We start from the raw sequence: 56,781 nt of genomic DNA on the forward strand, positions 1-56,781 counted from the left end.
CGATGACGATGGTCTGCATGTCTCTCCTTCGGTTGAGCCGGCGCGCGATCGCGTCGGCGATGAGGTAGCCCCAGAGCACGACGGATGCCGGGATCCAGAACCACGCGGGCAGGGTGTCGATCATCGGAGCACCGCCCGCTCGAGCGCGGCCTTGACGGTCGCGGTCGCTTCGAGGTCGAACGCGAGGGCCTGGTCGATCCAGGACTCGTGCCCGTCGACCAGGACCACGAGGGTCTGCGTCGCGGTGATCACTTCGCGGGCGTCGGCGACGTCGGCGGCGGTGATCATCAGCGGGATGGTGTCCTCGGTGAGCGTGATGAGATCCAGCAGCAGCTCGACGCACGACACCTGCGCGAGCGTGGGCCGGCTCATCGGGTGACCGTCCAGGCGAGTACCGCGACGGTGACGGTGACCATGCCGGCCACGCACCCGCCGGCGGCTGCGAGATTGACTCGCCATGTCGGGTCACTCATTAGCCGTGCCAGGCCGCGCGGCTGGGCCGCGTGCCGCGCGATCGGCGCATCGTCCTCGTTCGGCTGCGGCTCGCCCCAGACCAGCAGCGCCCAATCGTGGGCGAGGTCGATGCGCTCCTGCTCGGTGAGCGGTGCTTCGCGGGTGTGCAGCTCGTGGCACTCGCAGCAGCAGACACCCGACTCGGCGCACGCGAGGTGCTGCCCGTCTCGGCAATCCAGTGTGAGGCTCATGCGATCTCTCCCGTTCGGTTGTCGGCGTAGACGGGCGTCTCGTGGCAGTGCGCGCACTTGCCATGACGACCGAGCTGGTGGGTCGCGTGCTGCCAGTTGCCGGGGCATCGTTCGTTTGCCCACACGGCGTTCGTCGCTCGCGCGCGATTACTCGGGCTTCTCTCTGAGAGGTGAGTAACTGGTTCTAAGGGTGGTTTGGGTCGCATGGGTGCGACCGGGGCCGGTCGCGTGGGTGCGACCGGGCCGCGTGGGTGCGACCCGTAGTTATCCACAGGGGGTCGCGTGGGTGCGACCGGGTCAGGATCAGCCAAACCGGCCAGCTGCTCCGGCTCGAGGTCGAGAATCCGCTGCGCCTCGTTGCGGGTGCGGTGCTGGCTCGAACGGTCGCAATCGGACGGGCATCGCAGCAGCAGCGAGTAGCGGTTCGGGCGCTGGTGCTCGGCGTAGCGGTGATCGCCGCCCGCCTGCACATAGCGGCGGATCTCGCTGAGCCGTTCAAGCTCGATGACGCTGCGCTGCACCTGGCTGACGCTGCAGTTTCCGTACTTCGCCAGCGTGGCCACGGTGGGCCACGAACCGCCGTCACCATCGTGATTCGCGATGCCGAGAAGGACGAGCTTGGCGGTTCCTTTAGCTCGAGAATGATGCAGGACGATCGCCAGGCTCTCGACGCTCACGACTGCTGCTCCGCGCGCGCCTCGATCTCGGCACGGTCGAAGAGGAAGTCGCCGCGGTATCCGGGCACAATCACAAGCGGGGCCAGCGCGCCGGCTGCAACGCGGCGCGTGACGGTCGAGCGCTGAACGCCGAGCATCCGCGCCGTTTCGGCGCTTCCGATCAAATCGGGTGTTTCCATATGTCTGACATTGCACGATCCAGAGCGGAAACTCTGGCATTGTCGGACTTATGGGCGTGTCACGTCGTCATTCATTGCACTAGATGGGGCGTTCTGCCAGACTCCCCATATGTCGATGCAGCCCATTGTTGATCCAAAGTTCTCTCTCGACTTTTCCGACCGCATGTGGCTCGCGAGCCGCCGATCGGGTCTCAGCGTGCAGGAGCTGGCCGAGCGCCTCGAGGTCTCGCGGAATACCGTGAGCGCGTGGATCAACGGCCACAACCGTCCCCGCTCGCGGGACCTGAAAGCGTTCGCTCTGGCGACCGGATATCCGTTGGCGTGGCTTGAAACAGGGGAGGCTCCGACCCCGGTCGGGCCTGAGGGTTCACCCGTTACACATCGTTAACGAATGGCAACATTGGCGAGCCCTCCACGCGGTTAGGTTTGGGGCACTGGGTCGGCGCCCGAGCCGTTCCCGCGTCCATACACAGCAAGGAGCAACATGAGCGTCTTCACCCGCTCGCGTAAGACCACCGTCCTCGGTGGCATCGCGCTCGCCGGCGCCAGCGCCCTCGTCCTCGCCGGTTGCACCGGCGGCGGTACGGGCGGCGAGACCAGTGCGCCCCCCACCACGGAGGACCGCGAGGACCTCTCGCTCAGCATCGGAACGGTGCTGCCGCAGACCGGTGCTCTCGCCTTCCTCGGCCCCCCCGAAGAGGCCGGCGTCGGGCTCGCCGTGGCAGACATCAACGAGGCAGAGCTGGGCGTGACGGTCGACGTCGAGTTCGGCGACTCGGGCGACCCCGACAACAAGGCGTACGAGACCACCGTCCCGCGCCTTCTCGGCAATGGCGTTCAGGCCCTCATCGGCGCCGCATCGTCCGGCGTCACGAAGCTGTTCCTCGACGAGGCGGTCTCGTCGGGCGTCATCACGTTCTCGCCGGCGAACACGTCGCCCGACTTCACCACGTGGGACGACAACGGCCTGTACTGGCGCACCGCCCCCAGCGACCTGCTGCAGGGCGAGGTGCTCGGCAACCTGATCGCAGAGGACGGGCATCAGACGCTCGGCATCATCTACCTCAACGACGCGTACGGCACGGGTCTCGAGGCGGCCCTGACCGAGAACTTCGAGGCAGCCGGTGGTGAGGTCGTGGCCAGCCAGGCCTACAACGCCACCGACACGACGTTCGACGCACAGGTCAGCGCGGTTCTCGCCGAGAACCCCGACGCCATCGCCGTGATCGGCTTCGTCGAGACTTCGACGATCGTTCCCGCCGTCGTGGCCGAAGGCTTCGACGCCGGCAACTTCTACTTCGTCGACGGCAACACGAGCCAGTGGGGTGCCGACATGCCCGTCAGCATCGAGGGCTCCAAGGGCACCCAGCCCGGACCCGCGCTCGAAGACGACTTCATCGAGCGCCTCAACGGCTGGTGGACGGGTGAAGGCAACGACGAGCTCGCCGACCTCAATTACGCCGCCGAGTCGTACGACGCCGTCGTGCTCCTCGCGCTCGCGGCCCTCGCGGCCAACTCGAGCGACCCGGCCGACATCGCCGCCAACCTCCAGGAAGTCTCCGGCGGCTCGGGCGACGGTGAGAAGTGCACCTCGTTCGCCGACTGCGCCGAGATCATCCTCGGTGGCGGCACGGCCGACTACGACGGCTACTCGGGAGCAGTCACCTTCGACGAGAACGGTGACCCCACCGAGGCGTCGATCGGCATCTTCGAGTACGGCGCCGACAACACGCACGTCCGCATCAACTGACCTGACGGTCTCATGACAGAGGGCCCCGGAGCGATCCGGGGCCCTCTGGCGTTGCGGCTGCTGCTCACTCGCCGGCGCCGGCGCCGGCAAGTCGACATGTCGACGGGATGCCGTTGAGCAAGAAGGAGAGCGGATGCCGCAGCATCCGCTCTCGGGCCGTTCTGCGCGTGCCCGCGATGTCAGTGGTCTTCGGCGCCCAGCGTTCCGAGGTACAGGCCGATGACCTTGGGATCGTTGAGCAGCTCGCGGCCCGTGCCGTGGTAGGCATCGCGGCCTTGGTCGAGCACGTAGCCGCGGTCGCAGATCTGAAGGCACCGGCGAGCGTTCTGCTCCACCATGATGGTCGTCACGCCTGCCTTGTTGATGTCGGAGACGCGGATGAAGGCGTCGTCCTGACGGACGGGCGACAGACCGGCTGACGGCTCGTCGAGGAGGAGCACCGACGGATCCATCATGAGCGCCCGAGACATGGCGACCATCTGACGTTCGCCGCCGGAGAGCGAGCCCGCGCGCTGCTTCAGGCGCTTGCCGAGTTCGGCGAAGATGCTCGTGACGAACTCCAGACGCTCGTTGTAGGTCTTGGGCGCCTGGAAGAGGCCCATCTGCAGGTTCTCTTCGATCGTGAGCGAGGGGAACACGTTGTTGGTCTGCGGGACGTAGCCGACGCCGCGCTGGACGAGCTTGTCGGACTTGAGGCCCACGACGCTCTCTCCGTCGACGGTGACCTCTCCCGAACGCACCTTGACCATGCCGAAGATCGACTTCAGGAGCGTCGACTTACCCGCGCCGTTGGGCCCGATGATGCCGATGAGCTCGCCCTTGTGGGCGACGAGATTCGCGCCGTTGATGATGTTGATGCCGGGGAGGTAGCCGGCGAAGAGGTCCGTGATCTCGACGACGACGCGGTCGGTCTTGCCCTCTGCCCGGACAGCCGCGCCCGTCGCGCCGAATCCGGTTCCTGAGTCGCTCACTTGGTCTCCTCCTCGGCCTCGGCGATCGAGGCTTGCTCGGCCTCTTTGATCTCTTCGAGCAGTTCGACGGCGGCCGAGTCGAGTTCGCCGGCGACGCGGCCGGTGACCACGCCGAGGTCGACGTCCTGATGGCTGCCGAGGTAGGCGTCGATGACCGCCTGATCCTCCATCACCGAGTCGGGCGGGCCTTCTGCGACCACCTTGCCCTCGGCCATCACGACCACCCAGTCGGCGATGTGGCGCACCATATGCATGTCGTGCTCGACGAACAGGACCGTCATGCCGAGATCCTTGAGGTCGAGGATGTGGTCGAGCAGCGATTCGGTGAGCGCCGGGTTCACGCCGGCCATCGGCTCGTCGAGCATGACCAGCGTGGGATCGCTCATCAGGGCGCGTGCCATCTCGAGGAGCTTGCGCTGGCCGCCCGACAACGAGGCGGCGTAGTCCTCGGCCTTCGTGTCGAGCTTGAAGCGCCGGAGCAGCTCCATCGCCTTGTCTTCGTTCGAGTCGTCCTGCCGGCGCCAGATGGCGGGAATGATGCTCGCCCAGATGTTCTCGCCCTTCTGGGCGGTCGCGCCGAGCTTCATGTTCTCGAGCACCGTGAGCAGCGACAGCGACTTGGTCAGCTGGAACGTGCGCACCTGACCCATGCGGGCCACCTTGAACGACGGGATGCCCGACAGCTGCTTGCCGTCGAACGACCACGTGCCGGAGTTCGGCTTGTCGAAGCCGCACAGAAGGTTGAACAGCGTGGTCTTGCCGGCGCCGTTGGGGCCGATGAGCGCGGTGATGGCTCCGCGCGGGATCTCGATGTGGTCGACGTCCACGGCCGTGAGCCCACCGAAGCGGCGCGTCACGTGATCGGCGATGAGGATGGGATCGGTCTTGGCGACGCCGGGTACCGCATCTCCTTTGGCGAGACCGGTCGTCTTCGGTCGCCGGATCGACCCGGTCACGAGGGGGACGGAGCCCGTCTCGGGCGTGCTGTCGGGCGTACTGCTGGGCGGGTTACTTGACAAAGGTCAGCTCCCTCTTGTTTCCGAAGATGCCCTGCGGGCGGAAGATGACGATGAGCATGAGCGCGACGCCGACGAGGATGAATCGCAGGATGCCGGCCTGGATCGGCGTCATGGGCAGGATGCCCTCGCTCGCCAGCGCCGGAAGGACGTTGTCGAGGAAAGCCATGATCACCCAGAAGATGACGGATCCGACCGCCGGCCCGAACACGGTCGCCGCGCCGCCGAGGAGCAGGATCGTCCAGAGGAAGAACGTCAGCGATGTCGTGTACGTCGCCGGGATCACCGCCGAGGGGAGCGCGAAGACCACGCCGCCCAGAGCGCCGAAGATGCCGCCGATGATGAGCGCCTGCATCTTGTACGCGAACACGTTCTTGCCGAGCGAGCGCACGGCGTCCTCGTCCTCGCGGATGCCCTTGAGCACACGGCCCCAGGGGCTGCGCATCAGGGCCCACACCAGGTAGACCGCGATCGCGAGCAGGATCAGGCCGAACACGCGCACCCAGAGCTGGTCGGCGTTCCAGGTCCACGGACCGAAGCCGTAGGTGCCTTCGGGGAACGGATTCGCCGCGCGGAAGCCGGCGTGGTACCCGCCGAGACCGTCGGCCGAGTTGGTGTACGCGTCGAAGATCGTGGTCGTGAACAGCAGGCGAACGATCTCGGCCGCGGCGATCGTCACGATGGCCAGATAGTCCGCACGAAGGCGCAGGGTCGGGATGCCCAGCACGAAGGCGAAGGCGACGGCGCCGAGCATGCCGATCAGGATGCCGACCCACCAGGGCAGCCCGAAGCTCAGGATCGAGATCGCGTACGAGTACGCTCCGATGGCCATGAAGCCGGCCATTCCGAAGTTGAGAAGTCCCCCGTATCCGAAGTGGACGGCGAGTCCGGTCGCAGCCAGCGCGTAGGCGATGGTCGTCGGCTGCAGGAACCAGCTCGCGGTGTTGTTGAAGATCTGTCCCCAATCCATGTCGCGGCCCCTATCCCACTCGTTCTTTGCGGCCCAGGATGCCCTGAGGTCTGACCAGCAGCACCAGGATGAGCACGGCGAGAGCGCCCACGTACTTGAGGTCGGGAGGCAGCCACAGCGTCGAGATCTCGACGAGCAGGCCCACGATGAGGGAGCCGACGAGGGCGCCGAAGGCGGTGCCGAGACCACCCAGCGTCACGGCGGCGAAGATGAGCAGCAGGATCTGCACACCCATGTCCCAGCGCACGCCGGGACGGAAGTACGCCCAGAGGATGCCCGCCAGCGCTGCCAGCGCCGCGGACATCATCCACACGATCCGGATGACCCCGTCGACGTCGATTCCCGAAGCCGCGGCGAGACTGGGGTTGTCGGAGATGGCGCGTGTGGCCTTGCCGACACGCGTGCGCAGCAGCCAGAACGCCACCGCGATGATGACGATCACGCTGATGCCCATCGAGACCATGTCGATGATCGACAGGCTGACCGGACCGATGATGCGGATCTTCGAGGCGCCGGCGCCCGGCAGCTGGTAGCTGCCGCCGCCGATGAAGAACTGGAACGTGTAGCGCAGCGCGAGCGACAGGCCGATGCTCACGATCATGAGCTGGACGAGTCCGAGCCCGCGGCGGCGCAGTGGTCTCCACAGCCCCGCATCGAGGGCCCAGCCGAAGGCGGCGCCGGCCACGACCACGAGCGGGATCACGATCCACATCGGCCACGTGAGGAACGTGCCGAAGACGAGCGCGACGATCGCGCCGAAGGTGACCATCTCGGCGTGCGCGAAGTTGGTGAGGCCCGTGGTGCCGAAGATCAGCGAGACGCCGATCGAGGCGAGTGCCAGCAGCAGCCCGAAGTTGAGGCCGTTGATGACGAGAGCCACCACCCGGTCGAACTGGCTCGCCGTCTCACGTACTCCTTCGCCGAGGAAGAGGTTCACGATCTTGGTGTTCGTGAGGGCGAACTCGACCTCTTGCGAGGCGGAGGATCCTTCGACGATCACTCCTTCGGGCAGGCTGCTCTCGTCGACCGTGAGCGTGTAGGTCTCCTTCTCGGGCACGTACAGCCGCCAGCGCCCTTCGGCGTTGGTCACCGTCTCGGCCTCGAAGCCGTTGCCCTCGATGGCGACGACCACGTCGGGCACGGGCTCGTCCTCGAACGTGATGATGCCGCCGAAGTAGTAGTCCGTCTGCTCTTGGTCGCCACCCGGGGTGTCGGGAGCAGCTGCCGCCGCGTTCGCACCTCCCGGTGCCGACAGGAAGACCATCGCCGCCGCCATCAGCAGTCCGAAGAGCACGATGACCCAGCGGCGGTCACTTCTCGTGGTCACAGTCGCAGGACCCACAGAACCTCCAGTTCGGCACCACGCGCAGACCGAAGCTCGGGTCGCATCGGCTGTGATGTTCGACGGTACGAGCGTAATGTGTCGCCGTTGTTTCGCCTACGACACCATGTGGATAAGTGATCTGATCGCAACCGAGCATTTCGCCGGTGGACTGCTGTGCGTGCGCGCGGGTCGCGCGTGAGGTACGCGCGGGCGTTAGGCGGGAACAAACGGACTCTGCGGACGCTTAGAATCATCACGGAGCGTCACAAGCGCACCGGCCGTCGTCGCCCACCCCGAGAGAACGCGCCGCGCGCGAGGAGACCCCCTATGGAGCACAACGACCCCTTCGGCTTCGTCGGACTGACATACGACGACGTGCTGCTGCTTCCAGGGCACACCGATGTGATCCCGAGCGAGGCGGACACCTCTTCGCGTCTGACCCGTCGCATCACCGTCGCGACCCCGCTCATCTCCGCCGCCATGGACACCGTCACCGAGGCGCGTCTGGCGATCGCGATGGCTCGTGAAGGCGGCCTCGGCATCATCCATCGCAATCTCTCGATCGAGGAGCAGGCCTCGATGGTCGATCGCGTCAAGCGCAGCGAGTCGGGAATGATCACCGACCCGGTCACCACGACGCCCGATGCGACGATCCAGGAGGTCGACGACCTCTGCGCGACCTACCGCATCTCGGGCCTTCCGGTCATCGACGCGGACGGCCGGCTCGTGGGCATCGTCACCAACCGCGACATGCGCTTCGTCTCGGGCTTCGAGCGTCAGACCACTCTCGTCAAGGACGTCATGACGCGCGAGGGCCTGATCACCGGACCGGTGGGCATCGGCGCCAACGAGGTCATCGCCACGTTCGCCAAGCACCGCGTCGAGAAGCTGCCGCTGATCGATGACGAGGGCAAGCTCGCCGGACTCATCACCATCAAGGACTTCGACAAGAGCGAGAAGTACCCGCTCGCCACCAAGGACGAGCAGGGACGCCTGCGCGTCGGCGCGGCCATCGGCTTCTTCGGCGACGCCTGGCAGCGCGCCGAGGCGCTGCGCGACGCCGGCGTGGACGTCATCGTCGTCGACACCGCGAACGGGCAGTCCGCCGGCGTGATCGATGTCGTGCGTCGTCTCAAGGCCGATGCGTCGTTCGACCACATCGACGTCATCGGCGGCAACGTCGCCACCCGCGAGGGTGCTCAGGCCCTGATCGACGCGGGCGTGGACGCCGTCAAGGTCGGCGTCGGACCGGGCTCGATCTGCACCACGCGCGTCGTGGCCGGCGTCGGTGTGCCGCAGGTCACCGCCGTCTACGAGGCATCCCTCGCCGCCCGCGAAGCGGGAGTGCCCGTGATCGCCGACGGCGGTCTGCAGTACTCCGGCGACATCGCGAAGGCGCTCGTGGCCGGGGCCGACACCGTCATGCTCGGCTCGCTCCTCGCCGGCACCGACGAGTCGCCGGGCGAGATCGTCTTCCAGGGCGGCAAGCAGTTCAAGCAGTACCGCGGCATGGGCTCGCTGGGCGCGATGCAGACGCGGGGCAAGAAGACGTCGTACTCGAAGGACCGCTACTTCCAGGCGGATGTCCCGAGCGACGACAAGCTCATCCCCGAGGGCATCGAGGGCCAGGTCGCCTACCGCGGCCCCGTCGCCGCGGTCGCGTATCAGCTCATCGGTGGTCTGCGTCAGTCGATGTTCTACGTCGGCGCCCGCACCGTCGACGAGCTCAAGGCAAAGGGCAAGTTCGTGCGCATCACCGCCGCCGGCCTGAAGGAATCGCACCCCCACGACGTGCAGATCATCGTCGAGGCGCCCAACTACAAGAAGTGAGTCGCGACTCAGGCCGAGTAGCGAGGGCGCACCTCAGACCAGGCGGAAGGGCTCTGCGGCGCGCGCGTCCGGGTCGGTCGCGAGGTCGGCGAGCACGGAGCCCACGGCGGGCGTGAACTTGAAGCCGTGACCCGAGAACCCGGCTCCGACGACGAGGCGGCCACGGCGGTCGAGCACGAAGTCCTCGCTGTCGGTCGAGGTGTAGGTGCAGCTGATCGCGACCGCCGATTCAGGCGCGAGGCCCGGCATCCACTCTTCGACGTAGTCGCGCAGCCGTGAAGCCAGCGACGGCACGGGGCGGAAGGTTCGGGCGTCGGGATCGACGACCGGGCCCACGAGGTGGAAGCCGACCTTGATCCCCTCGCCGGGCGTCGGCATGCCGTACACGTGGCCCGGAAAGCGGTCGCGGGGCAGCAGGTGGTTGAACGACGGCCAGGCATCGTGCGGCGAGATCGCGGCGAAGTGCGCAGGACTCTCTTCGGTGACCGTCAGGCGGGGGAGGGCGAAGGACGGGGGGAGGATGCCGCGGCTCCACGCGCCCGCGGTGACGACCACCGTGTCGGCCGCGACCTCGTAGCGCACGCCGTCCGCGTCGACGGTGACGAGCACGCCGTCGCTGCGCTCCTCGATCTCGAGCACGCGGTGCCCGAAGCGGACCTCTGCTCCCTGATCGCGCGCACTGCGTTCGAACGACTCGAGCGCGGCGGCCGCACGAACGACGCCGGCATCCGGAGAGAAGAGCACGTCGCCCTCGAACCGCATGCCCGTCCAGCGCCGTGCGGCTTCGGATGCCGCCAGCACCTCTGCGCGCTCGCCGCGGGCTGTCAGGGCGGCATGCACACGGGTGACCGTGTCATCGTCGCCGTGCGTGACGAGGCCGTGCAGACGCAGCAGCGGCTCGCCCGTCGTGCGCGAGAGCTCATCCCACTCGGTGCGCGCGAGTGCGAGCAGGTCGAGGTAGTGGTCGGTGCCGTACGCGTTGTTGAAGTTGCGCGTGGCGCCGTGCGATGCGCCGTTCGCGTGGCCGCGCGGGAAGCGTTCCAGAGCGAGCACGGAGTGCCCCCGGCGGGCGAGCTGCCACGTCGTCGCGAGGCCCATCGCTCCGGCGCCGACGACGAGGTAGGGGACATGAGCGGTCATGGGGTCATCCTTTCGGGCCCGGGTTCGGGGAGTGCCGCGGTATTCGCTTCGTGTGCACTCGCCGAGGGCACACGCTCGCTGCGTGCGGGACGTGTGTGCTCGTCCGGAGCACATGATCGGCGCGGGTCGGTATCGGGAGCCCGGATGGGTTCTGGGCGCCGGCCGCGGGTGGCGGTGCGCAGTGCGGCCCGGGCCGCGGCATCCGTCTCCCGAAGCACCGAAGAGTCGGTGCCGGGAACCGGCGCGATGATGGTGAAGACGCGGATGTCCTCGTGCGGCACGCCGACCGAGAAGAGGCCGGGAACCGGCTCGCCCGCCGCGCCGATCACGGCGCCGTCGGAGGGGCGCACGTCGAGTGCGTCGGAGGGCGTGCCGTCGGCGAAGCGCCAGCTGCGCGCCGCACCCTGGGTGACGAGCGACCGGAGCAGCGGGTCGGAGGTGCGCTCGACGCTGGGCGTCGGCAGCCACGCCTCGACGAGGACCGCCGTCGGAACCGGCCGCCCGGAGCGCGGTCGCAGCGTCACGTGGCCGTCGCTGACGTCGACCCGATCGAGAGGCCCCGCGAAGCGGACGATCCCGGCCGCATGAAGCGCGAGAAGCTGCCGTGCGCGGAAAAGCGGCGGGCCGCTTCCGAACGATGCCGCGATGGCGAGGTACTCGCGGTAAGCCGCGAACGAACTCGCGGTGAGGCCGCCGAACTCGACGAGAGCGATCACCGCGCCGCGCGCCGCCGCATACGAATGGAGCGCGAGCTTCAGCGGGCTGTCGAGACCGCGGGCCGCCTCGTCCGCATCACGGCGGACGGCCTCGGCCACCACCGCACCCACATCCGGGGCGTCGGGATCCGGGCGAGCGGGCGCGGCGCGCGCCAGCGGGTCGGCGGCGTCGGCGAGCGAAAGCCTCTGCGCGGGGTCGGAGACGTGTCGCGCGACGAGCGTTTCGGCATCCATCCGCGGATCTCCGAGTCCTCGGATGAGCCCTTCGAGGTCGACGACGGCGCCCGGCGAGACCCGGTCGAGCGCACGGTAGTAGTCGACGAGCGCGTCGCGCTGGATGAGCGGCAGCACCTCACGAGTGAAGTCCACGGGACGACGCGCACGCAGTCCCGCCAATGCGGCGCGGAGGATCCGCTGCTCGGGGAAGAACGGGGGTGCCCCGAAGTCCGGCTTCGCCCGGTACGGCACACCGCGGCGCGAGGCGCCGACGATCAGCGGTTCTGCGCCGGACGCCTCGTACCGTACCGCGCCGGCGTCCGACACGAATCGCCCGCCGCGCTGCTCGGTGAGTTGGCTCACGGTGTCGAAGAAGCCCATCCCGAGTCCGCGGATCCCGACCGCGGTGCCGGCGGCCACGTCGGAGAGATCCTGGTCGATCGGGTTGCCCGGCGCCACGACGCGCGGGTGCGGCACGACGTCGTCGCGAGGGAGCCAGCCGACGGCGAGCACGACCGCCGCCGCGGCCAGGGTCGCACCGTCGTCGAGGTGCACCATCCATCCGTCGCCGGTGCGGCGCAGATCGACGGCCCGACCGCGATGCACGTGCAGGTCGACGGATGCGGGCGCCGAGGCGGCGATCCGTTCGAGGCACCAGCGCAGGTAGTACCCGTACAGAAGACGCGACGGGTTGGAGTGATCGACCGTCCGGGAAGCCTCCGCGCGCACGGCGGGCGGCAGGTCGGCGGCGGAATCGGGGTCGGCTGTCACGCGACGGCACCAGTCGGCGAGCGATGGTCCGGGCCGGACGGGTCCCTCGCACGTGAGGCTCGCGTCGGTGAACAGGGTGGACTGCGCGGCGACCGTGTTCATCACGAGCTGCTCGGCCTGCCCGGCTCGCCAGATCCGCCCCGAGCCCGGCGGGAACGGGTCGATGAGATGGATGGCGAGCGGCCCGTCCGACAGTTCGGGAGCGCTCGCGAGCACGCGTTCCAGGATCGACGTGCCGCGCACGCTCGCGCCGATGATCGCGATCGCGGGCACGGCTCGGGTCTGGTCGTCCACGGGTTCCCTCTCTCGCTCTCATCCTGTCAGCGGGGCCCGTCGCAGGGCCTCCGCGGCACGTCGTGTTACGGCGTGCGTCGATTCACCTGGATGGATTCCGTCATTCATCCCTAGCGTGGGAGGCGGATGCCGAGCGGTACGTCCGCGCTCCGCCTCCGTCACCCGACTTCACCCGAAAAGCCAGGAGCACAGCAATGCCCACGATCCGTCGCGCCGCCGCCCTTGCCGGCACCGCCGCTCTCGTCCTCGTCCTCGCGGCCTGCAGCACTCCCTCCCCAGATGCCGGCTCCGGCTCCGGCTCCGAAGGCTCCACCGAGCCCGTCCGCTTCGGCGTCGCGCTGCCGCAGACCGGCGACCAGGCCCAGTACGGCGAGTACTTCGAGCAGGGCTTCGAGCTCGCGCTCGCTCAGATCAACGAGGCAGGCGGCGTCGACGGCCGTGATGTCGAGCTGGTCTACGAAGACACCCAGGCCGACCCGGCTCAGGCGCCCGCCGTCGCCCAGAAGTTCGTCGACGACGCGTCGATCCTCGCCGTGCTCGGCGACTTCGGCACACCGGCGACCGCCGCCGCGAGCCCGATCTACCAGGCGGCCGGTCTCACGCAGTTCGCGTTCTCGGCATCCGCCTCCACCGTCACCGATCCGGGCGACTTCATCTTCGCGACGTGGGTCTCGCAGGAGTACGAGGCGCCTCGCCTCGCGGCGTTCGCTGCCGAGCAGGGGTCGACCGCCGCGGTCTTCTATCACGACACCGACTGGGGCCTGAACACCCACGGCTTCTTCTCCGAGGGCGCCGAGGAGGCGGGCCTCGAAGAGGTGTACGCCACCGGCTACAACCCCGAGAGCACCGACTTCCGTCCGCTGCTGCTCGCCGCCCAGGCCGAGAACCCCGAGGTGATCGTGCTGATCTCGTACGCTGCCGACGGCGCCCTCATCACGGCGCAGGCCCGTGAGCTCGGCATCGACGTGCCGATCGTGGGAATCAGCTCGATCTACAACCAGCAGTTCATCGAGCTGGCCGGCGACGCGGCCGAGGGCGTGCAGACCCTCAGCTACTTCACGCCCGAGAACCCCGACGAGGCGGTGCAGCAGTTCATCACGGACTTCGCCGCCGAGTACGACGTCGAGACCCCTTCGGACTACGCGATCCGCGCCTATGACGCCCTGAACATCGTGGCGACCGCGGCGGCCTCCGCGGCCGACGAGGGCGAGCTCGATCGCCAGAGCCTGCGCGACGCGCTGGTGACGGGCGAGGACTTCGCGACGATCCTGTACGGCCCGATCACCTTCGCCGACAACCGTCGGATCGTCGACGCGGACCAGTACGCACTCGTGATCGAGGACGGCGCATTCGTCCTCGCCGAATGACCCGCTACTGACATCCACGCCCTGTCCGGGCACCCGCATCGGGTGCCCGGACATCGGCACGAGAGGGAACGACTGTGGACATCCTCCTCGCCGGCATCGTGAGCGGCAGCACCTACGCGCTGCTCGCGGTCGGCGTCTCGCTGGTTTTCGGCGTCTCGAACATCGTCAACTTCGCCGCCGGATCGGTCTTCGCCGCCGGCGCCATGATGGGCTGGTTCCTCGCCGCGGTGCTGGCGTGGCCGCTGTGGGCCGTGCTCGTCGGCGTCATCGTCTTCACCAGCCTTCTCGGGTGGCTGATCTTCGTGGTGGCGGTGCGGCCGCTGCGGGCGGCACCCGGCATCGCGGTGCTGCTCGCGACGTTCGCCGTCGGCATCATCCTCGACAACACCTCGCAGCGCGTCTTCGGCGCCGAGACGCGACGCTTCCCGTCGCTGCTGGAGCGGAGCAACTTCGAGCTGTTCGGCTTCCGCTTCGGTACCATCGCGCTCGTCATCATCGGCGTCGCGGTGGTGTGCGTGACCGTGCTGGCATGGGTGCTCGCGCGCACCAGGATCGGCCGCGCCATCCGCGCCACGTCGCAGGACCGCGACGCGGCGGCGCAGATGGGCATCCCGGTCGACCGCGTCCAGGCGATCTCGTTCGTCATCGCGTCGGCGCTCGGCGGGGTGGCAGGCGTGCTCGTCGGCATGTACTTCTCGAACGTCGCACCCACCATGGGCTTCACCGCCGGCGTGCAGGCGTTCGCTGCGGCGACGATCGGTGGCCTGGGATCGCTGCCGGGCGCGATCGTCGGCGGACTCATCCTCGGTGTCGCCGAAGCGTTCGGCGTCGCACTGTGGGGCGATTCGGTCCGCCAGCTCATCACCTTCGGCGCGCTGATCCTGGTGCTGTGGGTTCGCCCTGGCGGCATCCTCGGCCGCGTCCCGGTGGTCGCGAGCGAGCCCATGACCGGAACGTTCTTCGGCGCGGGCAAGCCGCTGCGCCTGAACCGCTGGGTGGCGGTCGGTCTGATCGCCGCCGGGGCTCTGCTTCCCCTCGTCGTGGGGGACTACGTGCTGCGTACGGGTGCGCTGGTGTGGATCTACGCGCTGTTCGCGCTGTCGGTCACCATCGCGGGCGGATTCGCCGGACAGATCGTGCTCGGCCAGGCAGGCGCTCTCGCTATCGGCGCGTACACCTCCGCGCTGCTCGTGACGAAGGGTGGCTGGGACTTCTGGGCGAGCTTCGTCGCAGCGGGTCTCGTGGCGGCGATCTTCAGCGTGCTGCTCACCGCGCCGACCTGGCGGCTTCGCGGGCACTACGTCTCGATGGCGACCCTCGCGACGGGCGCCTTCATCGCCGCCCTGGCCCTCAACCTGCAGGACATCACCAACGGCGCGCGCGGGATCTACGGCATCCCGCGCCCCACGTTCTTCGGTGCGCCCGTCTCGTCGGCCATCGGCATGTACCTGCTCACGTTCGCGGTGCTCGTGGTCGCGCTCGTGATCGTCGCCCGTCTCGGTTCGTCGCATCTCGGCCGCACCTGGGCGGCGGTGCGCGAGGACGAAGTCGCGGCCGCGTCCTCCGGCATCCATCCCGCCGCGTACAAGTCGCTGGCGTTCGGACTCGGCTCGGTGATCGCCGGATTCGCGGGCGCACTCTACGCCTCGCAGGTGACCTACCTCGAACCGAGTCAGTTCGGCATCTCGCTGTCTGTGCTCGCGGTCACCATCGCGATCCTCGGCGGCCTGCGCGCGCCGATGGGTGCAGTGGTCGGTGCGGTGATCCTGGTGGGCATCCCCGAGTTCTTCCGTGCCTTCGCGGACTGGCGGCTGCTCTTCTACGGGGTGCTGCTGCTGGTGCTCATCCTGTGGCGCCCGCAGGGACTGTGGGCTCACTCCGACCCGCTGGCCCGGGCGTGGGGACGCATCGTCCGCGGGCCTCGCGGCGGCGGAGGATCCGACACCGGCCGAGAAGCGACCGCCGTGCGCGAGGAGGTGGTGTCGTGAGCGAGCCGCTCCTTCGCGTCTCGGGCCTGCGCAAGCAGTTCGGCGGTCTCACGGTCGTCGACGACGTGTCGCTCGACATCCAGCCGGGCGAAGTCGTGTCGATCATCGGCCCGAACGGCAGCGGCAAGACCACCACGCTCAACATCATCAGCGGGGTGCTGCGTCCCTCGGCAGGCACCGTCGAACTCGAGGGTCGCCGGATCACCGGCAGCAAGCCGTACCGCATCGCCCATCTCGGTCTGACGCGCACGTTCCAGAACGGCCGCGTGATCGGCAATCTGACGGTCGCCGAGAACGTGCTCATCGGTCTCGAGTCGGTGCAGACGGTGGGGCGGCCGCTGTCGTCGCTGCGCGGCATCCCGGGCGTGCGATGGCTTCCGCTCCTCGCCGAGACGTTCACCGCGCTGCTGCCCGGCGCGAAGCGCAGGCGACAGGATGCCGCCGATGCGGAACGCGTCGGTGCAGAGCTCGCGCGATTCGGAACCCGCCTCGCACCGCGCCGCGACCAGTACGCGTACTCGCTCTCGTACGCGAACCGGCGTCGCACCGAGATCGCTCGGGCACTCATCTCCTCGCCGCGCCTGCTGGTGCTCGATGAGCCGACGGCGGGGATGAACCAGACCGAGACGGCCGAAGTGCTCCAGCAGCTGCTGGAGCTGAAGGCGGCCGGTCAGACCATCCTTCTGGTCGAGCACAAGCTCGACCTCGTGATGACGCTGTCGGATCGCGTGCTCGTGCTGGATGACGGTCATCTCATCGCGCAGGGCGCGCCCGACGAGGTGAGCCGTGATCCCCGGGTCATCGAGGCCTATCTCGGCAAGGCCTTCGCAGAAGGGACGAAGCCATGACCGCTCTTCTCGCCTTCGAGGACGTCACCGTCACCTACGGAGTGAGCCCCGCTCTCGAGGACGTCTCGCTCGAGCTCGCCGCCGGACACATCGTGTCGCTGCTCGGCGGCAACGCCTCGGGCAAGTCCACGACCATGAAGACGATCCTCGGGCTCGTGCGGCCGGTGTCGGGACGCGTGCTCTTCGACGGTCAGGACATCACGAACTGGAGCACTCCCCGGCGGGTGCGCGCGGGCATCGCCTCCGTCCCGGAGGCCCGCCGGGTCTTCCCTGACATGACGGTGGAGGACAATCTGCTCACCGGGGCGCACGTGCGCCGCGATTCCGGCATCCGTCGCACCCTGGCGGAGGTCTACGACTTCTTTCCCCGGCTTGCGGAGCGCAAGCGTCAGCACGCGGGCACGATGTCGGGCGGCGAGCAGCAGATGCTCGCCTTCGGTCGCGCCCTGATGAGCCGGCCGCGCCTGATCTGCATGGACGAACCCACGATGGGACTCGCCCCGATCATCGTCGAGCGCGTGCTCGAGCACATCGCGACGATCAATCGCGACCTCGGCGTGAGCGTCTTCATGGTCGAGCAGAACGCCGAGCTCGCGCTGAGCGTGGCCGACAGCGGCTATGTGCTGCGCACCGGCCGCATCGCGGTGCAGGGAACGGCGGCCGAGCTGCTCGCGAACCCGGGTGTGCGCGAGGCGTATCTCGGGCGCGCGGGCGATCAGGCCGCGGATCCCCTCGAGCTCGCGCGCCGCGTGAGCTCCCACGACGACATCGCAGGCGCCTCGGCGCCGCAGGAAGGACGAGCATGACCGATGTGCTCCTGACCATCGCCGAGGTCGGCTCCGACGCCCCGCGCGATCATCGGCCGACGGTGCGGGATGCCGCGCAGGCGGCGTATCACGCGCTCTTCGACGTAGGCGCCGACGATCCGGTCCCGGGCGTCGACCGCGGGTTCCGCCACCTCGTGGCGGCGCGTGCCGCCCGGCTGGAGGGGGACGGCCCGGCCGCAGAGTTCTATCTCGACGGCGCGGACGTGACGGATGCCGTGGCTCTCGTCGAAGACGGCCCGGACGGCGAGGCCGGAGTGCGGGCCACCCGTCGCACGCGTGCCGCGCTGCGATATGCCGAGCTTCTCGTGGGCAGCCCCGCCGCAGCGACCGCCGACGATCTGAACGGACTCGTGGTGGCCGGCTGGTCGCCCGCGGAGATCGTCGTGATCGGGCAGATCGTCGGTTTCGTCAGCTATCAGGTGCGGGTCGCGCAGGGACTGCGCGTGCTCGACGACGTCTTCGAGGAGGCTGCCCCGTGAGCACACGGTTCACCACTGCCGAGCGCGCCTGGCACGCGTGGATCGAGCCGGTCGGCCCCCGCACCGGATCACCCGCGCAGATCGCCGCGTACGAGACCAGCGTGTGGCCGGACTCGCCGTACTTCCGGCTGCTGGCATGGCACCCGGACGCCCTCGCCACCCGCACCGCGCTGGATCGGGCGATCTTCCTCGGTCGCCCCGGACTGCCTCGTGGCGAGCGCGAACTGGCGGCGACCGTGGCTTCGCGGCTCAACGGCTGCGAGCTGTGCACGAGCGTGCACTCGCGCTTCACGGTGACCTTCACCACGCAGGAGGATGCTGTCCTGCGGCTCCTCGAAGAGGGAGTCGAGGCCGAATTCGAGCCGCGCTGGCGCGCGATCGTGGATGCCGCCGCGGCGCTCACCGCGTCGCCGCCGCGCTTCGGAGCGCACCACGTGCGCGCGCTGGTGGGTGTCGGGTTCTCACGCGCCGACGTGCAGGACCTCATCGAGTCCACTGCGTTCTTCGCGTGGGCCAATCGCCTCATGCTCAGCCTCGGCGAGCCCGCCGCGCCCGACGACTCCGATGCCGAGGCGATCGCCAACCAGCGCTCCGCCGACGCCGTCGCGGCGGGCGCCCGCCTGTAGCGCGGAGCGCGCACGCGGCGTGGGCGGCGGTGCGCGCGAGCGTCCCTGCCCGTCGGGGCGCGGCATCCGCTCGGCTCGCGATCGCCGGCATCGCTACTGTGTGCATATGATCCGGCAGAGACGGCACCCGGCGGCAACGCAGCGCACCGTTCGCCTCGAAGCGTTCACCGACGGCGTCTTCGCGATCGCCGCGACGCTGCTCGTGCTCGATCTCACCGAGCACTCGCTGGGCGAGGTGTCGAGCGACGCCGAACTGTGGGCCGCGCTCGGCGGCATGGGGCAGCTGTTCATCAACTTCGCGCTGAGCTTCGTCCTGCTGTGCCTTCTGTGGATGGTGCACGTGCAGCAGTTCGAGCACGTCGCGCGCGTGGACTCGGCGCTGACCTGGCTCAACAACGCACGGCTCCTGTTCGTCGTCCTCGTGCCGTTCGCCACCGGCCTCACCACCGAGTACTCGGAGTTCCTGGCGGGACGCCTGGTGATGCCGGTGACGTTCTTCCTCGCCATCCTGTTCAGCTGGGTGCAGTGGCAGTGGGCGGCGAGGAACCGCGAGGTGATGCTCCCCGAGCTGTCGGCGGCCGATACCGCCGCCTACGGGCGCGCATCGCTCAGCGCGATGATCATCGCCGGCCTGGTCGTGATCCTGGCGCCGTTCGTCGGATCGATCGCGTTCGTGCTGTTCCTGCTGGACGGCGTGCTCACCCGCGTGCTGCGCGGAAAGGGCGACTGACCGGCACGAATGCCGCTCAGCCGCCCTCCGGGATGGTCCACATCGTGTGCTCTCACCGAGCGCACGCGCTGCTAGCGCGCGGTGCGTGTGTTGTCGGCGAGAGCACATGAAGTGAACACGGGGTGAGGTGGGGATCAGGGGCGCATCGCGAGGTCGGCGTCGGAGCTCGCCGCGTTCGTCGGGGCTGCGGCATCCGTCGTCGACCGTCCGGCAGGAAGCCACAACGCGACCACCGTCGCGATGAAGAGCACCGCAGCTCCGGTGAACACGGCCGGGCGCGCGGCATCGACGTACTGGTCGGGGAGCAGCTCGCCCCCGGCGCTCACGAAGATCGCGGTCATCACGGCGGTGCCCAGGGCCACCCCCAGTTCGCGCACCGTCGAGTTGACACCGGACGCCTTGGCGTGGTCGATCAGTCCCAGCGTCGCCAGCAGAGCGGTGGCCGACGGGGCGAATACGAGCGCCATTCCGACGCCGGCCATGATGAACGGCGCGATGAGTGCGGGGTAGTCGAGGTCGGTCGACATCACGGCGGCGATCCAGGTGAGGGCGACAGCCTGCAGGCCGAGTCCCGTCACCATGAGCACGCGCGTTCCGATGCGAGGGGCGAGCATGCCCGCGATCGGCGCGATGATCATCGGCGCGAGGGTCCAGGGAGTCGTCTGCACGGCGGCCTCGAGCGGTGACGAGCCCTGCACGACCTGCAGGTACTGGATGAGGATGAACACCGCGCCGAACGTGCCGAAGCTGAACGCGAAGCCGATGACGTTCGTCACCGAGAAGGAGCGGTCGCGGAAGAGCCGCAGCGGCACGAGCGGCGCCTTGGACCGGGTCTGCCAGACGAGGAAGACGGCGAGCAGCGCGACGCCGATCGCGATCTCGGCGATGACCCCGAGGGAATCCCAGCCGTCGTCGTTGCCGCGCACGATCGCGTGCACCAGGGCGAGGACGCCGGCGGCTGCCAGGACCGCACCGGGAACGTCGATGCGCTGGCGCGCGCCGAAGTCGTTGTTCAGCACGAGGAGTGCGAGCGGGATGGCGATGATCGCGACCGGCACGTTGATCCAGAAGATCGCCTGCCAGTTCCAGCCCTCCATGATCGCCCCGCCGATGAGCGGGCCGACCGCGACGCCGAGACCCGAGACGCCGCCCCAGATGCCGATAGCCAGAGGTCTCCGCGCCGGCGAGACGCCACCGCTCAGCAGTGCGAGCGACAGCGGCAGCACTCCGGCGCCGCCGATGCCCTGCAGTGCACGGGCGGCGATGAGCTGGCCCGGGTCGGTGCTGAGAGCGGCGAGGGCCGATCCGATGCCGAACACGGCGATGCCGATCGCGAACACCGTGCGACGCCCGAACCGGTCGCCGAGTGCCGATGCGACGAGGATGGCGCCTGCGAAGGCGAGCGTGTAGGCGTTGACGAACCACTGCAGCTCTTCGACGCTCGCTCCCATCTCGGAGTGCAGCACCGGCAGAGCGTTGGTCATCACGAGGTTGTCGAGCGTCGCCATGAACATGGGGAGCGATGCCGCGGCGACGATGAGCGCGAAGGGGCGAGGCCGGCGCGGCGCGCGTCCGCCGGCGAGGGCGTCGACGTCGGCCGTCGAGGCGGGGGATTCGATGGTCATGAGGTCTCCGGTAGTAATTGGATGATTACTTACGAGGATCAATGTAGTAATCGACTGATTACAAAGTCAAGTCATTCGCTGATAACCTTTCGACATGACCACTCCGCGAGCCGACGTCGCCGTCGACGAAGCCGCTGCCGATCCCGTCAAGCGCCTGTCGTCGGACGAACGGCGGCGGCAGATCCTCGTCGCGGCGCTCGCCGTCTTCGGCGCCCGCGGGTACGAGGGCGCGACGACCGATGAGGTCGCGCGCGCGGCCGGAGTGAGCCAGCCCTACGTCGTGCGCCTGTTCGGGTCGAAGGAGAATCTCTACCTCGCGACCATCGACGACGCCCTGTCGCGGATGCTGGCGGGCTTCCGTGCCGCGCTCGCCGCCGACGACCCCGAGCGGCCGGCCGGCAAGCGCATCGGCCAGGCCTACGTCGACCTGCTCGAGGTGCGGGGACTGCATCAGACACTCGCCAACGCGTATCTGATGGGGAGCCATCCCGTCATCGGCCCGGCCGCGCGCCGGGGGTTCGCCGCGGTGTGGCGCTTCTTCCGCGACGAGCTGGGGCTCGGAGCCGACGAGGCCCGGGTGTTCATGGCCGAGGGCATGCTCATCAGCACGATGATCGGTCTGCGCCTCGTCGACGACTACGGCTCGGATCCGCAGATCACCGAGCTTTTCCGCTCGTGCTTCCCCACCGAGATGCCCCATATCCTCGACCTGGTTCCGCGGGGCACCGAGCGCTGGTGACACCGGTGATCCGACGGTTCCGTCCGTCGGCGCCCCGGCGTATCGTCTTGGGCATGTGCCGGAACATCCACACGCTCCACAACTTCGAGCCCGCCGCCACCTCTGACGAGGTCGACGCCGCAGCGCTCCAGTACGTGCGCAAGATCGCGGGCACGACGAAGCCGTCGAAGGCGAACCAAGAGGCCTTCGACCGCGCCGTCCACGAGATCGCCCACATCACCCAGCACCTGCTCGACGACCTCGTCGCCGTCGCACCGCCGAAGAACCGCGAGGTCGAGGCGGCCAAGGCCCGCGAGCGCGCGATCAAGTCGGGCCGCTACGCCGCAGCGTGACCTCTTCGTCCTCGGCGGGTGGATCCTCGGATGCACCGCGTCGGTGACGAGACCGCGAGCGCGCAGCGGATGCACCGCGTCGGTGACGAGCCGCGAGCGCGCAGTGGATACACCGCATTCGCGACGAGACACCGTGGTGGCGGTGGTGTCTCGTCGCGGATGTGGTGTATCCCGGTGCCTGAGGGCGGCGGGACGAAACGCGCGTGAGCAGATAAGCTGGTCGGCTCCCCGAACGGCGATGGATGCCGCACGGAGCAGACAGGAACACCGTGGGGTACATCGACATCGCCGCCGTCTCGTATGCGCTGCCGGACGGCAGGCCGCTTCTGGACGACGTCTCGTTCCGTGTCGGCGAAGGCTCGACGACCGCGCTCATCGGTCAGAACGGCGCCGGCAAGACCACGCTGCTGCGCATCATCCGCGGGGAGGCCCCGGCGCTGTCGGGAGTGGTGTCGATCGACGGCGGCCTCGGTGTGATGGACCAGTTCGTCGGCCACGGTGAACCGGGCCAGAGCGTTCACGACCTGCTGATCGCCGTCGCGCCCGACCGCGTGGGCCGCGCCGCCCGCGAGCTGGAAGACGCCGAGGCCGCGATCATCGAGCTCGACGACCTCGACACGCAGATGCGGTACGCCGGCGCCCTCGCCGACTACGCCGAGGCCGGCGGCTACGAGTACGAGACGGTCTGGGACACGTGTACGACGGCGGCCCTCGGCATCCCGTTCGCGCGTGCGCGCTTCCGCGAGCTCACCACGTTGTCGGGTGGTGAGCAGAAGAGGCTCGCGCTCGAGGCACTGCTGCGCGGACCCGATCAGGTGCTGCTGCTGGACGAGCCCGACAACTACCTCGACGTCCCCGGCAAGCGGTGGCTCGAGGAGCGCCTGCGCGGGACGGCCAAGACCGTTCTGCTCGTCTCGCACGACCGGGAGCTGCTCGCGCGGGCCGCGGACCGCATCGTCACACTCGAGGCGGGCGGGGCCGGCAGCACCGCGTGGGTGCACGGCGGAGGCTTCGGCACCTATCACCGGGCTCGGGCGGAGCGGATGGAGCGCCTCGACGAACTGCGCCGCCGCTGGGATGAGCAGCACGCGAAGCTCAAGGCGCTGGTGGCCGATATGAAGGTCAAGGCCGCCGCGAACGACGGGTTCGCGTCGCGGTACCGTGCCGCGCAGACCCGGCTGCGGTTCTTCGAGGAGGCGGGGCCTCCGCTCGAGCGTCCGAAGGAGCAGGACCTCGACGTGCGCCTGCGCGGCGCCCGCACCGGGCGGCGCTCGGTCGTCGCCGAGCGGCTCGAGCTCACCGGGCTGATGAAGCCGTTCGACCTCGAGGTGTGGTTCGGCGACCGGGTCGCGGTGCTCGGGTCGAACGGGTCGGGCAAGTCGCATTTCCTCCGACTCCTCGCCCGCGGCGGCACCGATCCCGACTCGCGCCTCGGGCACGTCACCACGACCGGCGCCGGACTCGCGCCCGTCGCCCACGTCGGTCGCGGGATCCTCGGTGCGCGTGTCGTGCCGGGCTGGTTCGCGCAGACGCACAAGCATCCCGAGTTCGCCGGTCGTACGCTGCTGGACATCCTGCACCGCGGCGAGGACGCGCGCGCGGGGATGCCTCGGGATGCCGCGAGCAGCGCCCTGGACCGCTACGGTCTCGTCGCCCAGGCCGAGCAGGACTTCGACAGCCTGTCGGGCGGGCAGCAGGCGCGATTCCAGATCCTCCTGCTCGAGCTGTCGGGGGCGACGCTGCTCCTGCTCGACGAGCCCACCGACAACCTCGACCTGGTATCGGCCGAGGCGCTGCAGGAGGCGCTCGCCCGGTTCGAGGGCACCGTCCTCGCGGTGACGCACGACCGCTGGCTGGCGAAGTCCTTCGACCGGTTCGTGGTCTTCGGCTCTGACGGTCGTGTCTTCGAGTCCGATGCTCCCGTGTGGGATGAGACCCGCGTCGCGCGGGAACGGTAGCGAGCGGATGCCGCGGGCCCGCGGCATCCGTCCCCCACCCCTCCCGACCGCGCGCGCGGTCGGGAGGGGCGGTGCGAACCCCGCCGGGTAGGCTGGCCTGGTGAGCATGGACATCGAACTCGGTCGCGCCAAGCGCGCGCGTCGCGCCTACACGTTCGACGACATCGCGGTGGTGCCCTCGCGGCGCACGCGCAACCCCGAGGATGTCTCGACGACCTGGACGATCGATGCGTTCAGCTTCGACATTCCGGTGCTGGGCGCCCCGATGGACTCCGTCGTGAGCCCGCAGACCGCGATCATGCTCGGCCAGCTGGGCGGCTTGGGCGTCCTCGATCTCGAGGGCCTCTGGACGCGCTACGACGATGCGGCTCCGCTGCTCGCCGAGATCGCGGGCCTCGAGAAGGCCGCCGCGACCCGCCGCATGCAGGAGCTGTACGCCGAGCCGATCAAGCCCGAGCTCGTGCGCGACCGGCTCGCCGAGATCCGCGCGGCCGGTGTCACGGTCGCCGGCTCCCTCACGCCTCAGCGCACGCAGGAGCTCTACGAGACGGTCGTCGCCGCCGGCGTCGACCTGTTCGTGATCCGCGGCACCACGGTCTCTGCCGAGCACGTCTCGAGCGTCGACGAGCCCCTCAACCTGAAGAAGTTCATCTACGACCTCGATGTTCCGGTCATCGTGGGCGGCGCCGCCACCTACACCGCGGCGCTGCACCTCATGCGCACCGGAGCCGCGGGCGTGCTCGTCGGGTTCGGCGGGGGAGCGGCGTCGACGACGCGTGCCACCCTGGGCCTGCACGCGCCCATGGCGACGGCCGTCGCCGATGTCGCCGGCGCACGCCGCGACTACCTCGACGAGTCGGGCGGGCGCTACGTCCACGTCATCGCGGACGGCGGGGTGGGCACCTCGGGCGACATCGTCAAGGCGCTGGCGATGGGTGCCGATGCGGTCATGCTCGGCGTCGCCCTCGCACGCGCGACGGATGCGCCCGGCAAGGGCTTCCACTGGGGCCCCGAGGCCCACCACCCGAAGCTGCCCCGCGGTCGCCGCGTCAAGGTCGATCAGGTCGGTTCGCTCGAAGAGATCCTCTACGGTCCCGCGCCCGTCGCGGACGGCACGGCCAACCTGATCGGCGCCCTCCGCAAGTCGATGGCCACCACCGGGTACTCCGACCTCAAGGAGTTCCAGCGGGTAGAGGTCGTCGTCGCGCCGTACGCCGCCGGATGACGCGAGCTGTGACCGACCCCTCGACAGGCGCCGAGCCCTCGCAGGGCCCGGAATCCGGCGCGGCCGCAGGGTCCGCACCACCGGTCGAGGCGTTCCCGCCCACGCTGCGCGAGGTCATGCTGCGGCCGCAGTGGATCGGTCTGCTTCTCCTGTGCCTGGCGGTGGCGGCGGTCTTCGCGTGGCTGGGCCAATGGCAGCTGGGTCGGGCGATCGACACCGATCCGCCGGTGGCGGGCGCGACCGAAGTGGTACAGCCGCTCGTCGATGTCGCCGCTCCGGGCGAGTACCTCTCCGAGCCGGCCGTGGGCCAGCGCGTCGAGACCACGGGCACATGGGTGCCCGGAGATTTCCTGCTCGTCGAGTCGCGGTACAACGACGGCGTCGAGGGGTATTGGGTGACCGGTCAGCTGCGCCTCGACACGACCGAGACGCCGACATCGGTGGCCGTCGCGCTCGGCTGGGCTGCGAGTGAGGCCGAGGCTCTGGAGGCCGTGGACCGGCTCGAGGCCGAGTCGAGCGGCACGCGGCCCGAGGTGGTCGATGTGACCGGCAGGCTCATCTCCGACGAGGGTCCTGTTCTCCCACGCTCCTCTGCGGATCCGCAGACCATGACGCGGATGTCGCCCGCCGCGCTCCTGGGGCGCTGGCACGACGTGGATCGCCTCGACGTGTATCGTCCGTACATCGCGTCCACGGCGCCGTTCGGCGGCCTCTCCGCGATCTCGTCGCCCGCACCGGACGAGCGCTCGAACGTCAACTGGCTCAACATCTTCTACGCCGCCGAGTGGGCGGTGTTCGCCGGCTTCGCGTTCTACCTCTGGTACCGCCTCGCCCGTGACGCGTGGGAGAAGGAGCTCGAGGACTTCGAGGACGCCGCGGCCGAAGCGCCCTGAACCGATCGTCCGACGGGTCGGACTTGTTGGACCCGGGCGTGAAACTCCATTCACCTGAATCTTTTTCAGGGGAACGTGAACGGATGGTGTCCGCACCCCGTCCGAGAGTGGTCGCCCCCCGCTCCGCAGCACGTCGGGTGAGGGAACTTCAGCGGACGATCTGAACAGTCGGCGAAGTCCCGGCGAACCCGCCGATCCCACTCCGATGCGTCGACAGACTCTTCCTCGGGCCCGCCGCACTGGCGGGCCTGCGCCATGTGCGCTGACCGAGCCGCACCCGAAGCGGCTCTCTCGAGAGGTGATCCCGCGTGCCCCGAATCGGACGTCCCGCATTGATCACGGCAGGTTTCCTTGCCGCGACCATCGGTCTGAGCAGCATGGCAGGAGGAGTCGCGGTCGCCGCCGGCGGTGGCCTCGCCCCGCCCGCCGTCGACCCCGTCACGATCCACAAGCCCACCGCCGTTCCCGATCGCGTGATCCTCACGCCGACCGTGTCGCCGACGACGAGCCAGTCCGTGACATGGCGCACTTCCGATGCGGTCACCGCACCTCAGGTGCAGTGGGCGCTCAGCGGTCCCAGCCTGATCACGGGCGCTCAGACGCTCGCCGCTGCGAGCAGCGTGCAGTTCGACGCCAACCTCGGCTACCCGGTGGCGCATCACTCGGCCACCATCGAGGGCCTGGAGCCGGGCACGGTGTACGTCTATCGCGTCGGCGACGGCGAGACGTGGAGCGAGTGGCTCGAGTTCACCACGGCGACCGACCAGGTCGGCGGCTTCAGCTTCCTCGTGCAGGGCGACGCCCAGAACGACAACAAGGCCTACACGTCGCGCGCCTTCCGCGCCGCGTTCGAGGCGCGCCCCTACGCGCGTGCCGTCGTCCACGCCGGCGACCTCATCGACACCGAGACGAGCGACGCGGAGTGGGGCGAGTGGCACGAGGCCGCCGCGTTCGCGAACCAGTACCTCAACGTGATCGCCTCGACCGGAAACCACGAGTACTACCCCGGCCCCGACCTCTCCCGCTATTGGGGTGCGCAGTTCGAGTACCCCCGCAACGGGCCCGTTGGCCAGGAGTCGCTCACCGAGACGGTCTATTACGTCGACTACCAGGGTGTGCGCTTCATCAGCCTCGATTCGACGCAGGGCTTCAACGCCGACTCGCGCGCGGCCCAGACGGCGTGGCTCGAGGGCATCCTCGCCGACAACCCCAACGACTGGACCGTGGTGTCCTTCCACCACCCGGTCTTCTCGGTCACCAGCGGTCGCGACAACGCGACGCTGCGCGAGTCGTGGCTCCCGGTCTTCGAGAAGTACGACGTCGACCTCGTCGTGCAGGGCCACGATCACGCGTACGGCCGCGGGAACCTGATCGCGAACGAGCAGAACCTGCCCGAGGGCGCGGATGCCGCGACCAGCCACACCGGTCCCGTGTACCTCGTGAGCGTCGCCGGGCCGAAGATGTACGTCCCCGACCCCGAGGAGTCGAACAACTGGACGGCGAACGACGCGAACCTGCGTGTCGTCGGCCGCGACATCCAGCTCTTCCAGACGGTCGACGTGACCGAAGACGGCCGCATGCACGTCGAGGCGCGCACCGTCGACGGCGCGTTGTTCGACGCCTTCACGATCACGAAGGATGCCGACGGCAAGATCGTGACGGATGCCGACGCCTGGGCGGGCGGTCCCGGCTCGACCCGGGAGGGTGTCGCACCGCCGGCGCTGCCCGTGGACCCGGTGGATCCGGTGGATCCGGTGGATCCGGTGGACCCGGTGGATCCCGTGGATCCGGTCGATCCGGTCGATCCGGTCGATCCGGTCGATCCGGTGGACCCTGTCGATCCGGTCGATCCGGTGGACCCTGTCGATCCGGTCGATCCGACGGACCCGACGGACCCTGCAACCGACGAGCCGATCCTGACCCTCAGTGACACCTCGGTCGCCCCGGGCGGCCAGCTCACCATCGGTGCCACGGGCTTCCTCGGCGGTGAACGCGTAGCGATCGAGCTGCACTCCACTCCCGTCACGCTGGCACTGTCCACCGCGACCGACGCGGGTGCCGTGAGCTCCACGGTGACCATCCCGCAGGATGCCGCCGCCGGCGAGCACTCGATCATCGTGCGCGGTCTCGAGTCGGGCCGGAGCGCCAGCGTCGACATCATCGTGACCCGTGCCCCGGGCACCCCCGCCGGCGCCCTGCCGGCCACCGGCGGCGAGCTTCCGCTCGCGCTCATCTCCGTCGGCGCAGCCCTCGCGCTCGGCGGCGGCGTCCTCGTCACCCGAACCCTCCTCCGAAACCGAAAGGCAGCCTGACCGATGGCTCGTCATCGCACACCTCAGCGGCTGATCGCCGGGAGCATCGCTCTCGCCGTCGCCGTGACGGGCGGCGTACTCGTCGCGAGTCCCGCGAACGCGGCATCCGTCCCCGACACCCAGCGGTATGCACCGCGGGGGATCCCCGACCGGATCACCCTCACCCCGGGCGAGGACCCGACGACGCAGCAGGTGATCTCGTGGCGCTCGTCCACGTCGGTCGCCGAGGGCATCGTCGAGTACCGCTCGCTGACGCCCACTCCCTATCCGAGCGGGGTGCAGAAGGTGACATCGGAGGATCGCGTCGAGCAGCAGACCGATCTCGGATACACCCAGGCGGTGCATACGGCGAAGATCACCGGGCTGCAGCCGGGCGTGGCGTACATGTACCGCGTCGGCGACGGCACGAACTTCAGCGAATGGCAGGACTTCGAGACCGCATCCGCGGGCGATGAGCGATTCTCGTTCATCTATCTCGGCGACGTGCAGAACGGCATCCACTCCGATGCGTCCCGCGTCGTGCGCAATGCGTTCCGCGACCGGCCCAATGCCGACCTCGTGCTGCAGATCGGCGACCTGGTCAACGATGCGGAATCGGATGCCGAATGGGGGCAGCTCGACGACGCGTTCTCGTACACGCTCGGCACGCAGCAGTTCCTGACGACGCCCGGCAACCACGAGTACGACGGCGGCCTCTCCGAGCAGTGGCAGAACCAGTTCACGTATCCCGACAACGGCCCGCAGGGCGAGGGCGACGTATACGACGAACTGGATGGCACGGTGTACTACACCGATCACCAGGGCGTGCGGTTCGTGTCGCTCAACAGCAACATCGTCGACACCGAAGGCCTCGCCGTGCAGGCGGAGTGGCTCGACACCGTGCTCGCCGACAACCCCGGCGAGTGGGCGGTCGTGTACTTCCACCACCCGGTGTACTCGCTCGACGAGGGACGCAACAACCTCGGCATCCGCCAGTCGTGGGGTCCGATCCTCGAGGAGCACAACGTCGACCTCGTGCTCACCGGGCACGACCACGCCTACGGCCGCGGCAACCTCGATGCGAACGAGCAGAACCTGCCCGCGGGCGCGGACCCCGAGCTGAGCCACACCGGCCCGGTGTACGTGTCGTCGAGCGTCGGCTCGAAGTTCTACGAAGCGGGCCCGCGGCACTGGAACGAGAACGACGCGCACCTGCGCCGTCTCGTGACCGGGATGCAGACCTACCAGGTCGTCGACATCGCCGACGGGACGCTGCGCTTCGAGTCGCGGACGGCCGACGGCGCGTTCCTCGACGGGTTCACGATCACCAAGAAGGATGGCCAGAAGCTCGTCGTCGACGGCGTCGAGCCGCAGGTGATCGATCCCGGCACCCCCTCGCCGTGCCTGGGCTGCGAGGTCCCGCCGGACCCGGTGGATCCCATCGACCCGGTGGACCCGGTCGGCGACTTCGCGTACGAGCACCTCGCACACCTCGATTCGGTGATGCCGAACAGTGCGGGCGGGGCGCATACGGCGGCTCTGCCGGCGGGTGCGGCGTACGACGAGGGCAGGGATGTGCTTTATCTGGGCGACCAGAACAGCCGGAAGGTGTTCGAGATCGATCCGGACACCGACACCGTGCTGCGTGAGATGACACTGCCGGAGAACATCCGTGATCTCGGGATCGACGAGGAGAACAAGCTTCTCTACGTCGGTCAGCAGAACCGGAACTGGGTGGTGGTGTCGATCGCGGACGAGGACTTCGGTCAGGTCAAGCGCGGTCCGTACACGATCATCGAGTCGCAGCGGTCGATCGACGTCGACCCGGTGAACGACTACGTGTATGTCGCGGTTCCGGCTCGCGGTGTCGAGGTGTTCCGGGCGTCGACGGGTGAGACGCTCGGCGTGATCAGAGGCACCGCAGATGCGTACTACGTGGCGGCCGATCCGGCGACGGGGACCATCGTGACCACCAAGTTCCAGAGCGTGGCGGGTACTCCCGATCTGCAGGCGTTCGCGGCGAACGACGGATTCCGTCTGCTGTGGGAGAAGGAGGTGCGTGCAGGTGCGCGCCAGGTCGACATCGACAGCGAGCGGGGTCTGCTCTATGTGGGCTACACCGGAACGGCCGCGGACAGCGGCGGGTTCTCGGTGCATTCCCTCGCCTCGGGTGCGCAGCTGGTGGACCAGGTCGGGCCCGAGTTCGGCAAGGACGGGTACGGCATCGCCGTGGACGAGGAGCATGAGCGAGTCTTCGTCGCCAACCGCGACTTCCGCCTCAACCCGCCCGGAGAAGAACTCGCCGCGAAGGCCGTGACGGTCAGCATCCGCACCGACGGGGGCGAGCCGGTCGACCCGGTCGATCCGGTCGATCCGGTTGATCCCACCGATCCGTCGGACGGGCCCTACACCGCGACCGCGCTCACGGCCATCCCGACCGCGACCCCCGACGGAGCGGACGAGATCCGTCCGGTCGGCTCGGTGGTCGACCCCGTCACGGGCCTGCTGTACCTCGCCGACGAGATGCGTCCCGCGCGGGTGCACGTCATCGACCCTGAGACAGACAAGGTCGTGCGAACCCTGTCGGCGCCCACGCTCGACCCCGTCGAGGACGGGCTGCGAGACATCGCGTTCGACGCCGCGACGAACGAGCTGACCGTCGCCTTCGGTGACAACTGGGTCGTCATGGATGCCGAGACCGGCGCGAAGGTCAGAGGGCCCTTCGCCTTCTCGGGCGGCGTGCGCGGCATGGATGTCGACTCCGCCGGTGGGCGGGTGTTCGGCGCCCTGCGCGGCACAGGCTTCGACGTCCGGGATGCCGCGACGGGTGAGCTCATCCGCACGGTCGAGGGGCCTGCGGACGGCGGCGCGTGGCGCACGCACGGCATCGCCTACGACGCGGCCGACGACCGCATCTACGTGAGCAACAGCGATGCGACCGGCTCGACCCAGGGCATCCGCGTCTACGACGGAGAGGACTACTCGCTCCTGGACACGCTGAACGTCGACGGAGCCGACTTCCGCTCGATCGCCGTCGACACCGCGGCCGACACCCTGGTGGTCGGACACCAGAGCATCACGTTCGACGACTCCGGAGTGTCCGTCTACCGTGCGAGCGATCTCTCCCTGGTGGAGCGCCTCTCGGCGCATGCGTTCGGCAACAAGGTCTACGGCGTCTCGATCGACACGAACACGCACGCGCTGTACGTGTCGGCCCGTGACCGGTACCCGGCGGGGGTGATCAAGGTCGCGCGCCCCGACGCCGGCTGACCCACCCCGATGATCGCCCTCCCTCGCGCTGCGCGGGGAGGGCGATCCTCGTCTCCGCCCGGCGGCCGTGCGTGGCCGGGCGCCGTCCCGGAGCCGTCCCGGAGCCGGATTCCCGGGCGAAATCGCCCGGGTAGACTGGACGCCATGCCCCGCGCCCCGAAGCTCGCTTCCTTTCCGGCGATCCGCGGAGCCCTGAAGTTCTACCAGGTGTGCTCGATCATCACGGGCACGATGCTGCTGCTCCTGGTGGCCGAGATGGTGCTGAAGTACACGCCTCTGCACCTCGAACTCTTCCTCGGCGGATCCGGTGGCTTCCTGTGGTTCGCGCCCGTCGTCGAGACCGCATCGGGCCTCGAGTCGACCGGCGACGGGATCAACCTCTCGCTCGGCATCCTCGTCGCCCACGGCTGGTTCTACGTCGTCTACCTGATCTCGTGCTTCCGCATCTGGAGCCTGATGCGCTGGAATCTCTGGCGCCTCGCGATGCTCGCTGCGGGCGGCATCGTGCCGCTGCTGTCGTTCTTCATGGAGGCCCGCGTCGCACGCGACGTCAAGGGGTACATGAAGCAGCGCGAAGACGAAGAGCTGCACTCGCGCGCCGAGCACTCGTCCCTCACCCACGCGATCCCCACGGAGAACCAGCGTTGACCGAACAGCCGAACACCGCCGCATCGCCCAGCGATACCGTGCAGCGCCCCGTCCTCGTCGTCGACTTCGGCGCGCAGTACGCGCAGCTCATCGCACGGCGGGTGCGTGAGGCGGGCGTCTACAGCGAGATCGTGCCCCACACCTCGTCCGCCGCCGACATCGCGGCGAAGAATCCGGTCGGCATCATCCTGTCGGGTGGTCCCTCTTCGGTGTACGACGAGGGCGCTCCCGCGCTCGACGCGGGCGTGTTCGATCTCGGTGTGCCCACGCTCGGCATCTGCTACGGCTTCCAGGTCATGGCGCAGGCGCTCGGCGGCGAGGTCGCCAACACGGGCCTTCGCGAATACGGAGCGACGGATGCCGCGGTCACGGGTGACGGCGGCGTGCTGCTAGGTGGTCAGCCGGTGGCGCAGAACGTGTGGATGAGCCACGGCGATCAGGTGTCGCGCGCGCCCGAGGGGTTCGAGGTGCTCGCCTCGACCACCGCGACGCCCGTCGCCGCCTTCGGAAGCGATGAGCGCCGCTTCTACGGCGTGCAGTGGCATCCCGAGGTGAAGCACTCCGACCACGGTCAGCGGGTGATCGAGAACTTCCTCCACAAGGCCGCAGGCCTTCCCGCGGATTGGAACAGCGGCAACGTCATCGCCGAGCAGGTCGCGAAGATCCAGGCGCAGGTCGGCACCGGCCGGGTGATCTGCGGGCTCTCGGGCGGCGTCGACTCCGCCGTCGCGGCCGCGATCGTGCACAAGGCGGTCGGCGACCAGCTGGTCTGCATCTTCGTCGACCACGGGCTGCTCCGAAAGGACGAGCGCGAGCAGGTCGAGACCGACTATGTCGCCTCGACCGGTGTACGCCTCGTGACCGTCGACGCCCGTGAGCAGTTCCTCACCGCGCTGGCCGGCGTCAGCGACCCCGAGCAGAAGCGCAAGATCATCGGGCGCGAGTTCATCCGCTCGTTCGAAGCGGCCGAGAAGGCCCTCATCGCCGAGGCCGAGGCCGACGGCGAGCCGATCCGCTTCCTCGTGCAGGGCACGCTCTACCCCGACGTGGTCGAGTCGGGCGGCGGCACCGGCACCGCGAACATCAAGTCGCACCACAACGTGGGCGGCCTGCCCGAAGACCTGCAGTTCGAGCTCGTCGAGCCGCTGCGCACCCTCTTCAAAGACGAGGTGCGCGCGATCGGCCGCGAGCTGGGCCTGCCCGAGGTGATCGTCGCACGCCAGCCCTTTCCGGGCCCCGGCCTCGGCATCCGGATCGTCGGCGAGGTCACCGCTGACCGTCTCGAGATTCTGCGTGATGCCGACGCCATCGCCCGCGAAGAGCTGACCCGCGCGGGGCTGGACGGCGAGATCTGGCAGTGCCCCGTCGTGCTGCTCGCCGACGTGCGCTCGGTGGGCGTGCAGGGCGACGGCCGCACGTATGGGCACCCGATCGTGCTGCGCCCCGTCTCGTCCGAAGACGCGATGACCGCGGACTGGACACGTCTGCCCTACGACGTGCTGTCGAAGATCTCGAACCGCATCACCAACGAGGTGCGCGACATCAATCGCGTCGTGCTCGACGTCACCTCGAAGCCCCCGGGGACCATCGAGTGGGAGTGACGTGAGGGCTGGCCTCGGACTCTGGTCCGGGGCTTCCCTGTTTCTCCCGGTCGCCTGATCGACGGCGCAGCGAGGACGTACGCGAGGATGGACGAATGACGGCCGACGACCAGACGCTGCCCGACGCCGACTATGTCGTGCTCGGCAGTCGCATCGCGCTGGGGCTCGACGGCGGGTTCGCGGTCGCGGTGCCGGCGCGCGTACGCCTGCTCGAGGCATCCGGTGCTCGCCTGCCGCTCATGCTGAGCGTCGACGGCCAGCCCGGCGACGTGCACGCCGCGCAGCGGCGGGCGTTCGTCGACGCCGGGCTGCTGCCCGATGCCGGTCGCTTCCGCAACCTGTTCGACGAGCTCCGTTCAGCACCCGCATGGCTGCAGACGGCGGGCGAGCCGGGTCAGCGCACGCCCGGCGTCGAGTACCGGACGGTGACGGCGGATGCCGATCCGCTTGTGGAGCCGAGTCTCGATCCGGATGCCGAATCCCGCCCGATCGCGTCGCTCCCGGTCTTCGAGAACGACCCCGAATGGCACCTTCGCGACGCGGCCGTCGTGCTGCACGCATCCGGTGGCGACCGCGTGGTCCGGGGATTCCGAGGGCTGTACATCGCGTGGCTGGCGCACATCGCCGCCGAGCGACGTGCTGCGGCAGGCGATCCCGATCGACTCTTCGTCGTGATCTGCGAGTCGCGGCAGATCGGTGAAGCGCTCGTAGGGTGGGACGACCCGCGAGTGCGGCTCGTGCACACCGTGCACAATTCGCACCTGCCGGCTCCCTACGACGACCCGGCGGCGCCGGTCTCGGGACTGTGGGAGCGCTGGCTCGGATCGGTGGACCGCTATGACGGGGTGCTGTGGCCGACGCGGGCACAGCGCGATGAGGTGGCCCTGCACTTCGGCGACCCGGGAACGTTCCACGTCGTGCCGAACACGATCGACCTCGGTGCCGAGCCTTCGACATCCGTTCCTCGGGACCCGCGCCGCGTGGTCATGGTGAACCGGCTCGCCCCGCAGAAGCGCGTGGACCTTGCGATCCGGGCGTGGGAGAAGGTGAGCCGAACGCTGCCCGGCGCCCGTCTGGACATCTACGGCGACGGTCCGCTCCGCGAGGAGCTGCAGCGGTTGATCGACGATCTCGGGCTCGGCGCATCCGTGTCGCTGCACGGTGTGACGGCGGAGCGCGATGCCGTCTTCGACCGGTCGGCGCTGCTTCTCACCTCGACGGCTTTCGAGGGGCAGGGGCTTTCGATCGCCGAGGCGCTGGCTCGCGGACTGCCGGTCGTGTCCTTCGATGCCCGCTACGGCCCGCGCGAAGCGATCGGCGATGCCGGAGTCCTCGTGGCGCCAGGCGATGTCGAAGGACTCGCCGCTGCGGTGACGGGGCTGCTGCAGGACGACGCACGGCGCACCGACCTCGCCGCACGTGCCCGTCCCGCCGCCGCCGCATTCACCCCCGCTGCCGTGCGCCCGGCGCTCGTCGCTGCGCTGACGGCAGCCGTCGCCGGGCCATCCCGCCGACGCCCGTAGGTCGTGCGGCGCCCGCCTCGGCCGGAGGTCGGGCGGCGGACCGCCTCGGCCCGGCAGCAGCAGCCTGGCCGGTCCCGGTCCCGGTCCCGGTCGCCGGTCGATGAGGCTGCCATGTCGCGAGTCGCCCAGGCCCGGGCGTACACGATTCAGGCTGGGCGCGCAGCGGGGCGCCGCCCTCTCGCGGATTTCCGCGGGTTTCGACCGGGCAGGGATGCGCGCAGCCTGAATCGTGCACGGGCGCGTGGCGGGCCGACCGCGCGACCCGGCACGGGCGCCGGGCACGGGGACGGTCCGCCGTGGGCGGAGCCGCTGGCGGCGGATTCGGATGCCGCGCCCGCCGCGACCGCGCAGGCTGAGGGAATGACAGACGAAGGCAAGATCCCGCAGTTCGGGGCGGAGGCGCGGCGCGAGCTGTTCCATCAGCGCGTGCTGGTGTTGGACGGACCGCTCGACGACGACAACGGCACTCTGATCGCGACGCAGCTGCTCGCCCTCGCGGCGGCAGACGAGGCTTCCGACATCGCGCTCTGGATCCACTCGCCGGGCGGCTCGGTCCCCTCGATGCTCGCGATCCGCGATGTGATGCGGCTCATCCCGAACGATGTCGCCACGCTCGCGCTCGGGCTCGCCTGCAGCGCGGGGCAGTTCCTGCTGTCTGCGGGCACACCGGGCAAGCGACGCGCGCTCCCGCACGCGCGGATCCTCATGCACCAGGGCTCGTCGGGCATCGGCGGCTCGACGGTCGAGGTCGAGGTGCAGGCCGACGACCTGCGGCACACACGCGACACAGTCCTCGGACTCATCGCGGCAGACACCGGACAGAGCCTGGAGCGCGTCTTCGAAGACTCCCTCCATGACCGCTGGTACACCGCGGCCGAGGCCCGCGACTACGGGTTCATCGACGGCATCGTCGACGACTTCGCGCAGGTCGTGCCGAGGCGGCGCCGGCCGGCGGGGCTCGGCGTTCCCGCCGAGAGGACGAACGAGGTGGCGGCATGAGCTCCTATACGATCCCGAGCGTCGTGGCTCAGCATCCGCGTGGCGATCGGGTGATGGACGTCTACTCGCACCTGCTGTCCGAGCGGGTGGTGTATCTCGGCACCGGCATCGATGCGGGGGTGGCTAACGCGCTCATCGCGCAGCTGCTGCACCTCGACGCCGAGAGCCAGGACCGCGACATCCAGCTCTACATCAACTGCGAGGGCGGCGATCCGGCTGCGATGCTCGCCATCTACGACACGATGCAGCACGTGCGCCCCGATGTCGCGACGACCGTCGTCGGCCAGGCGATCGGCGTCGGAGCGGTGATGCTCGCGGCCGGCGCAGTGGGCAAGCGCGCGGTGCTGCCGCATGCTCGCGTCGTGCTGGATCAGCCCGCAGGCCAGGGGAGGGGCGCCATCCCGGATCTCATCCTGCAGGCCGACGAGCTCGTGCGGGTGCGGGACGAGGTCGAGCAGATCCTCGCGCGGCACACCGGCCAGGATCCCGCGAAGCTGCGCATCGACACCGATCGCGACCGTATCTTCACCGCTACCGCGGCGGTCGAATACGGTCTCGCCGACCGCGTGCTTGCCGAACGCTGATCGTGGCGGGTGTGTTGGTGAAGCGCTGATGAGGCCCTCAGCTCGGCGGGCCCCCGGGCCAGGTCCTGCCCGCCCAAGGGTCGTAGTCGGCGATGAGGTCCTCCTGCGGCGGGCGCGTGTCCGCGGGAACGTGCTGCAGGTTCACGCGCACCCGGTACCAGAGCGAGCTCGAACCCCGCATGCCGTCGACGAGGACGTCGGCCGGGTGCAGCTGCTCCGAGACGAGCGGATGCTGCGCCCGCCACTCGTCGAGAGCCGCGAGCGCTTCGGGCTTGGTCTTCGTGCGGGCCACCTCGATGAGCGGCATCGTGGACTGCCGCCGGCCCTCCGCATCGCCGGCTCGCGGTGGCTTCTCGCCGGGTCCGAGCTGCTCCGCGAGTCGCAGGAGTCCGTCGAGGGTGCCGACGGTGTCGTCGATCCCGGCGTGCGGGTCGCCGATCGCGGCGTAGCGCTCGAGGACGGTCCGCACCGTGAACTCCTCCGGGCGCCTGATGCGCACCTCGTCCCAGTCGAGCGGCGTCGACACGCGGGCGTCGGGCAGCGGGCGGATCGAATACGCGGATGCCACGGTGCGATCCTTCGCGTTCTGGTTGAAGTCCACGAACACGCTCTCGCCGCGCTCCTCCTTCCACCATCGTGCCGTCGCGAGTCCCGGTGCGCGGTTCTCGACCTCGCGGGCGAGAGTCTCGGCGGCCAGCCGCACCTGCTTGTAGTCCCAGTGCGGTGCGATGCGTACGAGGATGTGCATGCCTCTCGACCCGCTCGTCTTGGGCCACCCGACGAGGCCGACGTCGTCGAGCACCTCGCGGGCGACGAACGCGACATCCACGATCTGCGACCAGTCGACCCCGGGCATCGGGTCGAGGTCGATCCGCAGCTCGTCGGGATGGTCGAGGTCTTCGGCTCGGATCGGGTGCGGGTTGAGATCGAGGCAGCCGAGGTTGACCACCCAGGCCAGGCCCGCGGCATCCCGGATCACCGCCTCCTCGGCCGATGTTCCCCGCGCGTACCGCAGGGTGGCCGTGTCGATGAAGTCGGGATGGTTCTCGGGGACGCGCTTCTGGAAGAAGGCCTCCTGATCGATGCCCTTCACGAACCGCTTGAGGACCATGGGGCGCCCGCCGGCACCGCGCAGCGCGCCGTCGGCCACGGCGAGGTAGTACTTCACCACATCGAGTTTCGTCAGCCCCGGTGTGGGGAACACGACCTTGTCGGGACTCGAGACGCGCACGTCGCGCCCCTCGATCTCGAGGATCTCCTCTTTGCGCGCAGGGCTCACCTCGCCCACGCTAGCGACGACCGGATGCCGCGGCCAGGCCCGCGCGGACGCGCGGCGACGCTTCGCTCGCCGCACTAGGTCGCGTAGCGGGCCGGATGCGGCACAGCGGCGGGCGTGCCGGGCGGTCTGTTGCCGCGTGTGGTCGCGTGGCGGGGCCGGATGCGGCGAGATGCGGCAAAGCGGCGGGCGCGCCGGGCGGTTGGTTGCCGCGTGTGGTCGCGTGGCGGGTGGGATGGGGCGAGATGCGGCAAAGGGGTGGGGCGCGCCGGGCGGTTGGTTGCCGCGTATGGTCGCGTGGCGGATGGGATGCGGCGAGATGCGGCAAAGGGGTGGGGCGCGCCGGGCGGTCTGTTGCCGCGTGTGGTCGCGTGGCGGGTGGGATGCGGCGAGATGGGGCAAAGCGGCGGGCGCGCCGGGCGGTCAGTTGCCGCGTGTGGTCGCGTGGCGGATGGGATGCGGCGAGATGCGGCAAAGGGGTGGGGCGCGCCGGGCGGTCTGTTGCCGCGTGTGGTCGCGTGGCGGGTGGGATGCGGCGAGATGCGGCAAAACGGCGGGCGCGCCGGGCGGTCAGTTGCCGCGTGTGGTCGCGTAGCGGGCCGGATGCGGCGAGATGCGGCAAAGGGGTGGGGCGCGCCGGGCGGTCAGTTGCCGAGTTCGGTCGCGTGGCGGGGCAGGATGCGGCAAGATGCGGCGAGATGCGGCAACGCGGCGGGCGCGGCGGGCGCGCCGGGCGGTCAGTTGCCGCGTTTGGTCGCGTGGCGGGCCGGATGCGGCGAGATGCGGCAAATGGGCTTGGCCAGCTCCGGCTCAGGCGGCGAGGGCGAGGGCGGTCCGGCCGCCGACCGCAGGGCGCTCGGCTGCATACGACCGGAGGTCGTCGGCGACAGCCGCGGTCAGCTCGACGAGGGTGACCTCGAGTGCGCCCGCGACGGCGGCGATCATCTCGCTCGACGGCTCCTTCAGGCCCCGCTCCATCTCGGACAGATACTGCGGTGACACTCCGGCGCGCTCGGCGGTGTCGGCCAGGCGCTCGCCGCGGTCGTGCCTCAGGCGCCGCAGCCGATCTCCGAGGGCGTCCCGCCACAGCGGTTCGGGTGGGCGGGGTGCGCGGGGCACGGGCTTCGTCGGCAGCGGGATGATCTCGGCCATGCGGTCACGATAGAACGCGGATGCCGCGACCGCCGAGCCCTTCCGCTCACAGCAGAACGGCCGCCCGGAGGACGCCCTCGGAGCCGCCGTGCACGAAGAACGGCCGCCCGGAAACCGGACGGCCGTTCTGCGAAGGGGAAGCGGCTAGTTGCTGCCGCGCACGATCGCGATCATGCGGAGGATCTCGATGTAGAGCCAGACGACGGTCACCATGATGCCGAAGCCGCCGACCCAGCCGTACTGGCGGGGGGCGCCGTTGCGCACACCCTGCTGGATCGAGTCGAAGTCGAGCACGAGCGAGTACGCCGCCATGATCACGACGAGCACGCCGATGATGAGGCCCAGCGGAATGCCCATGAACTTCTGGCTCAGCAGGCCGAAAGCACCGCCGGCGATGGGGGCGTTGAAGAGCATGAGGCCGATGTTGATCAGCGAGAACACGAGGTAGCCCAGCATCGCGATCATGAAGACCTTGGTGGCCTTCTTCGAGGCGCGCACCTTGCCGCTGGCGAAGAGCGCCAGCGTCACGCCGACGACCGAGAAGGTCGCGAGGCTCGCCTGCAGGACGATGCCTTCCCACTGGACCTCGAAGAACGCTGAGATGCCGCCGACGAACAGGCCCTCGAATGCCGCGTACGCGAAGATGAGCGCGGGACGGACCTTCTTGCGCGACGTGAAGATCACGACGAGCGACAGGACGAATCCGCCGAGTGCGCCGAGCATCCAGGGAAGGATCGAGATCTGGCTGGGCTGCGTCGCCGAGACGCCTCCGAGCGTCCACACCCAGCCGACCGCAGCCGTGATGAGCAGGACCGCGAACAGGCCGACGGTCTTCCAGACGGTGTCTTCGATCGACATCCGGTCGGTCTCGATGGCGCCGGCCGCGGGGGCGGCGTACATGCCTTCGAGCTGAGCGTTGGCCGCGGCATCCGTTCCGGCGTGCTGCGCCGTCGCGAATTGGGTCTGTGCGGCGGGCGGCGTCAAACCTGCCGCCTGCCGGCCGCCCGGGTAGGTCTTCACGGCCTTGGGGTCCTGGAAGGCCGGGTTGCTGAACGCGGGGTTGTCGAGGGCCACTGCTCTCACACTCCAAGTCACGGGGGTTGAACAGCACGGTGCTGTTGATCAACGATATCCGACGGCTCGCGTTCCGCGGCAGGGTGCGGCTGTGAGACGTCTTTGAGCGCGCCTGTGCCCCGCGATCTCGACGGGACCCCGCGGCTACGCTGAAACGGTGCCTCGTCGCCACCCCCTCGTCATCGGACACCGCGGTGCGCCCGGCTATCGCCCCGAGCATTCGCGGTCGTCGTACGATCTCGCGTTCGAGATGGGGGTGGATGCCGTCGAGCCCGATGTCGTCGTCTCGCGCGACGGCGTGCTGGTCGTCCGTCACGAGAACGAGATCTCGGGCACGACGGATGTCGCCGAGCGGCCGGAGTTCGCCGGGCGCCGCACCACGAAGACGATCGACGGCGCCGAGCTCACCGGCTGGTTCACCGAGGACTTCACGTGGGACGAGCTGTCGACGCTGCGGTGCCGCGAGCGGCTGCCGAAGCTGCGTGCATCGAGCGCCAGCTTCGACGACGAGCAGCCCGTCCTGCGGCTTCGCGACGTGCTCGACGCCGTACGAAACGCCTCGCTCGACCAGGGCCGCGAGATCGGCGTGGTGCTCGAGATCAAGCACGTGACCTACTTCGCATCGATCGGGTGGGATGTCGCGGCGCTCGTCGACGCGGAGCTGCGAGAGGCCCGCTGGGCGGCTGGTGAGCTGCCGCTCACGATCGAGGCCTTCGAGTCGACCGTGCTCTACGCGCTGCAGGAACGGGGCATCCCGGCCGCGTACATCTACCTGCTCGAGGCGGCGGGACGACCGTTCGACCTCGCGACGGCGCAGGGCAAGGCCGCTCTCACATACCGGCAGACCGCGCATCCGGCGGGACTGGACGCCCTCGTGGGCCGGGTCGACGGCATCAGCGTCGACAAGCGCATGATCCTCGCCCCCGACAAGCTCGGCCGTCTCACCGGGCCGTCGCCGATCATCGCCGACGCCCACGCGCGCGGGCTGCGGGTGTTCACGTGGACCTGCCGGCCCGAGAACAACTTCCTGATCGGTCAGTTCCGCGGCCGGGGCGGCGCGGCGGCGTTCGGCGACTGGGAGGCCGAATGGGCGGTGATCCGCGATGCCGGCATCGACGGCGTGTTCGTCGACCACCCCGATCTCGGCGTGGCGTTCTTCCGCTCCTGAGCGTCGTGCCGGCGTTCCTCGCTTCGGGTGTCGCAACACGCGGGTTCGCTTCCCGCGATGCCGCGTGTTGTGACACCCGAACTTCGCGGAGTCGTTGGGGGACGCCGCTAGGGTGGGGCGCGTGACCACGCAGACCATGATCACTCCTGGCATCGCCGTCGACGGCGTGCGCCGCGCGTTCGGTGAGGTCCAGGCGGTGCGCAACGTGACGCTCCGGGCGCACGCGGGCCGCGTCACCGGCCTCGTCGGCCCCAATGGCTCGGGCAAGACGACGCTTCTGCTGATGCTCGCGTCGCTCCTGGCCCCCGACGCGGGGTCGATCCGCCTAGGCGGCGTCGATCCTGTCGCAGATCCCCAGGCTGCCCGGGCGATGCTCGGCTGGATGCCCGATGCGCTCGGCGCGTGGGGCACGCTCTCGTCGCGCGAGACGCTGGTGGTCACGGCGCGGCTGTATGGGATGTCGAAGCCCGACGCCTCCGCCCGCGCCGACGTCCTGCTCGCCGAGGTCGGGCTGCTCGACCTCGCGAACGCGCCGGCGCGCGTCCTCTCGCGCGGCCAGAAGCAGCGTCTGGGCCTGGCCCGCGCACTGGTACACGAACCGCAGGTGCTGCTCCTGGACGAACCAGCCTCGGGGCTCGACCCTCAGGCGCGGATCGACCTGCGTGTGCTGCTGCGGCGCTTGGCCGCCGAGGGGCGCACGGTGCTCGTGTCGAGCCACATCCTGTCGGAACTCGAAGAGGTCGTGGACGACGCCGTGTTCCTGGTCGCCGGCGAGAGGGTCGATCCGGGCAGGGTCGAGGCGGCCGCTCGCCGCGCACGTCCATGGCGCGTGCGCGTCGCCGGCGTCGAGGCATCCGTCGCGGCCGAGCAGGTGAGCGCAGCCCTCGCGTTGCCCGCCACTGCCGTACGCGTCGACCGCCGTGACGCCGTGGTGTCGTTCGAATCGGAGGATGCCGCGGCTGCGGCTCTGCGAGAGCTCATCGCCGCCGGGGTCGGTGTCGCGGAATTCGCCGCCGCGCAGGGCACTCTCGAACGGACCTTCCTCGATCTCGGTGATGGCAGACCGCCCGCGTTCGCGCAGCCCGCCCCGCCCGCCGGGGCACAGGGCGCACCACCGCAGCCCACGGCGCCCGTGGAACCTGCGCCGCCCGCGCCGCCTGCGCCGCCCGCCGAACCGCCCGTCGACGCATCCGGCGACTCCGAAACCACGGCCGGCGACGACAAGGGGGCGACATCGTGAGCGGCCAGCGACTCGGCACGATCGTCAGCCTCGAGCTGACGCAACGCACCCGCAGCGTCGCCTGGTACGTGCTGCTGGGTGTGTTCGCGCTCCTGCTGATCATCGTGACGGCGCTGTCTTTCCTTGCGTGGGGCTCCACCGAAGACCCGGGCGCCGCGATCTACTCGACGATCGTCTACATCACGCTGCTGCTCATCGTGCTCGTCTCGCCCACACTGAGCGGCAATGCGATCAACGGCGATCGGGATGCCGCCACCCTCGCTCCGGTGCAGGTCACGCTCGCGACGACCGCCGAGATCCTGATCGGCAAGTTCCTGGCGGCATGGATCACGGGCCTCGCGTTCGTCGCGGTGGCCGCGCCCTTCCTCTTGGGTGCGACCATCGTGGGCGGCGGCGATGCGGCGACGATCGCGATCTCGCTGCTCGTTCTCGTGATCGAGGTCGGTGTGATCGCCGCGATCGGCGTCGCGCTCAGCGGCATCCTGTCACGCCCCCTGTTCTCGGTCGCGACGACCTATCTGGTGGTCGCGGGGCTCGTGATCGGCACGGTCGTGGCGTTCGCGCTGGTGGGATTCTCGGTACGTTCCGAGGCCACGAGCCACTATCGCTCATACAACTACGACGAGTACCAGGGCGACACCTTCCCCTGCATGCCGGGGGAGGAGTCGTCCGGGGAATACCCCTGCGACGAGGACGCCGAGATCACGTGCGGCGAATGGCAGGTCTCGACGTACGAGGTTCCCCGGTTCGACCATGTGTGGTGGCTGCTCGCCGCGAACCCTTTCGTGATCCTCGCCGACGCCACGCCGACGCAGTTCAACCAGTACGGCTCACCCGTCGACCTGTTCGGGCAGATCAAGACCGGGGTGCGCATGGCTCAGCAGCCGCCCGATCTGGAGCAGAGGTGGGACGACTGCTCACGCGAGGTGCCCGAGGATTCCCCGACGCCGGAAGAGATCATCATGCAGTCGACGCCGAGCTGGTTCGTCGGTCTGAGCCTGCAGGTGCTGCTCGCGGCCGGACTGATGTGGTGGGCGTGGGCTCGCACCCGCACCCCCGCGGGGCGTCTCCCGAAGGGCACGCGCATCGCCTGAGCGGTCAGCTCACCCGATCCCGTACGACGCGGGCGGTGGCGGCCGGGTCGGGGCGATGCATGACCGACTCGGGCACCACGACGAGCTCGGCGCCGTCGATCGCGGCGGCGAGACGGTCGGCGGCGGCGACCAGCACCGGGAAGGTCTGCTCGCCGCGGATCACCGTCACGGGCTGCGTGACCGCGAGCATCTCGGGGGTGGGCGTCGAGACGAGGTGCACGAGAGCCGTGTCGTAGACGGTGGACTGCGCGAGCGGAACCAGGGCGGCGAACTGGTCGCTCGCACGGATGCCGTCGACCATCTCGCGCGGCAGCCCGACGCTCTCGAGCTGGAACGTGACGACCGCCTCGTCGGGCCGGCCGTCGTCGATCAGTCGCTGAAGACGTTCGGCGAGGTCGTCGGAGGGCTCGTCGACTCCGAACCGCAGCGGCGGCTCGGAGAGGAGCAGAGAGTGCATCGGCACGCCGAGCGACGCAGCGAACAGGGCGAGGATCGCGCCGGACGAGTGCCCGAGCACCGAGGCGCCGCCGCCGACGGCATCGATGACGGCGGCGAGATCCTCGGCCTCGCGCTCGGGTGTGGATCCGGGCGCGTCGCCGCTGGAGCCGCGGGCGCGTCGATCCCACGTGACGGCGCGCAGGCCCGCGTCCGCGAGCGCTGCCGCGAGTCCTCCGGCATCCGTGGCTCTGGACAACGCCCCGTTGACGATGACGACGATGGGGCCGTCACCGATCTGGTCGTATGCGATCCGGGTGCCGTCGGCGGAGAGGGCGGTGTTCATTCCCTCAGGAAATCACCGGGGCCGGACACCGGCAAGGCCTCACAGCCAATGACTGCGGCGGAAGACCAGGTAGAGCGTCACGCTCGTCGCCGCCATGAGGGCGAGTGCCAGCGGATACCCGATCACCCAGTGCAGCTCGGGCATGTAGTCGAAGTTCATGCCGTACACGGTGCCGACGAGTGTCGGACCGAAAAGGATCGCCGCCCAGGCCGAGATCTTCTTGACCTGCTCGTTCTGCGCGAGTGCCGTGTCGGTCTGGCGCTGTGTGACGAGTGTCGCGTGGACGGTGAGCGCGTTGTCGAGGATCGCCTTGAACGCGTCGACACGGTCGATCATGCGCAGCACGTGGTCCTGGACGTCGCGGAGGGATCGCTGCAGCTCGATGTCGACGCCGTACTTGTCGCCGCCGCGCAGCAGCGCCACGAGAATCTCGGGCAGCGGCTGGATCGCGCGCTGCAGGGCGATGACTTCGCGCGAGAGCTCGTAGATCCGCTGCGAGAGGGCGGCGTCGCCGTGCAGGAACAGGGCGTCCTCGATCTCATCGATGTCGTTCTCGACACCGGCGATCACCGGCTGGTACTCGTCCACGACCTCGTCGAAGATCGCGTACAGCACGGCCTCCGGCCCGCGGGCGAGCAGTTCGGGGTTGCCTTCGAGGCGTCGTCGCACTCGTGCGAGATCGGGCGACTCGGCATGGCGGATCGTGACGACGAAGTCGGGACCGACGAAGACGTGCAGCTCGCCGAACTCGACCGTCTCCTCCGCGTCGAGGTAGCGTGCGGGCCGGAGTACCGCGAACAGGTTGTCGCCGTACCGCTCCAGCTTCGAGCGCTGGTGCCCGCTGAGGGCGTCCTCGACCGCGAGCGCGTGCAGCGCGAACTCCGCCGCGACCTGGTGGATCTCTTCGGGAGTGGGCCGGAAGAGCCCGATCCACGCCATCCCGCCGCGGTCGCGCATGTACTCGAAGGTGGCGTCGAGGCTCGCCGGGTTCTCGATGCGGTGGCCGGCGACGTACACGGCGTTGTCGATGATGGGCACTCGTCCATTGTGGGATGCCGCGTCCCGCGCGTCGCACACGCCGTGGCGTTTCGCGGGTGCGGGCGCCGCCACCCGCACATTTCGGCAGGTTTCCGTGCCATGCCGACGCTCTCGCGCGAGCCGCGAGACTCTTGCCATGGCACAGGTCATCGATTCCGCCGCGGCCGGACACGCCGCGCTCCTGGACGGCCGCTACGGCGACGGTGCCGCCGACGCCGCGCTGCACCTCGACCAGGCGGGGACCATCCGGCGTCTTCTCGAGCATCGCTCCGTGCGCGCGTTCGACAGCGCACCGCTGGACGAGGCGATCGTCGACACGCTCGTCGCCGCGGCCCAGTCGGCGTCCACGTCGTCCAACCTCCAGTCGTGGAGCGTCGTCGTGGTGCGGGATCAGGCGCACAAGAGCGCCGCGGCGACTCTCGCCGGCGACCAGCAGTTCATCCGCGATGCCCCGGTCTTCCTGATCTTCGTCGCCGACTGGGCGCGCGGCGCGGCGATCGCGCGGGGCCGTGACGAGGCATCCGAGGGGATCGGCTTTCTCGACAGCACGCTGGTCGCCACGATCGACGCGGCCATCGCCGCGCAGAACGCCATCGTCGCGGCAGAGGCTCTGGGGCTGGGCGCCGTCTTCGTCGGCGCCGTGCGCAACCACCCCGGTGAGCTGTCGGCCCTGCTCGATCTGCCCGACGCCGCGTTCCCCGTGGTGGGCGTCGCCCTCGGGTGGCCCCGTGCCGACGACCGTTCCCAGGTGAAGCCGCGCCTTCCGCAGGTCGTGGTGCGCCACGACGAGCGATACCGGGCGGGAGTGCCGCAGGATCTCGAAGGATACGACCGGACCCTGCGGCGCTTCAACGAGTCGCAGGGGCGCGCCGGCGGCTGGCTCGATGCCGTCGTGGCACGGGTGCGCAGCGCGTCGGCCCTGCACGGGCGCGAACGCCTGCGCGCCATTCTGTCGTCGCGCGGACTCTCCTCGTCGTAGTCTCGGACGATCATGGCGAGGAGCACCGAGTGACTCACGACGAATCGCGGCGACAGGCCCCCGTCATCCTGGACTGGTTCCTGCCGCTGACGGGTGACTCGCGCACCGACATCAGCCTGGGAAGCGCCACCAACAACGATCCGCTTCACCGGCCGCTGGCCCAGCGCCCGGCCGACATCTCGTACCTCTCGCAGATCGCCCGCGCCGCCGAGCACCTGGGATACGAGGCCGTCCTCGTTCCCGCGGGCAGCGGCAACGAGGAGAGCTGGACGGCGGCCACCGCGCTCACGCAGCACACGCGCACGCTCGACTACCTCATCGCGGTGCGCCCCGGCCTCGTCTCGCCGACGCTTCAGGCGCAGATCGCTGCGACGTTCCAGAACATCAGTGGTGGGCGGCTCCGCGTCAACGTCGTGGTGGGAGGCGAGGACGTCGAGCAGCGGCGCTTCGGCGATCACGTCGGGCACGACGACCGCTACCGGCGTGCGGCCGAGTACCTCGGCATCCTGCGCCGGCTCTGGGCGGGCGAGCGCGTGACGCACGAGGGCGAGTTCTTCCAGCTCGAAGATGCGTACATCACGCCCCCTGCCGCGGCGCCGCCGATCTACCTCGGCGGGTCGTCCGACGCGGCGATCGAGGTCGCGGTCGAGCACGCGGACGTCTACCTGACGTGGGGCGAGCCGCCGACGCAGGCGGCGCAGAAGATCGCCCGTGTGCGCGATCGGGCTGCGGAGCGCGGCAGGACGCTGCGTTACGGCATCCGGCTCCACGTGATCGCGCGTCCGACCTCGGACGAGGCGTGGGCCATCGCCGATGCGCTGGTGGCCGACATCGACCCCGAGCAGCTCGCGCGTCGCCGAGCGGCGCTCGCGGGTTCCCAGTCGGTGGGCCAGCAGCGCCAGACCGCTCTCACCAACGGCGGGACCGCCCGGACGGATCTGCAGATCCACCCCGGTCTGTGGGCGGGAGTCTCACTGGTGCGCGGGGGTGCGGGCACCGCCCTGGTCGGCAGCTACCAAGAGGTCGCCGGCCTGATCGAGGAGTACTACGAGCACGGGTTCTCGGAGTTCGTGCTCTCGGGCTACCCCCACCTCGAAGAGGCGTACTGGTTCGCCGAGGGCGTGCGGCCCGAGCTCGCGCGGCGGGGTCTTCTCTAGCGCAGCCTGCCTCCTCCTCGGCCCGACACGGCCCCCTGCGCTCGGCGCAGGGGGCCGTTCGCGTTCCTGCCGGAAATCTCACTAATCAGTGTTGCTAACTACCGGTACTTAGTGTTACCGTCTACTGGTAGTCAGCAACACTGAGTAGATCGGAGGTGAGCGATGGGCAATCAGATGACGGAGATGCTCAAGGGCACGCTCGAGGGCATCGTGCTCGCGATCCTGTCCGTGCGTCCTGCGTACGGATATGAGATCACGGCGAGGCTGCGCGAGCAGGGCTTCGCAGACATCGTCGAAGGCACGGTCTATGCGCTGCTCGTCCGCATCGAGCAGAGGGGCCTCGTGGACGTGGAGAAGGTGCCTTCCGAGAAGGGCCCGCCGCGCAAGGTGTATTCGCTCAACGCGGCCGGGCGCGAACAGCTCGCAGAGTTCTGGGGGACGTGGAGCTTCCTCGCAGAACGCATCGAACAGCTCCACGACGCACACACCCAAGGAGAGAAGTGATCATGGCCGCCAAATGGATCGAGACCCTGACCGGGTCGCTCGAGCAGAAGAAGCAGTACCGGCAGTACAAGGCCCGCATCGAGGGCCTGGCCGAGCCGTACCGTGCCGCCGCGAAGGCGATCGACCGGTACCTCATGTACTACGGCGGCGTCACCGACGGCGACACCATGATGACGATGCTGGGCGACTCCGCAGACCTGTGGGAGCGCGCGGCCGTCGACGGCACGCCGGTCCGCGAGATCGTCGGCCACGACCCCGTCGAGTTCGCCGAGAGCTTTGCGCGGGCCTATTCGAGCAAGCAGTGGATCGACAAGGAGCGCGCGCGCCTGAACAAGGCGATCGAGGATGCCGAACGAGGTGAGCAGAAATGACAGGCGATGCAGTCATCCAGGTGCGGGGGCTGGAGAAGTCGTACAAGGAGCTGCATGTGCTGCGCGGCGTCGACTTCGAGGTGGCGCGAGGGAGCATCTTCGCGCTGCTCGGGTCGAACGGCGCCGGCAAGACCACGGTCGTGCGGATCCTGTCGACGCTTCTCAAGGCGGATGCCGGAGCCGCCGTGGTCGCCGGGTTCGACGTCGCCGCACAGGCCCAGAGCGTGCGTGAGACGATCAGCCTCACCGGGCAGTTCGCCGCCGTGGACGAGGTCCTCAGCGGTCGCGAGAATCTGGTTCTGATCGCGCAGCTGCGGCACCTGAAGGATCCCGGCAGGATCGCCGATGACCTGCTCGCCCGCTTCTCGCTCACCGATGCGGGCTCGCGCAAGGTCGCGACCTACTCGGGCGGCATGCGCCGACGCCTCGACATCGCGATGAGCCTCATCGGCGAGCCGTCGGTCATCTTCCTGGACGAGCCCACGACGGGCCTGGACCCGCAGGCACGCCTCGAGGTGTGGGATGCCGTCCGGCAGCTCGCCCGTGGCGGCACCACGGTGCTGCTCACGACGCAGTACCTCGAAGAAGCGGAACAGCTCGCCGACCGGATCGCGATCCTGCACAAGGGCCGCATCATCGTCAACGGCACCCTCGCCGAGCTGAAGCAGCTGCTGCCTCCGGCGAAGGTCGAGTACATCGAGAAGCAGCCGAGTCTCGAGGACGTCTTCTTCGCCCTCACCGGCGAGGACGACACGCCTGACACCGGCGACGACGCAGAGAGCGACGCCGCCACGACACGGAAGGAAGGACGATGACCGCACACGCCATCGGCGACACCGCCGTACTCACCGGCAGGTCGCTGCGTCACATCCTGCGCAGCCCCGACACCATCATCACCACCGCCGTCACCCCGGTCGCGCTGATGCTGCTGTTCGTCTACGTCTTCGGCGGAGCGATCGACACCGGCACGCAGGAGTCGTACATCGATTACATGCTGCCCGGCATCCTTCTCATCACGATCGCGTCGGGCATCGCGTACACCGCGTACCGCCTCTTCCTCGACATGCAGGGCGGGATCTTCGAGCGGTTCCAGTCCATGCCGATCGCTCGCTCGGCCACCCTGTGGGCGCATGTACTCACCTCGCTCGTGGCGAACCTGGTCTCGCTCGTCATCGTCGTCGGTGTCGCCCTGATCATGGGGTTCCGCACCGGCGCGAGCCTGCTGGACTGGCTCGCGGTGGCCGGCATCCTGATCCTGTTCACCGTGGCGCTGACGTGGATCGCGGTGATCGCGGGACTGTCGGCGAAGACCGTGGACGGTGCGAGCGCGTTCTCGTACCCGCTGATCTTCCTGCCGTTCATCAGCTCGGCGTTCGTGCCGACCGATTCGATGCCTGCTCCGGTGCAGTGGTTCGCAGAGAACCAGCCGGTGACCTCGATCGTCGACACGATCCGCGCGATCTTCTCCCAGCAGCCGATCGGCACAGACATCTGGGTCGCGCTCGCCTGGTGCGTCGGCATCCTCGTCGTCTCGTACTTCATCGCGATGTCGATCTATCGGCGCAAGATCAGTTGACGCCCGCTGCGCCTGCGGCCGCCCGAAGCCCCGTTCCTGTCGAATCACTCGGCCGGGACGGGGCTTCGATTTCGTCCGACGTCCACCGGTCGCACCGTCGTCGGATTCCTGCCAAGTCGAGGCGGCATGGCCCGATCCGGCAGAGCGGACCCCGGCGGCGAGGCGATACTTGCCGCATGATCACCGTTCACCTGCGCTACGAGATCGACGCCGACAAGCTCGATGAGTTCACCGAGTACGCCCAGACGTGGATCCGTCTCGTCGATCGACTCGGCGGCGCGCATCACGGGTACTTCATGCCGAGCGAAGGCGACAGCGACGAAGCCTTCGCGCTCTTCACGTTCCCCTCGCTCGCCGCGTACGAGGAGTACCGTCACGCCTCACGCACCGATCCCGAATGCGTGCGCGCGTACGAGTTCGCCAAGGCCACCGGCTGCATCCGGCGATACGAACGGAGATTCCTGTCGCCCGTCTTCGAATGAGGCCGTAGCGATCCGGCGTCGCGGGGTCCGGCATCCGATCGCAGCGTGCTCCACCCCCTCGCCGGTTCGGCATCCGAGGAGGACAATGCCGGAATGGAGGCGGAGTGGAGTGGCTGATGGGCAACACGGTGCTTTACATGTCGATGTCGCTGGATGGATACATCGCGGGACCCAACGAGACCGACGTCAACGGCCTGGGCGATGGCGGCGGCAGGCTTCACGAGTGGGTGTTTCCTCCCGAGGGCGGAGTGAACTCCCGGATCGTCGAGGAGTTCATGGCCACCGGCGCGGTCGTGGCCGGACGGGGGACGTTCGAGCCTGCCGAGGGGTGGCACGGCGATCATCACGACGGCGTGCCGATCTGGGTACTCAGCCGCCGGGCGATCCCCGGCTGGGCGAGCGACATGTCGGCGGTTCACTACACGAACGACATCGAGGCGGCATTCCGTGAGGCTCGTGATGCGGCGAGCGGCAAAGACGTGCTCGTGCATGGTGCCGCCACCGCGCAGCGCGCGCTCGCCGCGGGGCTGCTGGATCAGATCGAGATCCACCTGATCCCCGTTCTTCTCGGAGAGGGGCGCCGACTGTTCGAGCACCTCGGATCGCAGCACCGCGAACTCGAGCGGCTCAGGGTGCTGGCCGGCGAGGGCGACGTCACGCACCTCCGGTATCGGATTCACTACTGAGCCGCTCGTCGATGCCGCCTCGGGCGCCGCGCACACGGCGATGGGGCCGTGTCAAGCCCCTGGGATTCGAGGGCCGCACAGTCGGATGCTTCTCGTATGGGCGATCAACAACGTCGTGTCGATGCCGAGAGATCCCGGCAACCGGAGCCGCCCGCCCGCACGCGCGAGGCCGAGCAGTCTGAGCGGCAGCGGTCCAGATCCGACTATCGCTTGCGCCCGCAGCCATACCCGCTGCCGGCTGAGCGCTTCGAATAGCCGGCGAACCGCTATCCCGGCGTCGCGTCCGGCTTCTTCTGAGCGAGCCGCTGCAGTTGGTACGACGACCGAATTGCTCTGGATGAACTCGCTCTCGTGGACGAGAACGCCCTCGGCGACCTTCTGCAGCATCGCCCGACGGTATTCCCGGGTGGGCGCCGGCGCCAGTGCCGCTGTGCACCCCTCTGCCGCGATCGACGCCGCCGAACTAGGGTGGGCCCCGTGAAGCGAATCTGGCCGTTCGTCGTCCCGGGGATCGTGCTGAGCGCTGTGGGGTTGGTGTGGACCCTGCAGGGACTCAATGTGCTGGGCGGCTCGGTGATGAGCGGCTCCGCCCTGTGGGCCGTGATCGGGCCGATCGTCCTTCTGGCCGGGCTGGTGCTGATCGGGATCGCGATCGCACGTCGCCGCCGCAGGACGGAGTGATCGCCGAGCCGGAGGACCCCGTCGCTCCGGACCCAGCCGCGCGTAGCCCGCCGACGGTCACGATGTCAAGGCCCAGAGGCCATTCGGGACGGCCACCTACCCTGCTATCAGGAGGTCCACCATGGCCACGACCAAGCAGTCCGCAACAAGTCCATCGAAGCGATCCGCTCCGGGGGGCGCGGGAGCGAAGACCACTCGCCGGCAGAATGCCGAGAAGGGCTTCGTCGCATCGAAAGGGCTGGGCGAGAAGCTTCAGGCCGTCCTGGTGGACCTCCTTGAACTTCAGATGCAGGGCAAACAGGCGCATTGGAACGTCGTCGGCCGCAACTTCCGCGACACCCACCGTCAACTCGATGAGATCATCGAGGCGGCACGAGAATTCAGCGACACGGTGGCTGAGCGAATGCGCGCGCTGCACGCCATTCCCGACGGGCGAAGCGACACTGTCGCCGCGACGACCACGCTCCCGGAGTATCCGCAGGGCGAGATCGACACCTCCGAAACCGTCGATCTCGTCACGGTCCGGCTGGAGGCGACGGTATCGACGATGCGCGAGGTTCACGACGCGGTGGATGAGGAAGATCCCACCAGCGCCGACATCCTGCACGCGATCATCGAGAAGCTGGAGCAGTTCGCGTGGATGGTCAGCGCGGAGAATCGCTCGCCCGCCCGCACCTGAAACGAGACGTCGGTCGCCTGACGCGGGGCATGCGTCGCTCGGTCGAGGGCGTCAGTGCCAGAACTCGAGTAGCGGCTTGACGAGGGCTTTGCGTCGCGGGGGAGCACCCAGTGCGGAAATTGCGTTCATGGGTCTGACCTCCCGCCGACGAATAACGATCGCCGGGACGATAGCTCGGCTGCGGATGCCGGGGGCGCTCGTCCGCCGGGAGTTATCGGCCGACGAGCGCTATCGGGCGAGGAACGGCAAGACCCGCGTCCAGGATGGTCCGCTCACCGAGAGGGGCGGAGAGCGTGACGGTGAACGGGGTCGCGGGATTGGCGGGACAGTCCTGTCCGCCCGTCCGCGGCCGCACCCCGAGGACGAGGCCCACCTGCTCACCGGTCTCGACGAGACTGACGATCTCGATGCGCCCCTGGGCATCCGCACCCGAGTTGCAGGTCTGCTCGGTGACGAGCAGGTGCAGGGTGCTCGATTCCGGGTCGGGCGGTGTGGCGAAGGCGATCGCGGGAACGCTCCGCTCTCCGAGATCGAGCGTGAGTGCACAGTCATCGCTGCGAGAGACGTACCAACCGGGCGGCAGGTTCGACGCGTCGTCCATCCGCGAGACGATCAGCACCTCGTGATCGGGAGCGATTGCCGGCGACGCCGGATCCGGTGCGACTTCCACGTCGCGGAGGACGGTGACGGAGTCTTCGGCGGCGGCAGCCAGATACCAATCGTCCTCGACGAGCTCTAGAGGAAGACCGTCGTCCCACGTCGCTTCCGTGAGCGCGGTGCGGGCGTCGCTGTCGAGATCGCTGAGCGGAACACGTGCATCGACGGCGTCTGGGGAGATCGACACGCCACCGCAGAGGAACCCGTCGGATGCGCTCGCGGGCATGGGCGCACTCGCAGGCTCAGCGGAGGCGCAGCCGACGATGGCCAGGAGCGCGGCGGTGGCGATGGTCGCCGCGGTCAGACGGCTACGTCGCATGGTTCCCCCGGCGGTAGATAGGACACCCAGTATGCCGTCCGTCCGAGCGTGGGCAGGGGCGAAGTCATCGGTGCCGTTCGGGAGGCGGCGTGTAGATCCAGGTCGTCCTGCTCACCGTTCCGCCTGAAGCGGTCCCGTCGGTCTCGCCGACCACTACCAGTTTCTCAGCGGCCCAGATCGCTGGTCCTCCGTCGTGCTGAGCATCCTCCGGCTCGCCGACCGCAGTCCAGCTCGACAGCGCATCGTCGTACAGGTAACCATCGCTGAGCGCGAATCGGCCGGATGATGTCACCACATCTCTGAGCCAGGCGTTCTGCAGAGGTTCGGGTGGATCCGGCAGGGGCGACCATGCGCCTGTCGGCAATGCAAGTGATCCGCCGTACGGATAGGTGCGCTGCCAGTTGCCTACTCGGCCTCCGTCTGCACCGCCCAACTGTGGGTCCACGAGGCGACTTCCCGTCCACATCCAGTGCCATCCGCCGATCTGGCCGGTGTCGGGCAGCCGCGACCATCCGCCGGTCTGCCTGTCATAGAGGGCCGCGGTCGTGAGGGAAGGGCCGTCGGATCCGGGGGCGGCGACAAGCTCCTTGGCTGTGAGGACCAGACCCGCGGGAGTCGCCGTGATCGTGCGGTCGAAAGCCGGACCGAGCGGATCCGGCGGCAGCTCGGACCATTCGCCCGACATCACGTCCAGCACGAGGTCTGCCGAAATGCCCTGCTCGTCGGTTCCCGACACGAACAGGACCCGATCGCCGTCCGCGACCAGTGCGCGCGGGAGCCTGTCGGGCGTATCCCACGTGTTCCATCGATCCGCGTGGACGTCGTACGACACGAGGGAGACCTCGCCCGTCGCCCCGACGACGGAGATGAAGAGCCGATCGCTCACGAACGCCGCAGATGACGGAGGGATCTCGATGGGAGCGTCGCGGATCTCTCGCCAGGTGCCCGAGATCGGGTCGAATGCGGCACCATCGCGGGCGAGCGCTGTCCAACCGCAATCCGCGGTACGCGGACACGGCGGTCCCGTATCGCCGCCGATGACGAGAACCTCCGAACCCGACCAGCCGAGGGTCGGCTCGGTCCGCGCGCTCAGGGGGAAATCATCCGCCCGGCTCCACCCCGACACCGCACCCGGGGCTTCTGCGGGGATCGTCGAGTTCGCCGCACACCCGATCAGCAGGATCGCTGTCGCGACAGCGCTCGCACTGAGACCGGCCGATCGGAGCATGCCCATACCTAGCAGTGTTCCGTCGGCGGGGATCGTCTCGGGACGAGCGGTCGGCGACGGATCGCACGTTCCGAATGTGGACGCGACGGCGGGAGTCGAACCCGCAACGCAACCGGATATGAGCCGGTGCCCGGGACCGCCCGGATCGCCGCGATGCCCTTCGTCAACCTCAGGGACGGGACCAACATAACCCCGCGCGGCGACACAGGCGAGAAGGTGAACGATGGTTTCGCTGTGAGTCTGATGATGACGTTCGCCGCGGGGTGCGGCATCCGCAATTCACGACGTCATCCGCCGTGGCGGAGCGGGCGCGTCGAGCGCACGGAGCATGCGCGCCACCGTCTCGCGCAGCTCGGAGCGGGCCGGCTCGACCAGGTCGATGGAGTATTCGACGCCGGCGGGGATCCACGTCAGGCCGTACATCGTCTCGCGGAAGTCGCCGCCGCCGACGGGCCAGCGCGTCTGCGATTCGTTCTCGGCCGACGCGCCCTGCCCCCACTGCCCGAAGATGTCGCGCATCTGCTCGAGGGGCAGGTCCATGACGGCATCGGCTTCGACCGCCTGGCGCACCCATGAGCGGGCGATGAGGATGAACTCCTCGATCTCTTCGGGCGTGAGCGCCTTGGGAGAGAAGAGTACACGGGTGTGTTCGACGTCTTCGAGCCTGTCGACGCGGAACGTGCGCCAGTCGTCCTTGTCGAGGTCCCAGCAGAGCAGGTACCAGTGCCGTTCCGCGGGTGCGAGCGCGTGGGGCTCGACCCGCCGTCGCGTGACCTCGCCGGAGGCTGCGGTGTAGGTGAAGCGCACGCGCTCGTGGTCTCGGCTGGCCAGTGCGAGTTCGCCGAGCACCTCGCTGGACACCGCCGCTCCGGCATTGAGTCCCGTGGGCTGCACGGTCTCGGCGAGCGCGGCGACCCGGCGCCGCAGCGGTGCGGGAAGCACCTGCTCGAGCTTCGCGAGAGCGGTGATGGTGGTCTCGGGGCCGCTGACGAGCCGTTGGGATGCCGCGACCCGCAGGCCGATCGCCATGGCGACGGCCTCTTCGTCGGTGAGAAGCAGCGGCGGAACGGCGCTGCCGGCTTCGAGCCGGTACCCGCCCGCAGAACCGGGCGACGACTCGATCCGGTACCCGAGTTCGCGCAGGCGCTCGACATCGCGGCGCACGGTGCGCTCGGTCACACCGAGCCTGCCGGCGAGTTCGGAACCCGGCCAGTGCCGATGCGTCTGCAGCAGATTGAGCAGCGACAGCGCTCGTGTGGTCGTGTCGGACATGTCCTCAAGATTGCCTCATAATGCGGACCGAATCTGTCCGCATAGCTTTCTAGCCTTGCCCCATGGCGAACGAACCGATCATCGAAGCGCAGGGCTTGACCAAACGCTTCAGCGTCAAGAAGAAGACCGTCGCGGCGGTCACCGATCTCACCTTCCAGGTCGCGCGTGGAGAGCTCGTCGCGTTCCTGGGACCCAACGGCGCCGGCAAATCCACGAGCCTGCGCATGCTCACCACCCTCATCCCGCCGACGGCCGG

At 69.2% G+C, this 56,781-nt stretch carries 54 protein-coding genes, 1 tRNA gene and 1 pseudogene (1 of these 56 only partly in view); 36 read left to right on the plus strand and 20 right to left on the minus strand.

Going from position 1 to position 56,781, the window contains the following annotated elements:
- Positions 1-120: 120 nt before the first annotated feature.
- The 4 genes from KEC57_RS17035 to KEC57_RS17050 are packed head-to-tail and all read right to left on the minus strand — an operon-like array spanning position 121 to position 1,560.
- Entirely contained in the window at positions 121-372 is a 252-nt protein-coding gene (locus tag KEC57_RS17035; protein WP_229385895.1) for a hypothetical protein, read from the minus strand.
- Positions 369-704 (minus strand): hypothetical protein, encoded by a 336-nt coding sequence (locus KEC57_RS17040; RefSeq protein ID WP_229385896.1) that lies wholly within the window; start codon positions 702-704, stop codon positions 369-371. Before KEC57_RS17040 ends, KEC57_RS17035 begins: the two co-directional genes overlap by 4 nt.
- The gene (locus tag KEC57_RS17045) at positions 701-1,381 is read right to left on the minus strand and encodes a helix-turn-helix domain-containing protein (protein WP_229385897.1); all 681 of its coding nucleotides are present in this window, start codon (positions 1,379-1,381) and stop codon (positions 701-703) included. Before KEC57_RS17045 ends, KEC57_RS17040 begins: the two co-directional genes overlap by 4 nt.
- Positions 1,378-1,560, minus strand: coding sequence for a helix-turn-helix domain-containing protein (locus KEC57_RS17050; protein WP_229385898.1), 183 nt, complete (start codon positions 1,558-1,560; stop codon positions 1,378-1,380). Before KEC57_RS17050 ends, KEC57_RS17045 begins: the two co-directional genes overlap by 4 nt.
- 163 nt (positions 1,561-1,723) lie before the next feature.
- On the opposite strand from KEC57_RS17050, the gene KEC57_RS19195 reads away from it, so the two are divergent.
- On the plus strand, positions 1,724-1,948 hold the full coding sequence (locus KEC57_RS19195; protein WP_372457098.1) for a helix-turn-helix domain-containing protein: 225 nt from the start codon (positions 1,724-1,726) through the stop codon (positions 1,946-1,948).
- A gap of 96 nt (positions 1,949-2,044) precedes the next feature.
- On the plus strand, positions 2,045-3,310 hold the full coding sequence (locus tag KEC57_RS17055; RefSeq protein ID WP_229385899.1) for an ABC transporter substrate-binding protein: 1,266 nt from the start codon (positions 2,045-2,047) through the stop codon (positions 3,308-3,310).
- 179 nt (positions 3,311-3,489) lie between these two features.
- On the opposite strand, the gene KEC57_RS17060 is transcribed toward KEC57_RS17055, so the two are convergent.
- From KEC57_RS17060 to KEC57_RS17075, 4 genes are all read right to left on the minus strand, one after another.
- Positions 3,490-4,200: an ABC transporter ATP-binding protein gene (locus tag KEC57_RS17060; protein WP_229386002.1), complete on the minus strand. Its 711-nt coding sequence runs from the start codon at positions 4,198-4,200 to the stop codon at positions 3,490-3,492.
- 77 nt (positions 4,201-4,277) lie between these two features.
- A complete protein-coding gene (locus KEC57_RS17065; RefSeq protein ID WP_229385900.1) occupies positions 4,278-5,237 on the minus strand; it encodes an ABC transporter ATP-binding protein in 960 nt (319 codons plus the stop codon).
- A 52-nt stretch (positions 5,238-5,289) separates the two neighbouring features.
- Positions 5,290-6,267, minus strand: coding sequence for a branched-chain amino acid ABC transporter permease (locus tag KEC57_RS17070; protein ID WP_229385901.1), 978 nt, complete (start codon positions 6,265-6,267; stop codon positions 5,290-5,292).
- Between the two features lie 10 nt (positions 6,268-6,277).
- On the minus strand, positions 6,278-7,543 hold the full coding sequence (locus tag KEC57_RS17075; protein WP_229386003.1) for a branched-chain amino acid ABC transporter permease: 1,266 nt from the start codon (positions 7,541-7,543) through the stop codon (positions 6,278-6,280).
- Between the two features lie 375 nt (positions 7,544-7,918).
- Here KEC57_RS17075 and guaB point away from each other — a divergent pair, with 375 nt between their 5' ends.
- Positions 7,919-9,421 (plus strand): IMP dehydrogenase, encoded by a 1,503-nt coding sequence (gene guaB, locus KEC57_RS17080; RefSeq protein WP_229385902.1) that lies wholly within the window; start codon positions 7,919-7,921, stop codon positions 9,419-9,421.
- A 33-nt stretch (positions 9,422-9,454) separates the two neighbouring features.
- Here guaB and KEC57_RS17085 read toward each other — a convergent pair whose 3' ends face one another.
- Together KEC57_RS17085 and KEC57_RS17090 are read right to left on the minus strand one after the other, a co-directional pair.
- Complete coding sequence (locus KEC57_RS17085; protein ID WP_229385903.1) at positions 9,455-10,561, minus strand: FAD-dependent oxidoreductase; 1,107 nt, start codon at positions 10,559-10,561, stop codon at positions 9,455-9,457.
- The gene (locus KEC57_RS17090) at positions 10,558-12,558 is read right to left on the minus strand and encodes an FAD/NAD(P)-binding protein (protein ID WP_229385904.1); all 2,001 of its coding nucleotides are present in this window, start codon (positions 12,556-12,558) and stop codon (positions 10,558-10,560) included. The genes KEC57_RS17085 and KEC57_RS17090 overlap by 4 nt, the downstream gene beginning before the upstream one ends.
- 194 nt (positions 12,559-12,752) lie before the next feature.
- On the opposite strand from KEC57_RS17090, the gene KEC57_RS17095 reads away from it, so the two are divergent.
- The 7 genes from KEC57_RS17095 to KEC57_RS17125 all read left to right on the plus strand — a co-directional run bounded on the left by KEC57_RS17095 (position 12,753) and on the right by KEC57_RS17125 (position 19,423).
- Positions 12,753-13,925 carry an ABC transporter substrate-binding protein gene (locus tag KEC57_RS17095; protein WP_229385905.1) on the plus strand — a complete coding sequence of 391 codons (1,173 nt, stop codon included), beginning with the start codon at positions 12,753-12,755 and terminating at the stop codon, positions 13,923-13,925.
- A gap of 74 nt (positions 13,926-13,999) precedes the next feature.
- A complete protein-coding gene (locus tag KEC57_RS19145) occupies positions 14,000-15,913 on the plus strand; it encodes an ABC transporter permease (protein ID WP_229385906.1) in 1,914 nt (637 codons plus the stop codon).
- Positions 15,910-16,761 carry an ABC transporter ATP-binding protein gene (locus KEC57_RS17105; protein ID WP_229385907.1) on the plus strand — a complete coding sequence of 284 codons (852 nt, stop codon included), beginning with the start codon at positions 15,910-15,912 and terminating at the stop codon, positions 16,759-16,761. Before KEC57_RS19145 ends, KEC57_RS17105 begins: the two co-directional genes overlap by 4 nt.
- Positions 16,758-17,567 (plus strand): ABC transporter ATP-binding protein, encoded by an 810-nt coding sequence (locus KEC57_RS17110; protein WP_229385908.1) that lies wholly within the window; start codon positions 16,758-16,760, stop codon positions 17,565-17,567. Before KEC57_RS17105 ends, KEC57_RS17110 begins: the two co-directional genes overlap by 4 nt.
- Positions 17,564-18,067 carry a carboxymuconolactone decarboxylase family protein gene (locus KEC57_RS17115; RefSeq protein ID WP_229385909.1) on the plus strand — a complete coding sequence of 168 codons (504 nt, stop codon included), beginning with the start codon at positions 17,564-17,566 and terminating at the stop codon, positions 18,065-18,067. Before KEC57_RS17110 ends, KEC57_RS17115 begins: the two co-directional genes overlap by 4 nt.
- The gene (locus KEC57_RS17120) at positions 18,064-18,693 is read left to right on the plus strand and encodes a peroxidase-related enzyme (RefSeq protein WP_229385910.1); all 630 of its coding nucleotides are present in this window, start codon (positions 18,064-18,066) and stop codon (positions 18,691-18,693) included. Before KEC57_RS17115 ends, KEC57_RS17120 begins: the two co-directional genes overlap by 4 nt.
- 106 nt (positions 18,694-18,799) lie before the next feature.
- Entirely contained in the window at positions 18,800-19,423 is a 624-nt protein-coding gene (locus tag KEC57_RS17125; protein WP_229385911.1) for a TMEM175 family protein, read from the plus strand.
- Positions 19,424-19,557: 134 nt separating this feature from the next.
- On the opposite strand, the gene KEC57_RS17130 is transcribed toward KEC57_RS17125, so the two are convergent.
- Complete coding sequence (locus KEC57_RS17130) at positions 19,558-21,048, minus strand: MFS transporter (protein ID WP_229385912.1); 1,491 nt, start codon at positions 21,046-21,048, stop codon at positions 19,558-19,560.
- A gap of 94 nt (positions 21,049-21,142) precedes the next feature.
- On the opposite strand from KEC57_RS17130, the gene KEC57_RS17135 reads away from it, so the two are divergent.
- The 12 genes from KEC57_RS17135 (at position 21,143) to KEC57_RS17190 (ending at position 37,111) form a co-directional block, all read left to right on the plus strand.
- Positions 21,143-21,787: a TetR/AcrR family transcriptional regulator gene (locus tag KEC57_RS17135; protein ID WP_229385913.1), complete on the plus strand. Its 645-nt coding sequence runs from the start codon at positions 21,143-21,145 to the stop codon at positions 21,785-21,787.
- A 53-nt stretch (positions 21,788-21,840) separates the two neighbouring features.
- Entirely contained in the window at positions 21,841-22,119 is a 279-nt protein-coding gene (locus tag KEC57_RS17140; protein ID WP_229385914.1) for a DUF2277 domain-containing protein, read from the plus strand.
- 269 nt (positions 22,120-22,388) lie between these two features.
- A complete protein-coding gene (locus KEC57_RS17145) occupies positions 22,389-24,077 on the plus strand; it encodes an ABC-F family ATP-binding cassette domain-containing protein (RefSeq protein ID WP_229385915.1) in 1,689 nt (562 codons plus the stop codon).
- A 106-nt stretch (positions 24,078-24,183) separates the two neighbouring features.
- Positions 24,184-25,302, plus strand: coding sequence for a GuaB3 family IMP dehydrogenase-related protein (locus tag KEC57_RS17150; RefSeq protein ID WP_229386004.1), 1,119 nt, complete (start codon positions 24,184-24,186; stop codon positions 25,300-25,302).
- Between the two features lie 116 nt (positions 25,303-25,418).
- The gene (locus KEC57_RS17155; RefSeq protein WP_229386005.1) at positions 25,419-26,195 is read left to right on the plus strand and encodes an SURF1 family cytochrome oxidase biogenesis protein; all 777 of its coding nucleotides are present in this window, start codon (positions 25,419-25,421) and stop codon (positions 26,193-26,195) included.
- Between the two features lie 308 nt (positions 26,196-26,503).
- Positions 26,504-28,507, plus strand: a complete 2,004-nt coding sequence (locus tag KEC57_RS17160) for a purple acid phosphatase family protein (RefSeq protein WP_229385916.1) — start codon at positions 26,504-26,506, stop codon at positions 28,505-28,507.
- Positions 28,508-28,510: 3 nt separating this feature from the next.
- Complete coding sequence (locus tag KEC57_RS17165) at positions 28,511-31,756, plus strand: metallophosphoesterase (RefSeq protein ID WP_229385917.1); 3,246 nt, start codon at positions 28,511-28,513, stop codon at positions 31,754-31,756.
- Positions 31,757-31,900: 144 nt separating this feature from the next.
- The gene (locus KEC57_RS17170; RefSeq protein ID WP_229385918.1) at positions 31,901-32,404 is read left to right on the plus strand and encodes a DUF3817 domain-containing protein; all 504 of its coding nucleotides are present in this window, start codon (positions 31,901-31,903) and stop codon (positions 32,402-32,404) included.
- Positions 32,401-34,005 (plus strand): glutamine-hydrolyzing GMP synthase, encoded by a 1,605-nt coding sequence (guaA, locus tag KEC57_RS17175; protein WP_229385919.1) that lies wholly within the window; start codon positions 32,401-32,403, stop codon positions 34,003-34,005. The genes KEC57_RS17170 and guaA overlap by 4 nt, the downstream gene beginning before the upstream one ends.
- Before the next feature lie 95 nt (positions 34,006-34,100).
- Positions 34,101-35,528 (plus strand): glycosyltransferase, encoded by a 1,428-nt coding sequence (locus KEC57_RS17180; RefSeq protein ID WP_229385920.1) that lies wholly within the window; start codon positions 34,101-34,103, stop codon positions 35,526-35,528.
- A gap of 360 nt (positions 35,529-35,888) precedes the next feature.
- Positions 35,889-36,527: a ClpP family protease gene (locus KEC57_RS17185; RefSeq protein ID WP_229385921.1), complete on the plus strand. Its 639-nt coding sequence runs from the start codon at positions 35,889-35,891 to the stop codon at positions 36,525-36,527.
- Positions 36,524-37,111, plus strand: a complete 588-nt coding sequence (locus KEC57_RS17190) for a ClpP family protease (protein WP_229385922.1) — start codon at positions 36,524-36,526, stop codon at positions 37,109-37,111. The genes KEC57_RS17185 and KEC57_RS17190 overlap by 4 nt, the downstream gene beginning before the upstream one ends.
- 37 nt (positions 37,112-37,148) lie before the next feature.
- On the opposite strand, the gene ligD is transcribed toward KEC57_RS17190, so the two are convergent.
- The 3 genes from ligD to KEC57_RS17205 all read right to left on the minus strand — a co-directional run bounded on the left by ligD (position 37,149) and on the right by KEC57_RS17205 (position 40,613).
- Entirely contained in the window at positions 37,149-38,390 is a 1,242-nt protein-coding gene (gene ligD / locus KEC57_RS17195; RefSeq protein WP_229385923.1) for a non-homologous end-joining DNA ligase, read from the minus strand.
- Between the two features lie 807 nt (positions 38,391-39,197).
- Complete coding sequence (locus KEC57_RS17200; protein WP_229385924.1) at positions 39,198-39,539, minus strand: helix-turn-helix domain-containing protein; 342 nt, start codon at positions 39,537-39,539, stop codon at positions 39,198-39,200.
- Between the two features lie 144 nt (positions 39,540-39,683).
- Positions 39,684-40,613: a Bax inhibitor-1/YccA family protein gene (locus tag KEC57_RS17205; RefSeq protein ID WP_229385925.1), complete on the minus strand. Its 930-nt coding sequence runs from the start codon at positions 40,611-40,613 to the stop codon at positions 39,684-39,686.
- A gap of 157 nt (positions 40,614-40,770) precedes the next feature.
- On the opposite strand from KEC57_RS17205, the gene KEC57_RS17210 reads away from it, so the two are divergent.
- From KEC57_RS17210 to KEC57_RS17220, 3 genes and pseudogenes are all read left to right on the plus strand, one after another.
- Positions 40,771-41,781, plus strand: a complete 1,011-nt coding sequence (locus tag KEC57_RS17210; protein WP_229385926.1) for a glycerophosphodiester phosphodiesterase family protein — start codon at positions 40,771-40,773, stop codon at positions 41,779-41,781.
- A 136-nt stretch (positions 41,782-41,917) separates the two neighbouring features.
- Positions 41,918-42,844, plus strand: a pseudogene (locus tag KEC57_RS17215) (ABC transporter ATP-binding protein); the annotation flags it as partial.
- Positions 42,845-43,017: 173 nt separating this feature from the next.
- Complete coding sequence (locus tag KEC57_RS17220; protein ID WP_229385927.1) at positions 43,018-44,115, plus strand: ABC transporter permease; 1,098 nt, start codon at positions 43,018-43,020, stop codon at positions 44,113-44,115.
- 4 nt (positions 44,116-44,119) lie between these two features.
- On the opposite strand, the gene KEC57_RS17225 is transcribed toward KEC57_RS17220, so the two are convergent.
- Positions 44,120-44,896: an alpha/beta fold hydrolase gene (locus tag KEC57_RS17225; RefSeq protein WP_229385928.1), complete on the minus strand. Its 777-nt coding sequence runs from the start codon at positions 44,894-44,896 to the stop codon at positions 44,120-44,122.
- 39 nt (positions 44,897-44,935) lie between these two features.
- Positions 44,936-45,934, minus strand: coding sequence for a magnesium/cobalt transporter CorA (gene corA / locus KEC57_RS17230; RefSeq protein WP_229385929.1), 999 nt, complete (start codon positions 45,932-45,934; stop codon positions 44,936-44,938).
- Positions 45,935-46,070: 136 nt separating this feature from the next.
- On the opposite strand from corA, the gene KEC57_RS17235 reads away from it, so the two are divergent.
- The 10 genes from KEC57_RS17235 to KEC57_RS17280 all read left to right on the plus strand — a co-directional run bounded on the left by KEC57_RS17235 (position 46,071) and on the right by KEC57_RS17280 (position 53,049).
- Positions 46,071-46,913: a nitroreductase family protein gene (locus KEC57_RS17235; protein WP_229385930.1), complete on the plus strand. Its 843-nt coding sequence runs from the start codon at positions 46,071-46,073 to the stop codon at positions 46,911-46,913.
- A 29-nt stretch (positions 46,914-46,942) separates the two neighbouring features.
- Entirely contained in the window at positions 46,943-48,070 is a 1,128-nt protein-coding gene (locus KEC57_RS17240) for an LLM class flavin-dependent oxidoreductase (RefSeq protein WP_229385931.1), read from the plus strand.
- A 162-nt stretch (positions 48,071-48,232) separates the two neighbouring features.
- Positions 48,233-48,574: a PadR family transcriptional regulator gene (locus KEC57_RS17245; RefSeq protein ID WP_229385932.1), complete on the plus strand. Its 342-nt coding sequence runs from the start codon at positions 48,233-48,235 to the stop codon at positions 48,572-48,574.
- A 2-nt stretch (positions 48,575-48,576) separates the two neighbouring features.
- Positions 48,577-48,945, plus strand: a complete 369-nt coding sequence (locus tag KEC57_RS17250) for a DUF1048 domain-containing protein (protein WP_229385933.1) — start codon at positions 48,577-48,579, stop codon at positions 48,943-48,945.
- Positions 48,942-49,760: an ABC transporter ATP-binding protein gene (locus KEC57_RS17255; RefSeq protein WP_229385934.1), complete on the plus strand. Its 819-nt coding sequence runs from the start codon at positions 48,942-48,944 to the stop codon at positions 49,758-49,760. Before KEC57_RS17250 ends, KEC57_RS17255 begins: the two co-directional genes overlap by 4 nt.
- The gene (locus KEC57_RS17260; protein ID WP_229385935.1) at positions 49,757-50,521 is read left to right on the plus strand and encodes an ABC transporter permease; all 765 of its coding nucleotides are present in this window, start codon (positions 49,757-49,759) and stop codon (positions 50,519-50,521) included. The genes KEC57_RS17255 and KEC57_RS17260 overlap by 4 nt, the downstream gene beginning before the upstream one ends.
- A gap of 176 nt (positions 50,522-50,697) precedes the next feature.
- Positions 50,698-51,003 (plus strand): NIPSNAP family protein, encoded by a 306-nt coding sequence (locus KEC57_RS17265; RefSeq protein ID WP_229385936.1) that lies wholly within the window; start codon positions 50,698-50,700, stop codon positions 51,001-51,003.
- Between the two features lie 104 nt (positions 51,004-51,107).
- Positions 51,108-51,689 (plus strand): dihydrofolate reductase family protein, encoded by a 582-nt coding sequence (locus tag KEC57_RS17270; RefSeq protein WP_229385937.1) that lies wholly within the window; start codon positions 51,108-51,110, stop codon positions 51,687-51,689.
- Between the two features lie 477 nt (positions 51,690-52,166).
- Positions 52,167-52,370, plus strand: coding sequence for a hypothetical protein (locus tag KEC57_RS17275; RefSeq protein WP_229385938.1), 204 nt, complete (start codon positions 52,167-52,169; stop codon positions 52,368-52,370).
- 121 nt (positions 52,371-52,491) lie between these two features.
- A complete protein-coding gene (locus KEC57_RS17280; protein WP_229385939.1) occupies positions 52,492-53,049 on the plus strand; it encodes a Dps family protein in 558 nt (185 codons plus the stop codon).
- 211 nt (positions 53,050-53,260) lie between these two features.
- On the opposite strand, the gene KEC57_RS17285 is transcribed toward KEC57_RS17280, so the two are convergent.
- From KEC57_RS17285 to KEC57_RS17300, 4 genes are all read right to left on the minus strand, one after another.
- Positions 53,261-54,025 (minus strand): hypothetical protein, encoded by a 765-nt coding sequence (locus KEC57_RS17285; RefSeq protein WP_229385940.1) that lies wholly within the window; start codon positions 54,023-54,025, stop codon positions 53,261-53,263.
- Between the two features lie 64 nt (positions 54,026-54,089).
- Positions 54,090-55,259: a Kelch repeat-containing protein gene (locus tag KEC57_RS17290; protein WP_229385941.1), complete on the minus strand. Its 1,170-nt coding sequence runs from the start codon at positions 55,257-55,259 to the stop codon at positions 54,090-54,092.
- Between the two features lie 71 nt (positions 55,260-55,330).
- Positions 55,331-55,406, minus strand: a tRNA-Met gene (locus KEC57_RS17295).
- A gap of 126 nt (positions 55,407-55,532) precedes the next feature.
- The gene (locus KEC57_RS17300; RefSeq protein ID WP_229385942.1) at positions 55,533-56,525 is read right to left on the minus strand and encodes a helix-turn-helix transcriptional regulator; all 993 of its coding nucleotides are present in this window, start codon (positions 56,523-56,525) and stop codon (positions 55,533-55,535) included.
- 62 nt (positions 56,526-56,587) lie between these two features.
- Here KEC57_RS17300 and KEC57_RS17305 point away from each other — a divergent pair, with 62 nt between their 5' ends.
- On the plus strand, positions 56,588-56,781 hold the 5' portion of the coding sequence (locus tag KEC57_RS17305; RefSeq protein ID WP_229385943.1) for an ATP-binding cassette domain-containing protein. It continues 874 nt past the right edge of the window; only the first 194 of its 1,068 coding nucleotides appear in the window; its start codon is at positions 56,588-56,590; the stop codon falls past the right edge of the window.

Source organism: Microbacterium allomyrinae, from assembly GCF_020682705.1.
Taxonomy (GTDB): Bacteria; Actinomycetota; Actinomycetes; order Actinomycetales; family Microbacteriaceae; genus Microbacterium; species Microbacterium allomyrinae.

What these genes read in the sequence shown, in the direction of transcription:
- KEC57_RS17255 (WP_229385934.1), top strand. Translation starts at nt 48,942, where the DNA reads ATGACAGGCGATGCAGTCATCCAGGTGCGGGGGCTGGAGAAGTCGTAC.
- KEC57_RS17085 (WP_229385903.1), bottom strand. Translation starts at nt 10,561, where the DNA reads ATGACCGCTCATGTCCCCTACCTCGTCGTCGGCGCCGGAGCGATGGGC.
- KEC57_RS17050 (WP_229385898.1), bottom strand. Translation starts at nt 1,560, where the DNA reads ATGGAAACACCCGATTTGATCGGAAGCGCCGAAACGGCGCGGATGCTC.
- KEC57_RS17170 (WP_229385918.1), top strand. Translation starts at nt 31,901, where the DNA reads ATGCCCCGCGCCCCGAAGCTCGCTTCCTTTCCGGCGATCCGCGGAGCC.
- KEC57_RS17290 (WP_229385941.1), bottom strand. Translation starts at nt 55,259, where the DNA reads ATGGGCATGCTCCGATCGGCCGGTCTCAGTGCGAGCGCTGTCGCGACA.
- KEC57_RS17075 (WP_229386003.1), bottom strand. Translation starts at nt 7,543, where the DNA reads ATGGCGGCGGCGATGGTCTTCCTGTCGGCACCGGGAGGTGCGAACGCG.
- KEC57_RS17125 (WP_229385911.1), top strand. Translation starts at nt 18,800, where the DNA reads ATGATCCGGCAGAGACGGCACCCGGCGGCAACGCAGCGCACCGTTCGC.
- KEC57_RS17070 (WP_229385901.1), bottom strand. Translation starts at nt 6,267, where the DNA reads ATGGATTGGGGACAGATCTTCAACAACACCGCGAGCTGGTTCCTGCAG.
- KEC57_RS17035 (WP_229385895.1), bottom strand. Translation starts at nt 372, where the DNA reads ATGAGCCGGCCCACGCTCGCGCAGGTGTCGTGCGTCGAGCTGCTGCTG.
- KEC57_RS17110 (WP_229385908.1), top strand. Translation starts at nt 16,758, where the DNA reads ATGACCGCTCTTCTCGCCTTCGAGGACGTCACCGTCACCTACGGAGTG.
- KEC57_RS17280 (WP_229385939.1), top strand. Translation starts at nt 52,492, where the DNA reads ATGGCCACGACCAAGCAGTCCGCAACAAGTCCATCGAAGCGATCCGCT.
- KEC57_RS17185 (WP_229385921.1), top strand. Translation starts at nt 35,889, where the DNA reads ATGACAGACGAAGGCAAGATCCCGCAGTTCGGGGCGGAGGCGCGGCGC.
- KEC57_RS17095 (WP_229385905.1), top strand. Translation starts at nt 12,753, where the DNA reads ATGCCCACGATCCGTCGCGCCGCCGCCCTTGCCGGCACCGCCGCTCTC.
- KEC57_RS17055 (WP_229385899.1), top strand. Translation starts at nt 2,045, where the DNA reads ATGAGCGTCTTCACCCGCTCGCGTAAGACCACCGTCCTCGGTGGCATC.
- KEC57_RS17260 (WP_229385935.1), top strand. Translation starts at nt 49,757, where the DNA reads ATGACCGCACACGCCATCGGCGACACCGCCGTACTCACCGGCAGGTCG.
- KEC57_RS17250 (WP_229385933.1), top strand. Translation starts at nt 48,577, where the DNA reads ATGGCCGCCAAATGGATCGAGACCCTGACCGGGTCGCTCGAGCAGAAG.
- KEC57_RS17140 (WP_229385914.1), top strand. Translation starts at nt 21,841, where the DNA reads ATGTGCCGGAACATCCACACGCTCCACAACTTCGAGCCCGCCGCCACC.
- KEC57_RS19195 (WP_372457098.1), top strand. Translation starts at nt 1,724, where the DNA reads ATGTGGCTCGCGAGCCGCCGATCGGGTCTCAGCGTGCAGGAGCTGGCC.
- KEC57_RS17115 (WP_229385909.1), top strand. Translation starts at nt 17,564, where the DNA reads ATGACCGATGTGCTCCTGACCATCGCCGAGGTCGGCTCCGACGCCCCG.
- KEC57_RS17040 (WP_229385896.1), bottom strand. Translation starts at nt 704, where the DNA reads ATGAGCCTCACACTGGATTGCCGAGACGGGCAGCACCTCGCGTGCGCC.
- KEC57_RS17165 (WP_229385917.1), top strand. Translation starts at nt 28,511, where the DNA reads ATGGCTCGTCATCGCACACCTCAGCGGCTGATCGCCGGGAGCATCGCT.
- KEC57_RS17150 (WP_229386004.1), top strand. Translation starts at nt 24,184, where the DNA reads ATGGACATCGAACTCGGTCGCGCCAAGCGCGCGCGTCGCGCCTACACG.
- KEC57_RS17180 (WP_229385920.1), top strand. Translation starts at nt 34,101, where the DNA reads ATGACGGCCGACGACCAGACGCTGCCCGACGCCGACTATGTCGTGCTC.
- KEC57_RS17155 (WP_229386005.1), top strand. Translation starts at nt 25,419, where the DNA reads ATGCTGCGGCCGCAGTGGATCGGTCTGCTTCTCCTGTGCCTGGCGGTG.
- guaB (WP_229385902.1), top strand. Translation starts at nt 7,919, where the DNA reads ATGGAGCACAACGACCCCTTCGGCTTCGTCGGACTGACATACGACGAC.
- KEC57_RS17130 (WP_229385912.1), bottom strand. Translation starts at nt 21,048, where the DNA reads ATGACCATCGAATCCCCCGCCTCGACGGCCGACGTCGACGCCCTCGCC.
- KEC57_RS17200 (WP_229385924.1), bottom strand. Translation starts at nt 39,539, where the DNA reads ATGGCCGAGATCATCCCGCTGCCGACGAAGCCCGTGCCCCGCGCACCC.
- KEC57_RS17265 (WP_229385936.1), top strand. Translation starts at nt 50,698, where the DNA reads ATGATCACCGTTCACCTGCGCTACGAGATCGACGCCGACAAGCTCGAT.
- KEC57_RS17135 (WP_229385913.1), top strand. Translation starts at nt 21,143, where the DNA reads ATGACCACTCCGCGAGCCGACGTCGCCGTCGACGAAGCCGCTGCCGAT.
- KEC57_RS17245 (WP_229385932.1), top strand. Translation starts at nt 48,233, where the DNA reads ATGGGCAATCAGATGACGGAGATGCTCAAGGGCACGCTCGAGGGCATC.
- KEC57_RS17300 (WP_229385942.1), bottom strand. Translation starts at nt 56,525, where the DNA reads ATGTCCGACACGACCACACGAGCGCTGTCGCTGCTCAATCTGCTGCAG.
- KEC57_RS17225 (WP_229385928.1), bottom strand. Translation starts at nt 44,896, where the DNA reads ATGAACACCGCCCTCTCCGCCGACGGCACCCGGATCGCATACGACCAG.
- KEC57_RS17285 (WP_229385940.1), bottom strand. Translation starts at nt 54,025, where the DNA reads ATGCGACGTAGCCGTCTGACCGCGGCGACCATCGCCACCGCCGCGCTC.
- KEC57_RS17235 (WP_229385930.1), top strand. Translation starts at nt 46,071, where the DNA reads ATGGCACAGGTCATCGATTCCGCCGCGGCCGGACACGCCGCGCTCCTG.
- KEC57_RS17190 (WP_229385922.1), top strand. Translation starts at nt 36,524, where the DNA reads ATGAGCTCCTATACGATCCCGAGCGTCGTGGCTCAGCATCCGCGTGGC.